Origin of the sequence: Acinetobacter sp. SK-43 (assembly GCF_015351505.1) — a bacterium.
In the GTDB taxonomy this organism is placed as follows: domain Bacteria; phylum Pseudomonadota; class Gammaproteobacteria; order Pseudomonadales; family Moraxellaceae; genus Acinetobacter; species Acinetobacter junii.
Window position 1 is genome coordinate 1 of the sequence record NZ_JADKPY010000012.1, and the last position, 57,535, is coordinate 57,535.

Consider the following 57,535-nt stretch of genomic DNA (forward strand, 5'->3'; position numbering starts at 1 on the left):
GCAAAAGCTTCCTTTTTATTGAGTTTAATTCATCAATTATAGGAAATAATGATTGAAAAATAAGCGTGGAACGTGAAAAATCATATAAAAGCCGTTTCAGTATGCTGAACCCTAGAACGACCTAATTTAAGATATTGATATTTATGTTAAAAGCTCAAGTATTTTGCATAAGGTGTATTATGTTAATTTTAGAGAAATTAAAAATAAAGGTTGATAATGAACATAGGGATTTTTTGGTATTGGAATAATAAAGTCATCGGTATAGCTCATGTGTTTAATTTAGGTGATGCTGATTCAATTGGCTTAATTGATAGTCCTTACACGCATATCGAGTATTGGAAAAATGTACAAAGTGAATATCCAGAGCTTAGAGCTTATGAATATGAGCAGATTCCACGAGGTCGGGTAATTTACGATATGAACAAAGATAAAGTAATTGTCTATATGGATAAGACATTATTTACTTCCCAAACCGCATCTAAGATTTATGATTTCTTTGATATAGACTCTGAGTCAGCTATTCCTAGAAAAGATCCTCACTATTGCACCTAATTGTAAAATTTGAGCTAAAATAGACATCTCTATTAATGGAGCTATAAATATGAGAAAACGCTTAAAAGACTATAGCCTTGATCAAGTTTCAAATCGCCAAAAGGTTTCAGGTCAAGTATTACCAATTCAATTTAGCAATGATGAAGCAACAAAACGTGTTGTGATGCACAGTGCTAAACGAGTTATTAATCAGCATAAAGCTGAACTTCAAGAGCTTGCTTATAAATGAGTTTGATTAGCTCAACATTCGTGATTGCTGTACATGATGAGATCCTATTACAAACTGGCGTAGGGCGAACAGGTTGTCATATTGAAAAGCTAGAAAGCGTATTAAGTCGTATAGATCAGCAGATGTATTACAGCGATGTAAGCGATATTTTTGAGATCGCAGCATGGTTCGGCATAGCTATATCGAAAGGTCATGCTTTTGTTGATGGCAATAAGCGAACTGGTTTAGCTGTAATGCTGACTTATCTCGAAATTCAAGGTGTTACCATTCAAGAACAAACTGGTTTAGATGATTTGATGGTTGATATTGTTGAATCACAAGAAGAACATGAATTATTAGCCAAAATTGTGGCTGAGTTCTTATATGAGCTATCAATGATTTAAACTAAGAAATTATGATTTGAATATTTGGATCCTCAATATTTAACAAAATATTTTTATAAATTATAAAGTTTTCTTCTTCACGACAAATAAAGAATACCTCTTCGACATACTCGTATTTATGTAATAAAGATAGGATTGTGCCTATGGCAATCTCAGAAGCTAATTGTCGAGGAAAACCATACACACCTGTACTAATATTGGGAAAAGAAACAGTAGATGCATGAAGTGCATTTGCCTTAAAAAGCGCATTACTATAAGCATCACAAAGTAACTGTGGCTCATTACGCTCACCATTAAACCATCTCGGACCAACTGCATGAATTAGATATTTTGCAGGTAAATTACCAGCGGTAGTTACCTCCGCTTGACCTGTTGGACACCCACCTTTTTCTTGATTCAGCTTGATACATTCAGCTTTCATCAATGGCCCTGCTTTCTTATGAATGACATAATCAAGCCCACTTCCACCAAGCAATGATTTGTTTGCTGAATTAACAATGGCGTGTACAGCAAAGGTTGTTATATCTGCTTGGGTGAGATGGACTTTTTTCATAATTAGTTTTATAGAATACCCTTTTGTTTCTTATATTCAGTAATGATTGTTCCTAATTCTGGTTCAAATAATTTGATATATTCATCAGATAGACCTCTACTACTAGATGGATGTGGTAAGCACACAACTTGGCATTGTTCAAAATTATCAAAGTAAACTTTAAATCGAGTACCATCAAAATCTGTTTTTTGTACCATTTTTAAGGGTTCTATTTCTGGACCAACAATAGCAGTAAACCTATCCCAAACATCTATATTTCTCAGAAAATTAATAAGCTTACTACCCATAAATAAAATTACTTTGGGTCTCAAAACTTCAATATGATGAATAAAATTATCAACTGCTTCTTTTTCTAAGAAACGATTATAGCTTTCTATATCTGCATTACTCGTATAGGCCCAATTAGTTTGAATAATACATTTATCAAAGTCTGAACCTAAATTTTCATCGTTTAATGGGTGTCCCCAAAACTTAAACCATTTTTTGATATTTTTATCATAAGGCCAAGTATTGGCAGAAGGACCATACCTTAGGGTTTTATTACTAAATGTACATTCAATGCTCATATCTACTGTGGGACGGCTATCGCTTTCATCCAGTTTTTGATCTTCTTTTGACCATCCCCATTCATAGCCACAAATCATTAATCCGTTTTTATCATTAAAGCCTGCAAAAATTGAATTTGCTAAATTTAGATTTCTTTCCATTATTCTTTTCTCAGATGAACTTAAACCTTAAGTTAACACATATATTTCATATTAATCAATTATTTAGTTAGAAATAGGTACTATTGTAATTACATTAACGGTTTTTAGGAGACTCTAGGTATCATCACATTTGTAACAAAAAATATAATTTATATAAATCATATACATAAATGTTTTATTTTAGGTATGAAAATTTAATATTTAACATAAAATCTCTTATGCGAATCCCACCATTTCATCACACTTTTTACATTCCAACATCACCCCTAACTTTTCCTTACGCCCTTGCTCCGTCAACACCCAAGGACGATTTTGCCACGGTGGATCATGGCGCACATGCTGCGTATGACCACAAGCTAGATCAGCAACCCAATGATTTTCTTCATCGATATGAAAACCAACAATGGCCTGTTGCATTTATTCACTCATGCTTTCGAGTTTAGAACTTTCCAAACCCTTTAAGAAGCGATGACATAGATTATGAATTGCCACCAAATCATTGGGATCGAGACCCAAAGAGCAGGCGAGTTTAAAAGGAATTAAGGTAATTTCATCTTTTGCAGACAGTGCTTTTTCCAGCAAGATCACCTTTTTCATACGCTCATCTTCTTTTACCGCAATGCGCTTTAAAAACTGTTTTTCTTCAAGTTTTTTAATAATTGGCGTCAGGGTGCCTGAATCAAAAAAGGTCTTTTGTCCAATTTCAGACAACGTCACATTGTCCTTTTCATACAAAGCCAACAGCACAATAAATTGCGGATAGGTTAGGTCGTATTCCTGAAGTAAGGGACGATATTGACGAATCATTGCATTGGTCGCGGAATACATTGCAAAACACACTTGATTATCCAAGTAAGAAAATTCAGTCATGCTTTACTCCTCAAGGTCACCTTTGCTAGCTCACAGTATAGATTGGTTAATAAGAAAAGTATATTGCGCATAATTAACTTGCATGCAAGATAATTGTATGCAATATTAATTCACATAGCTGAACAAATAGACAAAGCTATTAAGCAAATAAGATGGATTGAATCAGAGCGAGATGTTGTATGACCACAATTTATGATTTTCAGGCTGAACTTTTAGAAGGCGAGCAAAAGAACCTTGCAGACTATCAAGGCAAAGTTTTATTGGTAGTGAACACTGCAAGTCAATGTGGCTTAACCCCACAATTTGAAGGGCTTGAGAAGCTATATCAAGACTATCAACAACAAGGTTTGGTGATTTTAGGTTTTCCATGTAATCAGTTTGCAAACCAAGACCCATCAAGCAATGAAGAAATTGGCAACTTCTGTCAGCGCAACTATGGTGTGTCATTTCCTATGTTTGCCAAAGTCGATGTGAATGGTTCAAATGCACATCCGATTTATAAATACCTCACCTCAGAAGCCAAAGGTATTTTAGGTAGTGAAAGCATCAAATGGAATTTCACCAAGTTTTTGATTAATCAAAATGGCGAAGTGATTAAACGTTATTCTCCAACGACCAAACCTGAAAAAATTGGCAAAGATATTCAGAAACTTTTCGCTTAATTTGATGCTGAAAGCGAATGCTGCACGAATTACTGGCAATGAAATCATTTGCCAGTAATTTTATAATTTTTATCACTCAGAAAATCGTCTATTTAAATAAATCGAATCTAGTGATCTGAATAAATTAGAATTTTTTAGATTTAAGAATTACATAACTTGTTTAAACATCATCACTAAACTTCGCTATACTTTTTGCCAAGATTAAAAATACGAGCGTCAAATTATGCGTGTACTTGTAGTGATGGACCCAATCGAAACGGTAAATCTTAAGAAAGATTCCACGATGGCAATGTTATGGGTGGCAAGTCGTCGCGGGCATGAATTGGGTTATGCATTACAACACGATTTATATATTGATCAAGGTAAAGCATTTGGTCTGATTGCACCGCTTAAAGTCTTTGAAGATTATGATCATTATTATGAGTTAGGTGACAAGCGCAAAGAGTCATTGGCTGACTACGATGTGGTGTTGATGCGCAAAGACCCACCATTTGACATGAATTTTGTCTATACCACTTATATTTTGGAACAAGCAGAACGTGAAGGCGCTTGGATTATTAACAAACCACAATCCCTACGCGACTGCAATGAAAAATTGTTTGCAACTCAATTCCCAGAACTTCAAGTGCCCACTTTAGTGACTTCACAACAAAGCCTGATTCGTGAATTTATTAAAGAACATGGCGATGTGATCGTAAAACCACTCGATGGAATGGGTGGAATGGGGATTTTTCGTTTATATCAAGATGGCGTAAACATCGGTTCAACTCTAGAAATGCTCACCGAAATGGGCACACGTCCAATCATGGCGCAACGTTATATTCCTGAAATCGTCGAAGGAGATAAGCGTATTTTGATGGTGAACGGTGAACCTGTACCGTATTGTTTGGCACGTATTCCACAAAATGGCGAAGTGCGTGGTAACTTGGCTGCGGGTGGTCTAGGTCAGGCGCGTCCACTCACTGAAAATGATAAAATGATCGCAGCAAAAGTGGGTCCTTTCCTGCGTGAAAAAGGCTTAGTTTTTGTCGGTCTTGATGTGATTGGTAATTATGTGACAGAGATTAATGTCACGAGCCCAACCTGTATCCGCGAGATTGATGCACAATTTGGAACATCGATTGCAGACGATCTATTTAATGTCTTAGAAGCAGGTCGTTCAAATTAATCAAGCTGTTAGATTTTGACCCAAATGCCCATTTGTTTTTTGCGAAAATTAACATGCGAATGGGCATTTAGATGTCGACAGAACCATGTTTTTAGCAAACAATTGAAAAAAGCCACGCTTTCTGTTGTAAACAGGTGAAATTCGCTTTTCGTGAATGAAGCTTTAGGATTAAAATAACTCCCGAAAACAATAGACGATAACCTTCTTTTTTGAGTTGAAGAATTAGACCGTGACCAATTCGCCACAGAACAAACCCAAACATGTCATGATGATGGCCGCTGGTACAGGTGGACATGTCTTTCCAGCACTTGCAGTTGCGAAACAACTTCAACAAGAAGGTTGCCAAGTCTCATGGTTAGCCACACCATCGGGTATGGAAAATCGCTTACTCAAAGATCAAAATATTCCAATCTATCAAATTGATATTCAAGGTGTACGCGGTAATGGTTTAGTCCGTAAACTCAGCGCACCTTTTAAAATCTTAAAAGCGACCTTAAGCGCTATGCGCTACATGAAACAGTTGAAAGTTGATGCAGTTGCAGGCTTTGGTGGTTATGTCGCAGGGCCAGGTGGTTTAGCTGCACGTTTACTTGGTATTCCTGTATTAATTCATGAGCAAAATGCGATTGCAGGATTTACCAACACTCAATTGGCTCGTATTGCCAAAACCGTGTGTCAGGCATTTCCAAATACTTTCCCAAACAGTGATAAAGTCGTCACCACAGGCAATCCTGTACGTGCGGAAATTAGTTCGATTTTGAATCCTTCTTGGCGTTATCAAACCCGAGAGCAGGAGCATCAACCGATTAGCATATTGATTGTGGGAGGGTCATTGGGGGCACAAGCGTTGAATGAGCGCTTACCCGCAGCATTGAAAAAAATAAATGCGCCTCTCAATGTATTCCATCAATGTGGTCAGAACCAACAGGATGTCACGCTTGAGCGTTATCAAGATGCGCCAGCGACATTAAAAGTTGATGTTCAGCCATTCATTCATGATATGGCAAAGGCGTATAGTGAAGCAGATTTGATTATCTGTCGTGCGGGTGCGTTAACCGTCACCGAGGTTGCGACAGCAGGGGTTGCTGCAGTTTTTGTTCCACTACCGATCGCTGTAGATGATCACCAAACTGCAAATGCGAAGTTTTTAGCAAATGTTGGTGCGGCTAAGATTTGTCAACAAGCAGAAATGACACCTGATGTGTTAGATAAACTGCTAAGTAGCTTGATCAATCGTCAGTTACTTTCTGAAATGGCAGTTAAAGCACGTCAACAAGCACAACCAAATGCTACACAGCATGTGGTTGATCTGATTAAAAAATTGTAATTCGAGTCCATCTATGTCACCTACAAATCCAAACCAAGCCAAAAAGCTAATCAAAGTGCCTGAAATGCGCCGTATTAAAAACATCCACTTTGTTGGTATTGGTGGTGCGGGGATGTGCGGTATCGCTGAGGTATTAGCCAACCAAGGTTATAAAATTTCGGGTTCAGACATTAAAGCCTCAAAAACCACAGCGCAACTCGAAGCGAATGGCGTTAAAGTCTTTATTGGACATAGCGCTGACAATATTAAAAATGCCAACGTCCTTGTTGTTTCAACAGCGATTGATCCTGAAAATCCAGAGATTAAAGCCGCGATTGAACAACGCACACCGATTGTACGCCGTGCTGAAATGCTTGGTGAGTTGATGCGTTATCGTCATGGTATTGCAGTCGCAGGTACACATGGTAAAACTACAACGACTAGTTTATTAACAACGATGTTGGCGGAAGAAAATCTTGACCCGACATACGTAATTGGTGGATTGCTGAATAGTACAGGGGTAAATGCGGCACTGGGTGAAAGCCGTTTTATCGTAGCAGAAGCGGATGAGTCAGATGCTTCATTCTTATATTTGCAGCCAATGGCTGCGATTGTGACCAATATCGATGCCGATCATATGGACACTTATGAAGGTAGTTTCGATAAATTAAAAGATACCTTTATTCAATTCTTACATAACTTGCCGTTCTATGGTTTGGCTGTGGTATGTGGTGATGATGCCAATATTCGCGAAATTTTACCGCGTGTTGGTCGTCCAGTACTGACCTATGGTTTTAATGAAGATAATGATGTACGTGCCGTTGACGTTGAACAAGATGGTATGCGCTCACATTTCACTGTATTGCGTAAAGATCGTGAGCCATTACGTGTCACGATTAACCAACCAGGTTTACACAATGTCCTAAATGCGCTTGCGGCGATTGGTGTTGCGACAGATGAAGGTGTTTCTGATGGTGCGATTTGTCGTGCTTTAGAAGGCTTTAGCGGTGTTGGTCGTCGTTTCCAAGTTCAAGGTGAATTTGAGGTTGGTGAAGGCACTGTTAAACTCGTTGATGATTATGGTCATCATCCAAAAGAAGTTGAAGCAACGATTAAAGCAGCGCGTGCCAGTCATCCAGATCGCCGTTTAGTCATGATGTTCCAACCACATCGTTTTAGTCGTACTCGTGATTGCTTTGATGACTTCGTGGATGTTCTTTCGCAAGTTGATCAACTTTTATTGTTAGAAGTTTATCCAGCGGGTGAAAAGCCGATTGTGGGTGCAGACAGCCGTGCTCTTGCGCGAAGTATTCGTTTGCGCGGTCAGGTTGAGCCAATTTTAGTTGATCCTGTTGAAGGAAATTTACCAAACGTTTTGCAAAAAGTGTTACAAGCGAATGACCTGTTATTAACACAAGGTGCGGGTAACGTCGGTGCAATTTCGGTAGAATTGGCTCAGCATCGCTTGTATGCCCAATAGTTTTAGAAAATTCCTCCCAACCTTCTTTTAAAAAAGGGCGGAGTTTCCCTCTTTCATAAAGAGGGGGCGGGAAGATTTAGAGAATTTAGAAAAGTTTTAAGGATATAAACGTGTCAAATGCTGCAAAATTCGGCAAAGTTGCTGTGTTATTTGGTGGGAAGTCGGCTGAGCGTGCTGTGTCATTAGACAGTGGTCAAGCTGTATTAGAGGCTTTATTGCGTTCAGGTGTACAAGCAGAAGCATTTGATCCACAAGAAAAAAGCGTAACTGAGCTTGTTGCCTATGATCGTGCATTTATTGTATTGCACGGTCGTGGTGGTGAAGACGGACAAATTCAAGGTGTGCTTGAGTGGTTAAATATTCCATATACAGGAACGGGCGTTCAAGGCTCTGCGATTGGTATGGATAAAGTCAAAACCAAACAAATTTGGCAAGGAAGTGATTTGCCAACAGCTCCATACCGCATTATTACAAAAGATTCTGATTTGAACTCAGTTATAGCAGATCTAGGTTTGCCTGTGATCATCAAGCCTGTACATGAAGGTTCGAGTGTCGGGATGAGTAAAGTTGAAAAAGCAGAAGATTTTGCTGCGGCAATCGAGAAAGCGACTAAACATGATGCAGTGGTCATGGCTGAAAAATGGATTACGGGTCGTGAATTCACGATTTCTTTCCTGAATGGTCAACCGTTGCCAGTTATTCGTTTGCAACCCCCAGCTGATGTCGCATTTTATGACTATGAAGCGAAGTACCAACGCAATGATGTCCAATATGGTATTCCGTGTGGTTTGAGTGAAAATGAAGAAAAGTCTTTGCAAGCGCTATGCTTACGTGCATTTCAAGCAGTAGGTGCAGAAGGTTGGGGACGTATTGATGCGATGCAAGATGAGCAAGGTAATTTCTGGTTGTTAGAGGTAAATACTGTACCTGGTATGACCAGCCACTCGCTTGTACCTAAAGCTGCACAAGCGGTCGGTTATAGTTTTGATGAGCTTTGCCTAGCAATTTTAGAGCAAACTTTAGCAAAGTCGGCTTAATTATTCATGGCTCAACTTCCTGCATCAATGCGTCGTAAAACACGACCTGCCATCAGCTCTATTCATGAGAAACCGCCTTCGCCTAAACAAAAAATGGTGAACGCGGGTGGTTGGCTGCTTCTTGTTGTTGCATTTGCCGTGCTTGCAGTTGGTCTTTATGGCTTATATAAAGTCATGACAGATGCAACTGTTGCACAATTGCAGGTGGTGGGTACTCAATCAGAAGTTGAGAACCAACAGTTGGTTCAACATCTCAATCCTATAATTAAAGATAATTATTTCACTTCAGATTTAGAATTAATTCGTGATCAGGCGTTACAAGTCTCATGGGTTGATCGGGTGGTAGTTTCACGAGCTTGGCCAAATGCAATTCGTGTGCGGGTGATGCCGCGACATGCGATTGCACGTTGGGGAACAGGGCGCTTGCTCAGTGATAATGGCGATGTCTTTAGCGAAGCTGTGCCAAAGGTACATCCAAACTTGCCGCTTTTGCATGGTCCAGTCAGCCAATCCAAAATGATGATGCGTCGCTATAATGAAATTAATCAGTTGTTTTATCCTGCAAATTTGCGGTTAAAAGAGCTTTATTTAACAGAGCGTATGACATGGTTCATGCAGTTTGATTCAGGTTTACGTATTATTGTTGACCAAGATCAAACCATGAATAAGTTACAACGCTTGAGCCAATTGGCACAAACGGATTTAAAACCTGTATGGTCAAAAATCTCGGCGATTGATTTACGTTACCGAAATGGCTTGGCCATTCAGTGGAAAAATGCAATGCCGCCAAAGATTGTCAATGGTCAATTAGTTGTAACGATTGATGACACAAACCTTGCGGGTGCAATTCAGGCAAAGCCATAATACGTGGCTTGAAAATAACAGGCAGTTTTGCCCGTATAAACAACAAAAGATATGGTATTGAAGTAATGAGTGAAGCTGTTCCCTCAGTTGTTGCGATTGATATTGGGACTCATAAAGTCTCAGTTTTGATTGGTAAGATCCATGCACCGGATAAAATCCAAGTGATCGGCATGGCAACTGCTCGCAACCGAGGTATGGTTAAAGGCAAGATTGTCAGCTTAGACAAAGTGATTGCTGCCATTAAAAATGCAGTATCCGAAGCAGAAGATATGGCGGAATGTCGTATTCATAGCGCGTGGGTGTCGATACCAAGTACTGAATTACAAAGTTTTTATGCTTCAGGTCGCACTCCTGTCGCAAATCATGATCATATTATTACGACAAATGAAGTAGTTAGAGCGTTAGAGTTGGCTAAAGCGAGCCATGTGACCCCTGATTATTATTTAGCAAGTGCTGTGCCTTTAGGTTTTGAGTTAGGTGACTCTGCTGAATGGGTACAAAATCCTGTGAATATGTCAGCACATAGCATGACAGGACACTATCAGCTGATGATGATGCCGATCAGCACCATGCAAAACCTTGATCGCGCGATGAAAGGTGCGAACATTGGTGTTGAGAAAATGGTGGTATCTTGCCTTGCAACAGCTGAATCGAGCTTGCTGAAAGATGAAAAAGAATATGGTGTTTGTTTAGTTGATATTGGTGCAGGTATTACCAATATTGCGGTTTATTTGGATGGACGTTTGGCATTAGCACGTACTCTACCGCGTGGTGGTGAAAATGTGACACGTGATATTGCAGCAGTTTTACAGACTACAACTGAAGAAGCCGAACGCATCAAAATTTTACATGGTTGTGTCGATATCAGTGTGGTCAAACCAGACCATATGATTCAAGTTCAAGGTATTGATGGTACGCAAACCATCAGTCGTATTGAGCTTGCAGAAATTGTAATTGCACGTTATGAAGAAATCTTTACATCTATCCGTGAAGAGTTAGAGCATAGTGGTGCAATTCATGGTTTATATCATGGTGTTGTACTCACAGGTGATGCTTGTCAAATTGAAGGAATGGTGAATTTGGCGCGTCGTATGCTTGGTGTATCTGCACACTTGGGTAATCCGCCTTTGCAAGTTTATGCTGAAGATCAGCACTTACCTGCATTGCGCCGTTCAATGTATGCGACAGCGGCAGGGTTGTTGATGTTTAGCCAAAGTGACTTACAAGATGCTGTTGAAGAACCTGAAGAAGCGAATGATCGAAGTTTTATGGATCGTGTCGCAAACGGTTGGAATGCACTCAATAGCAAGCTTAAGGCGATTTTCTAACTTGTAGGTATTTTGGGGAAAAATTGTTAGGAAGTTGTAATAGTAAGTCACTGGACTTGACAAGCTGAGTAATATTGAACAGCATCCTAGGCATCAGTAGTTTTAAAAATCAAGGCAGTAACGGGCTGAAGTAACTGCCATTTATATATTAGGAAATTTAAAGGTCATGGCCTCATTTGAATTTATAGAAGATGAACTAGACGATGGCAACGGTCAAGCCCGTTTCACAGTATTTGGCGTGGGTGGTGGTGGCGGTAACGCTGTTCAACACATGGTGCAGTCAGACATCAAAGGCGTAAAGTTTGTTTGTGCAAACACGGATAAACAAGCCCTAGATAGCATGAATGCTCCATTCAAGATCCAGCTGGGTGAGCAAAGTACTCGTGGTTTAGGTGCAGGTGCAAATCCAGAGGTTGGTCAGATTGCTGCTGAAGAAAGCCGTGAAGTGATTCGTCAACATCTCGAAGGCACGGACATGGTTTTTGTCACCGCAGGTATGGGCGGTGGTACAGGTACAGGTGCAGCACCTGTGGTTGCCGAAGTAGCTAAAGAAATGGGTATTTTGACCGTTGGTGTTGTGACAACCCCTTTTAATTTTGAAGGTCGTCGTCGTCAAAAATCAGCTGAAAAAGGTATCGATGCACTTGAAGCACATGTAGATTCGTTGATTATTATCCCAAATCAACGCTTACTCAGCGTGTATGGTGACATCTCAATGAAAGATGCCTATAAAAAGGCAGACGATGTATTGTTAAATGCTGTTCGCAGTATTTTTGACTTAGTGGTAAATCGTGGTCACATTAACCTAGACTTTGCTGACTTAAAAACTGCGATGAGCACACGTGGTTATGCAATGATGGGTGCTGGTTTGGGACGTGGTGAAGACCGTGCTCGCCAAGCAGCTGAACAAGCAATCCGTAGCCCATTACTCGATAACGTGAATATTATCAATGCTAAAGGTGTATTGATCAATATTACTGGTGGTGATGATATTACGTTACGTGAAACAGAAATTATTACCGATGTGGTCAATCAAATTGTTGATTTGGACGAAGGTGAAATCTTCTACGGTACGGTATTTGATCCTGATGCACGTGATGAACTTCGTGTGACTGTAATTGCAACTGGTCTGACTCGTAATGCGAGCGAAGTTGAGGCGAAGAAGCGCGTTGCGACAACGCATCATGCCACAGCACATACAGCCCAACAATCAGTTGATGAAGATGATGTACCTGCAATTAGTAAGCGTACAAATGCTGAATCACCAGTAGCGAACGCACCAAGTTCAACCCCGCGTTCTTCGCCGATGAGCATTCAGGACTATCTGAAAAATCAACAGCGTAAATAACAAAATCATATGTTTAGCTAAAGGGGGACAGTAATTGTCCCCTTTTTTATTTTTTTAAAATGGCAAAATATGCTAAGTTATATCGGTTTTTGCAAATGAAGTTGGCGTGGCATGGTGAAACAACGTACTTTGAAACGTGTGGTGAAAGCGAGCGGTATTGGTCTGCACAGTGGTCAAAAGGTGCTGATTAATTTTGTTCCACACCATATTGATGGAGGTATTGTCTTTCGCCGTATTGATTTAAATCCGCCAGTTGATATTCCAGCAAATGCTTTACTTATCCAAGAAGCCTTTATGTGCTCCAATCTCGTTCGAGAAGATATTAAAGTCGGAACGATTGAGCATGTGATGAGTGCGATTGCAGGATTGGGGATTGATAACCTCATCGTTGAAGTGTCTGCATCCGAAGTGCCAATCATGGATGGTAGTGCTGGTCCATTTATCTATCTTCTTATGCAAGGTGAGCTTGCAGAGCAAAATGCACCGAAGAAATTTATCCGAATTTTAAAACCTGTAGAAGCGCTGCTTGAGGATAAGCGTGCTATTTTTACCCCTCATTCAGGTTTTCAACTTAATTTTACGATCGATTTTGATCATCCCGCCTTCGCAAAAGAATATCAATCTGTCAGTATCGACTTCTCTACAGAAACCTTTGTCTATGAAGTTAGCGAAGCCCGAACTTTTGGTTTCATGAAAGATTTGGATTATTTAAAAGCCAACAATCTTGCATTAGGTGCAAGTTTGGAAAATGCGATTGGTGTTGATGATACAGGCGTAGTCAATGAAGAAGGGCTGCGCTTCGCCGATGAGTTTGTTCGCCATAAGATTTTAGACGCAGTAGGTGATTTATATCTATTAGGGCATCAAATTATTGCGAAATTTGATGGCTATAAGTCAGGACACGCTCTGAATAATCAGCTTCTTCGCAATGTTCAAAACGATCCAAGCAGCTATGAAATTGTAACATTTATTAACGAGAATGAATGTCCGATTCCGTATGTAAGTGTGACATAAGTCATTGTCTTATATTGTGTATGTTATATTATAACAATTAAAATTGTGATGTGGTTCTCGTTATTTGATTGAGTGTTTCGATCGTCAATATCGGTACTTTACTTTTTATTGCTTGCCAAACGTAGTAAAGCTTGGCTAAGCTTAGGGTCGCTCACATGTTCAGCGGCACTGCGTAATAGCTCCTTTGTCTCTGAAGAAAGTGCTTGAGGCGGGGGAGAGACTTGTTGAGAAACCACGGTTTTATTTCTTAAACGGACTTGGATTTTTCTTAAATCTCTGAGACCTTCAAGCTGAGCTAACTGCGCAACATAGTGACTTTGTAAATAACTGAGCTGACTAATCATTGCTTGATTTTCACCTGTTATGGTCAAAACGCCATGTTGATAACAAACAACCTGCCATTGTTCTGGTTGGGGCAATAATGGTTGAATAATTTTCGTAAGTTGTTTCCATTGTGTGACTTGCGTAGTCAGAAACGTTAAGTTTCCTGTTTTTATGTGTTGTCCTTTCTGTTGAAAGACGTTTGTAGGTTCAGACATTTTAACTTCCCACGAGGTTAGATGTTCATCTTAAGCGTTCACTTTAGCTGATTTCAAGGAAGAGATGATAAAGGAACTTTAGTAAGGACGGTTTCAAGAGGTTTTTATGCATCATACGCGTCGTATTTTACTCGCATTTTCATTAGCTGCTTCTGCAGCATCGGTTGCCTTTGCAGATTATCAAAATATCACTCAAACTACGGGTGATGACCGTTTAGAAGAATTATCAAAAACACTTGCTCAAGGTTCTTATAATCATCCAGATGATATAGATCTACCAGCAGTTTCAAATGTATCTGTTCAGTTGCGTGAAAAGACGATTGAATTAAACAACGCAATGATTGAAAAGAAATATGGCCGTTCGGCAATTTCTACTCCGAAAGAAAAATCTACATCATCATTTTCATCAAATACGGGTTATTCTTGGTTAGTGAGCCATCCGTTGGAAGAAGGGCGTGTAAGTTCATCTTGGGGAACTCGTACTTTACTTGGTTCTACTCGTCACCATTCAGGTATTGATCTTTCAGCACCATCTGGAACTCCGATTTATGCAACCGGTCCTGGTGTTGTAACAAAATCTGGTTGGGGTTCAGGTTATGGTCAATACGTTGAAATTGATCATGGCAATGGATATATCACACGCTACGCTCATGCTTCGCGTTTAATCGTAAATGCTGGTGATCGAGTGAGTGCAGGTGAACACATTGCAAATGTAGGTTGTACTGGTCGTTGTACTGGTCCACATTTACATTTTGAAGTTGTAAAAGATGGTCAACGTAAAAATCCATCAACATACTTAGCGATGCTGCCTTAAGTCATTTGTATAACATTTGTATATTAATTCTGAGAAAATCGCCATTATTGGCGATTTTTTATGTCTTTTGTTTTATTTAGGTCAATGACTATTTAGTGAGAAAATATTAAGGCATTTTGTATTCATTTGGGGCGATACCTTTATGAAGCCAAAACATGATAAAAATAGAACGTCAAAATAACTTAAGGGAAAAGGTGAATTGTATGGCGTTTTATGGCGACTCTGACGCGCAAGAAACCCAGGAATGGCAAGAAGCATTTGATTCAGTATTACAACACATGGGCACAGAACGTGCTGCTTTCTTACTAGAAAAACTATATCAACGTGCGATTGCAAAACATGTGCCGATCCAACGCTTAAATACACCTTATCTCAACACGATCTCAGTTGAAGAACAACCAGCAATGCCAGGCGATCAAGATATGGAGCGACGTATTCGTGCCTTGATTCGTTGGAATGCACTTGCAATGGTTTTACGTGCAAACAAAACAGGTGATGACTTAGGTGGTCACCTTGCAAGTTTCGCATCTTCTGCGACGTTATATGATGTTGGTTTTAACCATTTCTTCCGCGCTGCCTCTGATAATTTTGGTGGCGACATGATTTACTACCAAGGTCACTGTGCACCTGGTATTTATGCACGTTCTTTCTTGGAAGGACGTTTGAATGAAGAGCAACTTAATAATTTCCGTCGTGAAGTGGGGGGTAATGGTCTCCCAAGTTACCCTCATCCATATTTGATGCCTGATTATTGGCAATTCCCTACCGTATCGATGGGTCTTGGTCCAATCATGTCAATTTATCAAGCTCATATTCAAAAGTACTTGATGAATCGTGGTTTGATTAAAGAAGAGAATCGTAAAGTCTGGGCATATCTTGGCGATGGTGAGATGGATGAGCCAGAAAGTACTGGTGCAATTTCACTTGCGGGACGTGAAAAGCTTGATAACCTGATTTGGGTCGTGAATTGTAATTTACAGCGCCTCGATGGTCCTGTACGTGGTAACGGGAAAATTATTCAAGAATTAGAATCTTTATTCCGTGGTGCAGGCTGGCGTGTCATTAAAGTAGTTTGGGGTCGTCATTGGGATCCACTACTCGCTCAAGATACTTCAGGCGCTTTAAAAGCGGTCATGGAAGAAACAGTTGATGGTGAGTACCAACGCTATCAAGTGAAAGGTGGTGCGTATACGCGTGAGAAATTCTTTGGCAAGTACCCAGAAGCTGCGGAATTGGTAAAAGATTTAAGCGATGAAGATATCGATAATCTGAACCGTGGTGGTCATGACCCGTACAAGGTTTTTGCTGCTTATGCAGAAGCAATGAAAGCCAAAGGTCAACCGACCGTTATTCTTGCGAAAACAGTTAAAGGTTACGGATTGTCTGAAGAAATTGAAGCGGTGAACAAAACGCACCAAATCAAAAAAATGCAGATCGACTCTTTGAAATATGTGCGTGACCGTTTTAACTTGCCATTTACAGATGATAAGTTAGAAGAGCTTCCATTCTACCGTCCAAGTGAAAACTCTCCAGAAATGAAGTACATGAAAGCACGTCGTGAAGCGTTAGGTGGTTACCTACCTGCACGTCGTAAGGAAAGTACTTCTTTGCCAATACCTGAACTGTCAGTTTTTGATGCCGTATTAAAAGGCAGTGGCGGAAAAGAGCAATCAACGACGATGTTGATGGTACGTTTGATCTCAGCTTTGTTAAAAGAAAAAGCTATCAAAGATCATGTTGTCCCAATCGTTCCAGATGAAGCTCGTACATTCGGCTTGGAAGGTATGTTCCGCCAACTCGGGATTTATGCCGCACACGGACAAAAATATACCCCTGAAGACAATGAACAGCTCATGAATTATCGTGAAGCGAAAGATGGTCATATGTTGCAAGAAGGGATTAACGAAGCTGGTGCGATGAGTGCTTGGGCTGCGTTAGGGACTAGTTATTCAACCAATAATTTACCAATGATTCCGATGTACATGTATTACTCAATGTTTGGTTTCCAACGTATTGGGGATATTGCATGGGCGGCAGGTGATGCACAAGCGCAAGGCTTCTTGTTAGGTGCAACTGCTGGACGTACCACCTTAAATGGTGAAGGTCTACAACACCAAGATGGTCATTCTCATATCTTGGCAGGTACGATTCCAAACTGTGTTTCTTATGATCCTTGTTTTGGTTATGAACTTGCGGTGATTGTGCACGACGGCTTGAAACGCATGTATCAAGATCAAGAGCGTGTGTTCTATTATTTAACAGTGATGAACGAAAACTACGAACATCCTGAAATGCCTGAAGGTGCAGAAGAAGGCATTAAGCGTGGTATGTATTTGTTGCAGAAAGATGAGCAAGCAACGGTTCAACTATTAGGCTCAGGTGTCATTTTACGTGAAGTGATCAAAGCAGCAAAAATACTTCGTGATGAATATCAGATTCATTCAAATGTCTGGAGTGTGACGAGTTTCAACGAGCTAGCGCGTGATGGTATGGCATGTGACGAATATAATCGTTTACATCCATTGACTGAGACAGCAAAAGAATCTTGGGTATCTCAGCAATTACGTGATACTGACGGTATTGTAGTTTCAGCTACGGATCACATGCGCGTTTATAGTGAGCAAATCCGAGCATATTTACCAGACAATCGTCCATATGTCACTTTGGGGACAGATGGTTATGGTCGCTCAGATACTCGTGCTAATTTGCGTAGCTATTTCGGAGTTGATGCGGCACATATCGTGGTTGCGACTTTGAAAAAATTAGCCGACGAAGGTGAAGTGGAAAACCGTTTAGTAAAAGACGCAATCTCATCATTTGAGTTAGATACAGATCGTCCAGTTGCATGGGCACCACAGGCGCACCCACAAGTGCAAGCTGTGGCTGAATATCACGAAAACCAAACAGGTGAGGGGAACTAATCATGCAAATCCAAGCACCTGATATTGGCGTTGATAAAGCTTTGGTCGCCGAAATTTTGGTAAAAGTAGGTGATCGAGTCGCTGTAGAAGATAGCCTTCTAGTTCTAGAGTCTGATAAAGCGACGGTAGAAGTTCCAAGTACTGCCGCAGGTATCGTGAAAAGTATTTTGGTTAAGCAAGGTGATGAAGTTACTGAAGGTGTTGCTTTAGTTGAACTGGAAGCAGAATCTCAAGCAACGGAAAGTCGTGTTGTCGAAACAGCTCAAGTTGAAACTCCGAAGGTAGAAACTCAATCTGAACAGATTGAAACTCCATCTGCACCTGTCGTTAACCAATCTGCGACTTCGACGCAAGTTGTGGATGTAAAAGTTCCAGATATTGGTGTTGAGAAAGCTTTGGTTGCCGAAGTTCTTGTAAAAGTTGGCGATGAAATTGAAGCTGAACAAAGTATTGTCGTTGTTGAGTCAGATAAGGCAACGGTCGAAGTTCCGAGTTCAGTTGCAGGCGTAGTTGAAGCGATTCAAATCAAAGAAGGCGACAGCATTAAGGAAGGAGTGGTATTGATTCAGGTCAAGACCGCGAGTGCTGTAGTACCATCTGAACCGCAAGTAGCTCCAGCTCAAACAGTAGCAACTACAGAAGCCTCAGCTGCAACTAATAGCTCAACAGGTAATGTTGAAATTGAAGTACCTGATCTAGGTGTAGAAAAAGCACTTGTTTCAGAAATTTTGGTCAATGTTGGTGATCGCGTTGAAGCTCAACAAAGCTTATGCGTGGTTGAGTCAGATAAGGCATCTGTTGAAGTTCCAAGCTCGGTTGCGGGGATTGTGAGAGCAATCCATGTGTCAGCCAATCAAGAAGTTTGTCAAGGCATGGCTTTGGCAACGATAGAGGTGAGTGGTCAGGCCGCTGCTCAAGTAGCACCAAAAACTCAATCAGCTGCAAAGCAACAAACTGCTACTGAAGCTGCACCAACAAAACCACAGGCGGTAGCGACAGCAGCACCGAGTGCGCCAGCGCAAGCTGAGAAGCTGACCAAAGAGCAAGAAGCTGACAATGCCAAAGTTTATGCGGGTCCAGCGGTACGTAAATTGGCGCGTGAACTCGGAGTAGTCCTTGGTCAAGTGAAAGCCTCTGGTGAACACGGTCGTGTGATGAAAGACGATGTTTTTGCTTATGTAAAAACGCGTTTAACTGCACCGCAAGCTGCTCCTAGTACACAGGCTGCACCTGTCGCTTCAGGCTTGCCATCATTACCTGATTTCACTGCCTTCGGTGGTGGCGAAGTAAAAGCAATGACGCGTTTGCAACAGGTCTCTGTTCCGCAATTGTCATTGAATAACTTCATCCCACAAGTAACGCAGTTTGACTTGGCTGATATTACAGAGCTTGAAGCATGGCGTGGCGAACTGAAAGATGGGTTCAAAAAACAAGGAATTAGCTTAACTATTTTAGCGTTCATCGCGAAAGCGGTTGCTCACTTGTTAAAAGAAGAACCTTATTTCGCGGGTCATTTGGCAGATGATCAAAAGTCAGTGTTGTTGCGTAACGAAATTCATATGGGTATCGCAGTCGCTACACCTGATGGCTTAACAGTTCCTGTACTGCGTAATCCTGACCAAAAATCCATTAAGCAAATCGCGATGGAATTGGCTGAGCTAAGTCAAAAAGCGCGTGATCGTAAGTTATCACCGAAAGATTTGCAAGGTGCCAACTTTACCATTACGAGCTTAGGTAGTATTGGAGGAACTGCATTTACGCCTTTAGTGAACTGGCCTCAAGTCGCAATTTTGGGTATCTCTCCAGCAACCATGCAACCTGTATGGAATGGTAAAGATTTTGATCCACGCTTAATGTTGCCATTATCGTTGTCATATGATCATCGAGTTATTAATGGGGCTGATGCGGCACGCTTTACCAATAAATTGACCAAGCTATTAAAAGATATTCGTAGCTTATTGCTCTAACGAATAATTGATTTAAGAATACCTCGCTCAGGCGGGGTTTTCTTTTTGTTGAATATAGAAAAACGTTACTTTATTTGCTATCAATTTGAAAATGAGCAATGAGGGAATCAAGCACTGAATTTGAGGTGGAGAAATGTTTGCGATTTATAGAGTCATGTTGCCATTATTGCTGGTAGTTTCTGTGCTTATGGGATTATGGGTGAGCTTTCTGCATTTTCCATCAGAGTGGGTGCTTTATATTGTGATGGGGATTGAATTATTAGTCGCAACCATTGTGATGGCGATGGAACATCAGGCACAAAATTTAAATACGAGCAGTGGCTGGGGTAGTTTTGGTTTTCTTGGTATAAGTGTTTATTTAGCTCTACTATTAGGTCTGGTTCGATTGTTAATGTGGGGTTACCAGAAATTTTGGACTTAAAGATTCAAAACAATAAAGTTCTTTGATAGAATAAAAACACTTCATTGGGGAGTAGCCGCTCTTTACGCAAAGTAAAGAGGTGATGATCAACATAATTGTTCAACAGAACATGGTCATCATAGCAAAGAACCAAGAACAGCTATTTAGCTGTGCTTTTGTTGGCAAGACCTTTGATTTATCACTCTGCATCAATCTAATTGATTTTGGCTAGCAGGAGGGGTAGATCATCGGTATATATTGCTAGCCAGAGCATTCAATTATGTATGAATTTCTCATCTCTACTTCGATCGTTGCCCTTGCTGAAATGGGTGATAAGACACAATTACTCGCTTTATTGTTAGCAGCACGTTTCCGAAAACCTGTTCCAATCCTCATCGCAATTTTATTAGCAACCACGATTAACCACGGTATTTCTGCTGTTTTTGGTCAATGGATTACGACTGTTCTCAGTCCTGAAATTTTGATTTGGATACTTGCACTTGGTTTTATCGGGATGGCGATCTGGATGTTGATCCCTGATGAACTTGGTGATGAAACAGAAAGCATCAATAAATGGCAGAGATTTGGAGTATTTGGTGCGACCTTTATTCTATTTTTCTTGGCCGAAATCGGTGATAAAACCCAAATTGCAACTGTTGCCTTAGCTGCACGATTTGACAGTGTATTTTGGGTCATGTGTGGTACTACTGTTGGAATGATGCTTGCAAATGCCCCAGCAGTATTTATTGGTAATAAGTTGGCTGATAAATTACCAATCTCTTTGATCCATAAAATTGGTGCAGCGATTTTCTTGGTGGTAGGTATTTCAACCTTAGTTCAGCATTATTATTTTGCTTAATCTTATTCAAACATGCACCTGTTGTTGAGCAGGTGCATGTTTTATGTCGAGAGAAAATTAATAATTAAACTTCACTGTAAAATTAATTTGGCGTGGATTGCCTAAAGTAACTAAGTTCTCGTTGAGCGCACCAGCATAATAACCTTTATCAAACATATTGCGGATTGCCAGTTGAGCACCCCAGTGTTCGGCATCATAACCTGCCTCAGTATCAAACAAGGTATAGCTTGGAAGATCGACTGTTAAACCATTAACACTTTTTTTGCTTTCACCGCGAACGCCTGCGCCTACATACCAACCTAAATTTGAATTGGGTTTAAAACGATAGCGTGTAGACAAGCTATAACTGTGCTTTGGAACATTATCTATCGTCAATCCGATATTCTCAGCTTGAGTATCTTTACTTATTTCTGCATCCGGCGTGTAGGTATAGGCAGCTGTAATTTTGAGTTGATCAAATAAATGCGCTGCAAGCTCTGTTTCGATTCCACGTGTCAGCTGTTCGCCACGTTGTACTTTAAAACCTGTGTTGATTTGATCAGTCACGGAAACATTTTGGCGACGTAAATCAAACCAAGCGATACTGCCTTGAATGCGTTGATCTGGACTTTGTAGTTTTAGACCTACTTCAATTTGCTTGCCTTTCTCGGGTTTAAAGGCGTTGTCATGGAAATCTGTACCAATTACAGGTAAGAATGAGGTTGCATAACTCACATAAGGTGCAGCGATTTCATTGATGCTGTAAAGCAAAGAGGCATTACCTGTAAATGCATTCTCAGATTGGGTTGTTTCGGTATTTTTAACTAAATTTTGAGTGGTTGTTTCAGTCCAGTCATGTCGCCCCGCGAGATTCAAAACCAGCTGATCATTCAATTCGATTCGATCACGAAGATATAAACCTGTATATCTGAGACGATTGATATCATGGTTGGTCGGTATATCTGGGCAAGTCACCTTGGTATTGTATTCAGGTTTATAGAGATTCAAATTACCCACTGTACAACGATTATTGATGTAATCACTTTTTTCTTGCATGGCATCAACTCCCACTGTGATTTCATGTGAGGTGTTACCGAAATTTAATGTTTTTTGCAGTTGATTATCGATAGAAAAATTTAAGTTATCGACATCTTGATAACGCCCTTGTCGTTGGATCGTGGTGTAATCAATTTTACCTTCTTCATTTTTTGCCCAAAAGTTTTTACCTGTTGCAGCAAATACTGCGGGTCCAAGCATTTCTGTTTTTTGTACTGCAAAGTTTTGTTTAAATTGCCAATCATTTTCAAAACGATGTGCGAAATTATAACCTATACGATAGACATCGGCCTCATAAGCGCCATGTGATGGTTCACTAATTAATAGTTTGGGATTCAATGCGCCATTTGGATTATTTAATAATGTACCTAAGACTGGTAAACCTTGTTGTCGTAGATATTCACGATGTTGATAGCTGGCAATTACTGATAAATCGGTTTTATCGCCTAAATCAAAATTATAAGAAGGTGAGATATAGTAGTTTTTAAAATAAACGAAGTCAGTCGGATCATTTTGATCAGAGATGCGACCATTTAAGCGAAAAGCACCTTTCTCACTTTTATTTGGACTGTAGTTGATATCGAATGTTGCTTGCTTGAGTTGATGAGAGCCGTAGGTGAAAGCGCTGCGGTAAAAGCTCTCGGCTTGTGGGCGTTTGGTGACCATGTTCACCATGCCACCAGGTTGAACTAAACCAAAGTTAACCGATGCAGGTCCTTTTAAAATTTGAACTTGATCCATACCTGAAACTTCAGTAGCAACAAAGGTACTTTGACCTTGACGTAACCCATCAATAAAGACCTGATCAGATGAGGTTTGCCCACGAATAATAAAATCATCCCAACCCCGCCTTCCGAGTTGCCCTGAGACGACCCCTGCAACACCATTTAGGGCTTCAGCCAAAGTTTGAGCTTGTTTTTGTTGTAATTGTTCTTGGGTAATCACCGTAACAGACTGTGCTGTTTTAAATAATGGCGCATTTGATTTCAAAGTGGATGTTGCTTGTGTCGCCACATAATCATTGTTTTTATCTTGTTGAGCTTTGATGGAAATTGTTGGAAGGATATTGCTTTGATCTTCAGTTGCATAAGCAGCGCTTGTTATATGGCTCAAAATAAAGGTTACAAGTAAAGTGGGGCGCGTAAAGAGCATAGAAATTTCCAAGAAAGGGCAGATCAATAAAGATGCTAATGAGAATTATTATATTTTAAAGCTTGGGCGTGCTAAATCCAATAAATATATCGAAAAATAATTTTTTAAAAATTACGATAAATATCCAACATTCGATTGAAACATTAACTTAATCCCATTATTTTATTATGGAATTAAAATAATTCATATTTAAAGAATTTTTATGGGGTTGCTATGAGCTTTGAAAGGACAACATCACAGATATTATTCGATAATGGTCAGCATAAATGTATTAGTTTTACCAGTTTGGTAAAAGGTGAGGGAATTCAAGCCAACCAGTTTTTAATTATTGATCATGATCGTGCAGCCGTCTTAGATCCAGGTGGTGATTTGACTTATGTTCCGCTCACAATGGAACTTAATCGCTATACCAAATTGAAGAATCTAGATTATGTGATGGCTTCGCATCAAGATCCTGACATTATCACTTCGATGCCACGTTGGTTGGTCTATACCGATGCTAAAGTCGTTGCATCTAAGCTATGGGCACGTTTCTTACCCCATCTCAATTCTGCTTTTATGAGTGATCGAATGAAAGGCAATTGGGAAGAGCGTTTGATTGAACTCCCTGATACAGGTCAAGTTATTCCTTTGGGAGAGTCGGCGATTATTGCAGTTCCTGCGCATTTCTTACATTCCGTCGGGAATTTTCAGTTTTATGACCCAACTGCAAAGATTCTTTTCTCAGGTGATATGGGCGCATCAATTGTTGAAGATGCTAGTCTGCCGATTGTCGACTTTGAAGCGCATATTAAAAAAATGAAAGGCTTTCACCAACGCTATATGTGTTCCAACAAAGTGATACGTTTATGGGTCAATATGGTTCGTCAAATGGATATTGATATGATCGTTCCACAGCATGGCACGGCATTTGTCGGTAAAGAAATGATCAATCAATTTCTTGATTGGATTGAAACACTTGAATGCGGTGTTGATCTGATGAGCGAATACGTATTTAGCTGCCCAACAACCTAATTTGGATGTAGGTGATTTAGCAAAATCGACGCATGATTGCATAAAAAATTTATAGGCAATATTGTTTTTCAGAATGACTTTTTTTAGGATTCTCGTTGCAAAGGAATTGGTTTTGATAACGAGAATTTTAAAAAATGTTGTCTCAAATTGCAACGCCAGATGTATGTATGACTTGTGGTGCATGCTGCGCGAATTATCGAGTTTCATTTTATTGGGCTGAAGCTGAATATATCCCTGAAACAATGGTTGAGCCAATCACGGCTATTTATTCTTGTATGAAGGGAACCAACCAATCACAGCCCAAATGCATTGCTCTTGAAGGTGAGGTTGGAACGCGTGTGAGTTGTTCGATATATCATGCTCGAAGCACAACTTGTAAAGAAGTGAAAATTGCGGATGAACAATGCAATAAAGCAAGGCTCAAATACAATCTGATCCCGTTGATAGATATTGAACAACAAGACTCAGAAAATAATGAAGATTATGATCAAGTCTGTTGATTGCGATAGCTTAAATTGAGTTTTTGAAGCAGTTGATATATCGATCAACAGCTTTTCTCAAATAATTTTCATCATAGAAAATGAAAATCACCCTGAAATTTGTTTATAATAGCTCACGGAATTTACCAGTGAGATTGTTATGCTGACCATCGTTCAAGAAGCGTTAACCTTCGATGATGTCTTATTACTTCCTGCCTACTCAACTGTTCTCCCAAAAGATGTCTCCTTAAAGACACGTTTAACTCGCGGAATTCAACTTAATATCCCTCTTGTTTCTGCTGCAATGGATACCGTGACTGAATCACGTATGGCGATTGCGATGGCGCAAAATGGCGGTATCGGTATTTTGCATAAAAACATGGATATTGCCGCACAAGCTGCGGAAGTACGCCGTGTAAAAAAATTCGAAGCTGGAATGGTGAAAGACCCAATAACAGTAACTCCTGAAACGACAGTTCGTGAACTTATTGCAATTACTCAAGCCAATAATATTAGCGGTGTACCTGTTGTAAAAGATGGCAAAGTTGTGGGTATCGTCACAGGTCGTGATACTCGTTTTGAAACCAATCTTGAACAACCAGTGAGCAACATCATGACGGGTCAAGACCGTCTAGTGACTGTTCGTGAAGGTGAGTCGAAAGAAAATATTCAAGCTTTGTTGCAAAAGCACCGTATTGAAAAAGTCTTAGTTGTTGGCGAAAACAATGAACTCAAAGGCTTAATTACGGTGACTGACTTCCGTAAAGCGGAAAGCTATCCAAACAGTTGTAAAGATGACCTTGGTCGTTTACGCGTAGGTGCAGCAGTTGGTACAGGTGCTGAAACACCTAGCCGTGTTGAAGCTTTAGTTGATGCGGGTGTTGATGCGATCGTCGTTGATACTGCACATGGTCACTCAGCTGGTGTGATTGAGCGTGTACGTTGGGTTAAAGCAAACTATCCACAAGTTCAAGTGATTGGTGGAAATATTGCAACAGGTGATGCTGCATTGGCGTTACTTGATGCGGGTGCTGATGCTGTTAAAGTTGGTATTGGTCCTGGTTCGATCTGTACAACACGTATCGTTGCTGGTATTGGTATGCCGCAGATTTCGGCAATTGATAGTGTTGCCAATGCACTAAAAGATCAAATTCCATTGATCGCAGATGGCGGTATTCGTTTCTCTGGCGATATGGCGAAAGCGATTGGCGCAGGTGCGAGCACGATCATGGTCGGTTCACTCCTTGCTGGTACTGAAGAAGCGCCAGGTGAAGTTGAATTCTTCCAAGGTCGTTACTATAAAGCGTATCGTGGTATGGGTTCATTGGGTGCAATGGCGGGAGTAACAGGTTCTGCTGACCGTTATTTCCAAGACTCTAAAGCGGGTGCTGAAAAGTTGGTCCCAGAAGGCATCGAAGGTCGTGTTCCATATAAAGGTCCAATGGGCAATATCATCCATCAAATGATGGGTGGTTTACGTTCTTCTATGGGCTATACAGGTTCATCTGTGATTGAAGATCTTCGTCAAAATGCAAAATTTGTGAAAATTACTTCGGCAGGCATGTCTGAATCACATGTTCATGATGTGACGATTACTAAAGAAGCACCAAACTATCGTGTAGGTTGATCTTTAGTAATTTTGGCAATAAAAAAACCGTCAGTCCACTGACGGTTTTTTTGTTTTGGTGTAAAGTAAAACAGATGAAAAATGATATGACGATACGTCATATAAAGATAAGAAAGCGAGTAAAGAATGAGCTATTTTGGAACTGATGGAATTCGTGGCAAATTTGGACAAATGCCGATTACCCCTGAATTTGCATTAAAATTAGGATTTGCAGCAGGAAAAGTATTAAAAAGAAATAGTCCTAAAAACAAACCAATTGTGGTTATGGGTAAAGATACGCGTTTATCAGGTTATATTCTAGAAGCAGCTCTCCAAGCAGGTTTAAACGCAGCAGGTGTGTATGTGCATTTGTTGGGGCCATTACCAACGCCTGCTATAGCGCATTTAACACGTGCTTTGCATGCACATGCAGGTATTGTGATTTCAGCATCACATAACCCTTACTTTGATAATGGGATTAAATTTTTCTCAGGTGAAGGTAAAAAACTCCCAGATGCCTTACAAAATGAGATCAATCAAGAATTAGAAAAAGATTTAGTGATTGATGATACGGCTAACCTAGGTAAAAGTGTTCGTGTAAAAGATGCAAATGGTCGTTATATCGAGTTCTGTAAGTCAACTTTCCCATATCATTTCGACTTACGAAATTTAAAAATTGTTGTCGATTGTGCAAATGGTGCAGCCTACAGCGTTGGACCTTCTGTATTCCGTGAGTTGGGTGCGAAGGTGATTCCATTATTTAATGAGCCAGATGGTTTAAACATCAATGAAAACTGTGGCTCAACGCATCCTGAACTATTGCAGAAAGCCGTTGTAGAGCAACAAGCAGATCTAGGTATTGCTTTTGATGGTGATGCAGATCGTGTCGTGATGGTTGATAAACACGGTCAATTGGTTGATGGTGACCATATCCTGTATATTCTGGCGACTCAAGCAAGTCATAAACCTGTAGGTATTGTGGGTACAGTGATGAGTAATATGGCACTTGAGTTGGCTTTAGCAAAAGCAAATGTCAATTTTGTACGAGCTAAAGTCGGTGACCGTTATGTATTACAGGCACTTGAAGAAAATAATTGGGTGATTGGTGGTGAACCATCTGGTCATATCTTGACCCTTGATAAGAGTACGACAGGCGATGCCATTATTGCTGCATTGCAAGTGCTCACTGTCATGGTAGAGCAAAGTAAAGCTTTGCATGAATTGGTTGAAGATTTTGTTTTATTCCCTCAAGTGTTGGTAAATGTTCGTTTGCAGCAAATGCTCGACCCATATTCTATCCCAGCCTTAGTCGCTGAATTTGATAAAGCCGAAAAACAACTTGAGGGTCGTGGACGTATTTTGATTCGTAAATCAGGTACAGAGCCTGTGATCCGTGTCATGGTGGAGGGCGATCAATTGGAAGAAGTTGAAGCCTTGGCAAATCACTTAGCAGAAGCGGTCCGAGCTCAAGCACAAGCTGCTTAAAAGGTGACAAGAATGAACGATGTTATTAAAGATTTGAGTGAACTACGTTTAAGCTATGAGCAAGGTGAGTTGCATGAGTCTCAAATCAGTCATGATCCTCATCTTCAATTTTTAAACTGGTTTAATCACGCCTTAGCTGCAAATTTGCATGAACCATACGCAATGTCGTTAGCAACAGCTAATCGACTAGGTCGACCACATGTTCGTACGGTTTTACTCCGTGGAGCGACTGAAAACGGATACGATTTCTACACCAATTACGATAGTCAAAAAGGTTTGGATCTCGCGGAAAATCCATACGCTCAGTTATTGTTTTATTGGCCGAGTTTGGAACGACAAGTGCGGATTAGTGGAAAGGTGACTAAGATTTCTGAACAGGAATCAACCGACTATTACCATAAACGCCCACGTGACAGTCAGATTGCAGCACATATCAGTACACCTCAAAGTGGTGTGATTGCTGATCGTGAAGCATTACAGTCTCGTTTTGAGGACTTGCAGCAGCAAGTGGGTGATCAAGAGGAGCTTGCTAAACCTGTATTTTGGGGCGGTTATCGTTTAGAAGCAGATTATTATGAGTTTTGGCAAGGTCGACCAAATCGTTTACATGATCGTTTGAGTTATGAAAGAACAGATCAGGTTTGGGTTGTTCAACGATTGATGCCATAAATGACAAAAATTCAAATTTTAGAAAGACCATTACTCACACGCCCTGAACAGTTTCAGGGCGTGCCAACGTTTATTGCCGAGATTTTGGCACGACGTGGTGTTGCCTCAGAGCAAGAACTAGAACTGAAGCTTAAACATCTGCTTGCACCCAATCTAAAAGATTTGGATCGAGCTGTAGAAATCATTGATCAAGCAATTGATCGTCAATTACAAATCGTAATTGTGGGAGATTATGATGCTGATGGTGCAACCAGTACGGCTTTGATGGTTCTCGTACTTCGAGAGATGGGAGCAAGAGTTGAGTATCTTGTTCCTGATCGATTTAAATATGGTTATGGTTTAACACCTAAGATTGCAGAGTTAGCAGCCCAGACTTATCGCCCAGATTTATTGATTACCGTTGATAATGGCATTTCGAGCCATGCAGGTGTTGAGGTCGCTCAAGCACTTGGAATGCAGGTGATCATTACAGATCATCACCTGACCACTAAGCCAACACCTAGTGCGGAAGCTGTGGTTAATCCTAATCAGTTGGATTGTGACTTTTCGAGTAAGTCACTGGCGGGGGTTGGCGTTGCTTTCTATGTCTTAGCAAAATTGGCAAGTCACCGTAGTCAGCAAAATAAAAGTACTAGCAAAGTGTCTCAATACTTGGATTTGGTTGCTTTAGGTACTTATGCGGATGTTGCAAGTTTGGATTACAACAATCGTATTTTGATTGATGCAGGTCTAAAACGTATTCAGCAAAACCAATGTCGGGCAGGTATTCTCGCGCTACTTGACGTCGCAGGTCGAGAGGCTTCAACTTTGCGAGCACAAGATTTGGGTTTCGTCTTAGGACCGAGAATCAATGCTGCTGGTCGTATGGAAAGTATGAGAATTGGGATCGAATGCTTACTCGCGGAGGATATGGCAACAGCTTATCCACTGGCACAGCAACTCAATCAGTTAAATGTTGAGCGACGCCAAGTTGAAACTGAAATGAAGCAACAAGCATTAATTGCTTTGCAAAACGTTCAACTTGAAACAGATCAAATTCCGCCCGCTATCGTGATGTATGACGAACAGTGGCATCAAGGTGTAATTGGGATTGTCGCTGGACGTTTAAAGGAGCAGTTTCATCGTCCGAGTTTAGTTTTTGCCCCCGATGAAGATGGTATTCATATTAAGGGATCTGCACGTTCTATTGATGGGATTCATATCCGCGATATGATTGAACATGTCGCAGAGCAATATCCGCATCTTGTGACTCATTTTGGTGGGCATGCAGCGGCAGCGGGTTTGACGCTCAAAAAAGCACATTTTAATGAGTTCAAACAGCTATTTATTCAGACAATTGCTGAAATGGATGCTGAATTGTTTCATGCAACGATTTGGACAGATGGTGAGTTGCCTGAGAACGCTTTAGATCTATCTACAGTGGATTGGATTGAACAAATGGGGCCATGGGGACAAAAATTTCCATTTCCACAATTTCAAGGAACATTCAAAGTCATTGATTATCGCTGGTTGAAAGATCAGCATCTCAAGTTAAAACTTTCACTTGGTACACAGTCGATTGATGCAATTGCATTTAATGCGGTTGACCGTTTTGAGTTTAATCCAATGCAGGGTTTTGTTGATTTGGTCTATACCTTGGAGCGTAATGTTTTTAATGGAAATGTCAGTCTACAATTACAGGTTGTGCATTTAAAACAATAAAAAACCGCTCAAATTTGAGCGGTTTTTAGAAAGATTAGTAGCGGAATGTGCCGTTAATTCCATACGAGTTCGCGCCGTCGATCCCTGTATAACCAATACCCACAGCAAATGTTGGGGTAAAGAATTTTTGCGTACGAATGCTGAAAATGGTATCTGCATCTTCAGCGGTTGAATCTGCGAATGCAATTCCGACACTGAGTGTTGGGTCTAGATAGAGATCAGCAGCTAAACGATATGTTGTCTCATCACCTATATAGCTCTGAGCTTCAAAATTGGTGTAATAACCTGCAATAGGTGAAACATATTTAGCACGAAGCGTAATCGCAGTGTCTTCATCGTCTTCGCCTGTGATAGCGACTGCATTTGAATAAGTTGTGATAAAGCCATATTGAGCAGCTTGAATAGGATCAAAACTTTTCGATAAATCTGCGACACCTACGGCAAGTAGCATCCCATGTGTTGGAAGAAAGCCTACTTCAGCCGAATAACCATTGCCATCATCACTCGCAAATTTGTAAGACTCATTATAGCTCTTTGCAATCGCTTCTATGTCGGTTCTATGCAGACTTCCTGAGATATAGAATTGCGTGTTGGGAATATAAAATTCACCATTAAGACCGATAGAGTTGAACTCTTGTTTGAAATCTACGTTTATTTGCGGTATTCCGCCAAAATTCACAAAAGAATAAATACCTGATTCTTCTGCATAGGTATAACCTAAGCCAATGTTTGATGTTTTATCTAAGAATGCCGCTTCCGCTAGTGGAGCATTACGTGTTTGAACTGGGTTAAAATAATATTTACCGTTTACACTTGCGGTGTTAACGCGATGGCTATCCATTTCGCTGTCTTTAATATATGTATATTCATAAGCACCCATTAGCTGAGTTTGGTATGCATTTGCATTTAAACCGATGCAAGATGTTAATAATGCAGTAATAAGACTTAATTTTTTCATAAAAAACCTGACCCCTTGTTAAAATAATACGTGCTATTAATAAGTTATTGCGCGATGTAGTGTAGTGATATTTGAAAACACGTCAATAATGCTTAAATGAACAGTAAAATTTTATTGATATTTTTTTCGACCCATTGGTTTGAGACTTAATTCTTTTTCTATGTACTTTTATCTAAGAAATAAAAAAAAGCCCTGATCTTAAAGAGCAGGGCTTTTGTCTTTTCGTATGAAGTGATGTTTAGTCACTTTCTTATTTAGAAGCGATATGCACCACGGATACCATAGGTATTGTAGTCATCACCAAAACCAACACGACCTTCTAAACTTACTTGTTGATTTAGGAATTTCTTCGCAGAAATACCCCATTCATCACGTTCTGTGAGGTCATTGTTGTAGTAATCTGCACCGACACTTAAGGTTTTGTCGAGATAGAAGTCACCTTTAACACCGTACTCATCTAAATCACCAAATGCGCCATAAGCTTCTAGGTTGACATCATTCGCTCCAACCTGGGTGACGTATTTAGCACGTACAGTTGGGTCAGCGCCATCTTTACCATCTTTCTCATCGTATCCTTTAACACCAAGCGCAAGTAATAAACCTGGTGCTGGTAAATAACCTACCTCAGCACTATAAGTTGTTACTTTTTGATCGATTGGCAGGTTGTCTACTTCAAGTTCGTCACGACCTAAATTACCGCTTAAGTAAAAGTCACTGTTCGGAACGAAGTATTCAACACCAACACCGTATTGCGAGTTCTTCACACCGTCATTGTCGGCATAATTCACTTTTGCATTTACATTACTAGAGCGGTTCAAGAACGCTGCTTCAGCAAGAGGTGCATTACGTGTTTGGACTGGATTAAAGTAATAAGTCCCATCTACACCAAAACTATGTGTACTATCGAACTGATCCCAATCTGTATAAGTATATGAACCACCGACTTCAGCTTGATACGCATGTGTAGTACCTGTTACTGCCAAAGCAGATAAAAGTGCTGATGCAATTGCTAATTTTTTCATGGCTACTCCCCTTTGAGATAATGAACCAATTGAATGTTAATTACATGTTTTGTTACAACTCTCAGTCTAGTTAAAAACTTTAGCTGGTCAATCAAAGGAAAGTAATCAAACTGTACGAATGTAATTTTTGTGTAAAATTTACAATATAAAATATTGATTTATAACTAGTATTTAATAATGTTTTGATTTATTAAAACTTAGGAGAGATTGTGTGTTTAGGTAATTTTCGTGTATTTAAGCAACAATCTTGTCGCTAGATGTTTCAAAGTACGATTACTTTGTTTCAATATTTCTGATAAGTAAATAGTAAATCTATAAGAAAAACACTTTAAAAGGTTATGGCTGTGTCGCATAAAGCACTTATGTTAAAATATTAGGTTAGGTGAAAATTTGTGAGAACAGACGCGTGGAAATCAATCCGTATTTAATCCAATTGAAAGATTTATCTGATCGTAGCCAAACACTACGGGGGTATCTTTGACTACGATCTAAAAGCAGAGCGTTTAGAAGAAGTTTTAAGAGAATTAGAAGACCCTGCGATTTGGAATGACCAAAGTCGTGCGCAAGCAATTGCAAAAGAAAAGGGCAGTTTAGAAAATACTTTGGGTGTATTTGATCGTCTTGCAGAACAGCTAGATGATGCAAAAGCGATGCTTGATCTGGCTGTTGAAGCCGATGATGAAAGCTTGCTTGAAGATGTGCAAGCAGAATTAGATAGCGCTGAACAAGCTCTTGGGAACCTCGAATTCCGTCGTATGTTTAGTAATCCGATGGATCCAAACCCATGCTTCCTTGAAATCCAATCTGGTTCGGGTGGTACAGAGGCACAAGACTGGGCTTCGATGTTATTACGTATGTATATGCGTTGGATCGAGCGTCATGGTTTCAAAGCAGAACTGATGGAAGTTTCTGATGGTGACGTGGCGGGTATTAAATCAGCGACGATTCGAGTTGATGGTGAATTTGCTTATGGTTGGTTACGTACAGAAAGTGGTGTACACCGTTTAGTTCGTAAATCTCCATTCGATAGTAATAATAACCGTCACACTTCATTCTCTGCCGTATTCGTTTCACCAGAGATTGATGACAATATCGAAATTGATATCAATCCATCAGATGTCCGTACGGATACCTATCGTGCATCAGGCGCGGGTGGTCAGCATATTAACAAAACTGACTCAGCTGTTCGTCTGACTCACGCGCCAACAGGTATTGTGGTTGCATGTCAGAACCAACGTTCACAACATGCCAACCGTGACCATGCGTGGAAACAACTACGTGCCAAACTCTATGAGTTAGAAATGAGCAAGCGCAACGAAGCAGCTCAGGCGCTCGAAGATTCTAAATCGGATATTGGCTGGGGAAGTCAGATTCGCTCTTATGTACTTGATGACTCACGTATTAAAGACTTGCGTACAGGTGTCGAAAACTCCAATACAAAAGCTGTGCTTGATGGGGATTTAGACAAGTTTATTGAAGCGAGTTTAAAACAAGGTCTGTAAGTTTTATCCAATAAAAACGGCAATTTCGTTCAGCTCTCGACCCTTAATCGAAAAAACATGATATTAATATCGAAAAAAATAGATATTAATATTTATAAAATTCGATATACTGGGTTGAGATGCTGAACAAAGCTTTGCCTGTTGAGAAACGTGGTGAGTCTATGGATATTGATGTTATAAGCAAAGCCTTAGCCAATCCGTTGCGTCGACAGATTTTGCTATGGCTGAAAGAGCCTGAGCAATTTTTACCTGTACAAGAATGTGGTGGCAGTTTCGAACGCGGCGTATGTGCAGGACACATCGAACGTTTAGGAAAGGTTGCTCAATCGACCATGTCAAATCATCTGTCTGTATTACAGCAAGCAGGTTTGATTAAGGTTGAGAAATATGGGCAATGGTCATATTTTACGCGTAATGAAGCTTTGATTCAGCAATACATCGAACATTTAAAACAAACACTTTAAAGTAACAAGTGTAAGTTGAGGCGATTATGGCTGAGTTAAATTCTGCATTGCAAGTCGGTGACTTTACAATCAAGAACCGTTTGGTTTTAGCACCGTTAACAAGAGCACGTAGCGGTGAACAACGTATCCCAAATGATCTGATGGTTGAATATTACCAACAACGTGCTAATGCAGGTCTGATTATTACTGAAGCGACTGTGATTAGCCCGAAAGCGGTAGGTTATGCCAATACCCCAGGTTTATGGTCACAAGAACAAGCGCAAGCTTGGAATAAAATCGTAAAAGCCGTGCATGCGCAAGGTTCAAAAATTGTCGTTCAGTTATGGCATGTAGGACGTATTTCACATCCAGACTTATTGGATGGTGATACACCTGTCGCACCAAGTGCAATCCAGCCAGCAGGGGAAGTGAGTTTACTTCGTCCGAAACGCCCGTTTGTGACACCTAGAGCTTTATCGCACGAAGAAATTCAAGAAATTGTAGTTGAGTATAAACACGCTGCTGAACTTGCGAAGGCTGCAGGTTTTGATGGTGTTGAGCTGCATGCTGCCAATGGATATCTAATTGATCAATTCTTGCAAAGTAAAACCAATACTCGCGAAGATGAATACGGTGGTTCAATTGAAAACCGTGCACGTTTGTTGTTGCAAGTCGTTGATGCATTTATTGAAGTATGGGGTGCAGGTCGTGTCGGTGTACATTTAGCGCCACGTGCTGATTCTCATGATATGGGTGATGATAATCCATTAGCAACTTTTGGTTATGTCGTTGAGCAATTAGATCAGCGTAATGTTGCGTTTATCTTTACTCGCGAGTATGAAGCTGAAGATAGTTTACAACCAAAGTTGCGTCCTAAATTCAAAGGTGCTTGGATTGCCAACGAAAAATTAACGCCAGATTCAGCCAAGCGTATTTTAGCAACTGAACAAGCGGATGCAGTTGCATTTGGTTTAGCATATATCGCAAATCCTGATTTATTCGAGCGTTTGGAAAATGATCTACCGCTTAATCAGGTTCAATTCGATACCTTGTATGGTCCGAGTGCCGAAGGTTATACGGATTATCCTGTTTTTGAACAACTCGAAGCTTAAGTTGTTTTTAGAATTACTCATGTCATTTACCAAAATGGCATGAGTTTTTTTTTGAAATTCCGCATAATGTGCTGAAATCAAATCGAAATATATGGTCTAGGATGGCGCAGGAAATCGCAGCACAACAAACACCATTTTGGTATAACATTTTATTGGCTTGTCTCAAGCCTTTATACCGCTGGAAAATAAAACAACGTGCTGAAAGCGAAGAGCTCTTTCAACAAGAATGCCTTGAGCGTTTTGGACCATTTCAAACGCCAAAAAACCTGCATACGATCTGGTTCCATGTGGTTTCTGTAGGTGAAACCAATGCTGCACAACCTCTTATCGAGCATTATTTAAAATTAGGTCATCCTGTCTTAGTGACCAATACCACAAAAACGGGGCAAGCCCGTGCCAAATCACTTTTTCTTAAAGCACCCTACTTAGCGTTATTTCAAGCTGTATATTTGCCTGTTGATCAAAAACCATTACTCAAGCAATTTTTTGATTTGTATCAGCCGAAGCTACTCGCTTTAGTTGAAACTGAGATTTGGCCAAATTTAATTGCCCAAGCGAAACAGCAACAGATTCCATGTATTTTGCTTAATGCACGTCTTTCTGAAAAATCCGCCAAAGGCTATGCCAAGGTAAGTCGACTTACCCAAGTTATGTTGCAACAATTAACGTGGATGTTGGCGCAAGATCAAGCGACACAGCAACGCTATGTAGATTTAGGCTTAGAGAAAGCCAAAAGTCAGGTTGTTGGAAATATTAAATTTGATATTAGTGCTCCAACCTCCTTTATTGAGCAAGCTGAACAGTTAAAACAGGAATGGCAGTTAGAGAAACGCCAAATAATTACTTTAGCCAGCACACATGCACCTGAAGAAGAACAGTTACTTAAGCAATTACAGCCACATTTAAATTCAAACCCTCATTTGTTATGTATCGTTGTACCACGTCATCCAGAGCGTTTTGATGAGGTACATAAGATCTGCCAAAACCTGAATTTAAATACGCAGCGGCGTAGTCTCAAACAAGAGATTACAGTGGATACGCAGGTATATCTTGCAGATAGTATGGGTGAGATGTGGTTATGGTATGCATTAAGTCAGGCATGTTTTGTCGGTGGTTCACTCAATGAACCAGGCGGTGGGCACAATATCTTAGAACCGATGGTTTTAGATGTACCCACTGTGATTGGTCCTCGCTATTTTAATTTTCAAACAATTGTCGATGAGTTTGTGACGGAACAAGGGATCCTTGTTGCTGAAAATGCTGAGCTAGTTATACAAAATCTGATGAGTTGCCTAAATCATCCAGAGCAAAGCCAGCGATTAATTCATCAAGCTAAATTGGTGTTACAACGCAATAAAGGCTCATTGCAAAAACATATTCAATTAATTGACTATTATTTAGCGCAACGAACTGCTTCATGAATATCGTTTTACTGGACGCGAACCAAGATGGCTCAAGGGATATTTGGTCAATCGAGGATCAACGTCAAATTAAGCACTTGAATCAACATCTTCAATTAAAGGCTGGAGATACTTTAAAGGTAGGCGTTCGTGATGGTCAGCGTTATCTCACTGAGGTGCAGAGTATTACAGCACAGCAGATTATGCTAAGACCCATTCAAGCAGAAAATGTGCCGAACAAAGTTCCTGTGCATTTGATCTTGGCCTTACCTCGCCCCAAAGTGTTGCGACGTATGATTATGGATGCGGTGACGCTAGGTGTGGAACGCATAAGTTTGATTCATAGCTATCGGGTTGATAAAAGTTATTGGCAAAGTCCTTTTCTGCAACAACTCGATGATTATGTGACACTCGGCTTAGAGCAAGCTGGCGATACGATTGTCCCTGAAATTCAACTCTACAAGCGGTTTAAACCTTTTGTTGAAGATGTCTTACCAACTTTGATCTCAGAGCAAAGACCTGCTTATGTCGCACATCCTTATGCAGAACAATCGATGCCCCATGCGATAGCTCATGGCTGTAATTTAATAGTGGGGCCAGAAGGTGGGTTTATACCTTACGAAATTGAGTTACTCAAAAAAAATGGTTGCCAAGCAATGAGTCTAGGCAACCGAATTTTGCGAACTGAAACAGCGGTGTCGAATATCTTAGGTCGTTTGTTTGTCTAAATTTTCAGTGTTATCTGATTGATCACCGCGATAGACTTTGACTTCTTGCACAGGGTAAGGAATCGAAATCCCTTTCTCATCAAAAGCCGTAACAACCAATTCTTGAATTTCACTGATCGATGCAGAGGTCGATGTCTCGGTGGTGTTGACCCACCAACGCACGGTTAAATTAATTGAGAAATCCGCCAAAGCAGTGACATTTACAGAAAAAGCAGGCTGACTGAGTACAGTCATATTATTATTCAGGATATCCAGAATAATTTTCTTAGCCTTTTGCATGTCATCTTCATACCCAATTCCTACAACAAACTCGCAGCGGCGACGTTGATACGCACTGTTCACAATAACAGCGCTGGTATATACCGTCGCGTTTGGAATCACGATGCGACGACCATCGGGAGAGCGTAAAAATGTTGCACGAATTTGGATATCTTCAACATTTCCTTCCAAACCATTGACTACGATATCGTCACCGATACGGAAAGGTTCACTGAGCAAGATTAAGATTCCTGACAGTAAGTTTTGGAAAATATCTTTAAAGGCAAAACCAATTGCTACCGAACCAATTCCAAGAGCACCAATCAATTGACTCGGTGTAAAACCTGGAATTGCGATCACAAGTGCGATTAGGAAACCAAAGAAAATAATAAAGGTACTTCCGACACGGTTTAATACCAACACCAAATTTTGACGCGTGTAAGTTCGATTTTCCAAGGTTTTACGAATAAACAATTTAAATAGTTTGGTCAGTAACCAGAAAATGATAAAAACGACCAGAGCAATACAAATATAAGGAACGCGTTCCCAGAAACTGTCCATGATCTTATCGATGGTCGTATATGCATCTTGATACTTTTCAGTGTGTGCCAATACAGTTTGCGTTGTTTTGGCACCTGCTTGGTGAATCAATTCGCCAGTATCTTTTGCGACATCAGTCAATGTCGGTTGTTCATTTGCCACAAGAAAATCTCTATTTCGCAAAGTTGGGTGTGATGAGGAACGCAATCATAATAAATTTATCGTCAGCACGCATGAAAAATTCGTTAACAGTAGCGATTGATGTCGATTTAGAAATATTCGGTTGTGTTTTGAATCATCTGTGTCGGTGCATCCCAAAAATCAGGACTTGCGAAATAATAAGCAAAAACAAACATGCCGAAAATCATAAATAGACTGAGGAGAATCATAATCAAAGCGAGTAATTTTTCCCAAGTTCTTGATGGGCGAACATCCCCATAATCGTTTCGGTGAGGTGTTCCTGCTGCAAGTAATACATAGAGAGTGAAAACTAATTGGATAAATGGCACCAGTAATAGCAAGCTTAGCCAACCTGTTTTATTCAAATCATGTAAACGTCGAATAAGAAAAACGATTTGAAAATAAAAAGCGAGAAACCATGAGATCACTAGTGCGAGTACCGCAATGCCTGAAAATGCAGGCATGATAGGATCATTTACATTGACACTGTTGATGCTCAATTGACCTGCAAAGACAATAATACAAATGAAGGTAGCGAGATAAACGATGGTCAGTAACCCATACCAACCCAAATAACTCAGACGATTAAAACGTCCTTTAGGTGACAGTGGATTATCTTTTACTAAAGCATTACGACCAGTGGATGAAGAGTCAAACATTACAGATACCTATTTTTTTGATTATTTAATCTTTAAATCTATGCATAATGATCAAAATATTCACTTATTTTAAAAAGAAAAAGCATAGACAAGCTGTTAAATTTTAAATTATTTTGAGTAAATTTTTGAAATAAAATTGGTTGTAAAACAATAACAGTCCTACGACCAAAGCCGAATTGTTTGCTCTTGTTAATGGTGACCATACTGCAAGAGAAAACAAAACATACCAATGCTAGATGAGTATATCTAAGGTATGAAATAAAAAACCAAGGAAGTGAGCTATGAAAGAAATCTACCTAGTGCCAGAGAAATTTAAAGAAACGGCAAGAATCTCGGAAACAGACTATTTCAAACGTTATCAGTACTCTATCGAGCAGCCAGATGCATTCTGGGCTGAAGAAGCGAAAAAGGTCGATTGGATCAAGCCTTTTACCCAAGTGAAAAATACTAGTTTTCAACAGGACAATTTCAAGATCGAATGGTTTGCAGATGGGGAGTTGAACGTCTCCGCAAACTGTTTGGATCGTCATCTAAAAACTAACCCTTTAAAGCCTGCCATTATTTGGGAAGGTGATCATCCATCACGTCATAAAATTATTTCTTTTGCTGAATTACATGACGAAGTATGCCGCTTCGCAAATGTATTGAAAAAGCAGGGCATTGTGAAGGGTGATCGTGTTGTTTTATATATGCCAATGGTGCCTGAAGCAGCAATTGCGATGTTGGCTTGTGCACGTATTGGGGCAGTCCATTGTGTAGTGTTTGGTGGTTTCTCACCCGACTCATTGGCGAGTCGTATTGAAGATAGCCAAGCAAAATTAGTGATTACTGCAGATGCTGGCATGCGCGGTGGCAAGCTGATTCCATTGAAAGAGAATGTAGATGCTGCTTTGCAAATCAAAGGGACAGAAAGTGTTGAACATGTAATCGTGGTTCATCGTACTGGAAACCCAATTCAATTCAATGATGATCGTGACGTTTGGTACCACCTTGCCATCATGGAAGTGGATGAGCATTGCCCACCTGAACCGATGAAAGCGGAAGATCCTCTATTCATTCTCTATACCTCGGGTTCTACAGGCAAACCAAAAGGGGTATTACATACCACGGGTGGTTATTTAGTTTATGTGAACACCACATTTAGAGAAGTCTTTGATCTAAAAGAAGATGATGTGTACTGGTGTACTGCTGATGTGGGTTGGATTACAGGACATAGCTATTTGTTGTATGGTCCATTAAGCAATGCAACCACCACAGTGATGTTTGAAGGGATTCCTCAATACCCAACGTGGGCACGTATCGGGCATGTAATTGATAAGCATAACGTTACCATTTTGTATACTGCACCAACTGCGATTCGCGCGATGATGCGTGAAGGTGATGCCTATGTCCGTGAAAGTGATCGCAGCAGTTTACGTTTGCTTGGTTCGGTGGGTGAACCAATTAACCCTGAAGCATGGAACTGGTATCACGAAGTGGTGGGTGAAGGCCGTTGCCCAATTGTTGATACATGGTGGCAAACTGAAACAGGCGGTATTCTAATTTCACCATTACCAGGTGCAACTGCACTCAAACCAGGTTCTGCAACACGTCCATTCTTTGGTGTGCAACCTGCTTTAGTTGATGGTGAAGGCAACGAGTTAGAGGGTGCAGTAGAAGGGAATCTTGTGATTAAAGATTCTTGGCCAGGTCAAATGCGTACGATTTGGGGTGACCCGCAGCGTTTTATAGAAGCTTATTTTTCAACTTTTAAAAACTGCTATTTCACAGGAGATGGTGCACGCCGTGATGCTGATGGCTATTACTGGATTACTGGACGTGTAGATGATGTGCTGAATGTTTCAGGACACCGTTTGGGAACAGCAGAAATTGAAAGTGCGCTAGTTGCGCATGAGGCAGTCGCTGAAGCGGCGGTCGTTGGTATGCCACATGATATTAAAGGACAAGGAATTTGTACTTTTGTCACTTTGCAGGCTGATGTTGCAGAATCTGAAGAACTTCGTAAAGAGCTCGTGGATTGGGTACGTAAAGTACTTGGTCCTGTGGCGACACCAGATGCTTTGCATTGGGCGCCTGCTTTACCCAAAACACGCTCAGGTAAGATCATGCGTCGTATCTTGCGTAAGATCGCGGCAAATGAGTTAGATAGCTTAGGAGATACTTCAACATTGGCTGAGCCAGCAGTGGTGGAAAACCTGATTGCAACGGTTTATCCAAATCGTTGAATTTAAAATATCTGGAAAGAGCGTTCATCTGAACGCTCTTTTTTATTTTCGCGCTTACTGATTGTTCAGGAAATCAGAGGTATTTTGTACTTTCGCAAAAACATTTAGAGCTGATAAAAACGCTGACTGTACATCCGATGCTTTGACGATGGAGTCTTTATATTCTAGATCACGAGTTGCTGTTGCATCGGCAATTAATATTGGTTGATAGCCAAGCTCGCATGCGGCACGTGTACCTGAATCTATACACATATGCGTCATCATGCCTGTAATCACGAGTTGTTCGATCTGAAGCTTTTGAAGCACTGATTGAAGATTTGTTTCCAAGAAACTATTCGGAAAATGCTTTTGCACAACGAGTGATGAGTCGCTAAGTAAGAGTTTAGGATGTAATTCAACACCCAGCGTATTTTCAAGGAAAAAGCCCGCAGATGCAGGGTTGATATGTTGAACATAAATAATCGGTAAATTGTTTTGATTAAAGTAATGTTCTAATTGATTAATTTTTTCTAAAGCATGTTCTGGATTCACTAATTCCATTTTGCCATCTTTAAAATAATCATTTTGAACGTCGATAATGAGGAGTGCTTGTTTCATTTTAAATGTCCCAATAGGAGATAAGACAAGCTTAGGGAGATGATGAAAAATCAGCTATAGTCTGATGAAAGCTTTGAATCCTATTTTCTTTCGTAATGAAAAATGAATATTGAACTTGATCCAATTGATTTAAAAATTATTGCGTTACTCAAACACGATTCACGTCTGACTCATAAGCAGATCGGACAACACGTGCATCGTACAGGGCAAGCCGTAGGTGCTCGCATCGCACAACTCATGGATGCGGGTATTATTAAGAATTACACCATCACGATAGGTTATGAATATAAACAATTCATTCAACTGTTCTTAAATGAGCAACAGGCTTTTACAGAGATTGAGCAACTGGTCAAGCAATATCCGCAGATAGATGAATGTTTTAAAACCTTAGGAAATGGCTGCTATATGATTGTGAGTCATTTTAATCCATCCCAATTAAATCAGTTTATAGAGAAATTATCGCAGTGGAGTCGCTATTCAGTTGAAACGGTGATGCGAGAAATAGAGCTTCACTAAAATAAAAATCCCCAAGCCGAGTCTTGAGGAAAAGGTTTTTTACTCTTTCTTTTTCTTCTTATATCACAGTGTATTAAGCTGATTTGGCAGGTACTTGCAAGTGTTGTAATTGTTGCTGTTCGATTTGTCGAACCAAAGGTAGAACGTTTTCACCGAAATACTCAACCTCTTCAATGAAATGCAGAAAGCCTGACAGGATGAGATCAACGCCTACGTTTTTTAAATCCACGATTCGTTCAGCTATCTGCTGTGGTGTACCGATCAAATTAGTTTTAAAACCATCGTTGTATTGCACGAGATCATCAAAGGTTGATTTAGCCCAATTTCCTTCTTGTTCTGGTGCTGCTGCACCTGCTTCACGCGTTGCATCACCAAATGCATTGACTGCTTCGACATTTGCCTTAGCGATGATTTCATTCAGCACGGCTTGAGCTTCTTGCTCCGTATCACGTGCGATAATAAAAGCATTCATTCCAATTTTCACATGGCGATTTTCGAGTTTTGCTTTGGCACGGACATCATCAATCTGTTTCTTAATCTCTGCAACGCTATTCCCATTGGTAAAATACCAATCAGAAACACGAGCTGCCATGTCTCGTGCGGCGCGTGAACTACCACCTTGAAAGACTTCGATATAGGGTTTCTGTGCTGGCTTTGGTTTTAGCGTATAGTTTTGGAATTGGTAATATTTACCTTCAAAACTATAATTATCTGTAGTCCAAATGCCTTTAAGGGTTCGAATAAACTCTTCAGAACGGATATATCGTTCATCATGCTCAGGCCAAGGCTCACCGATTGCATCAAATTCTCCACGGAACCATCCACTGACCACATTAATGGCAATACGACCTTGAGTTAAATAATCAATCGTTGCCAATTGCTTTGCTGCAAGTGCTGGTTTCCACGGCCCTGGCAAAATCGCCGCAATCACTTTGAGTTTCTCTGTTTTTGCCAACAAAGCGTGACTAAAGCTCACCGATTCATGCTGATTTTCTGCACCATAGCCCGCAGTAAAACGGATTTGAGTGAGTGCATATTCGAAACCATTTTTTTCTGCTGTTTGCGCCAAACGTATGTTGTAGTCATAACTCCAGTCAGTACGTTGTTCAATTGTACTGACCACTAAACCACCACTTACATTTGGAACCCAATATGCAAACTTAATTTCTGATGATTGCAAGGACATAGATTTCCCTCCCTCAGGTTGCTTATGCAACCTGAGTTAAATTTTTATTAGATTTCTGATGTAAACGTGATTCCGCAGCATCCAAATCAGGTACAGCGGCTGATGGGAGAACTTCGGCTTGTTCAATTTGTTTATTAATGCCGAGATTCTGATTGGCCTGTTCAGTTTTTGCTTTGATAACTTCGGCACGTTTGCCTTTGGCGGGTGCCCATTCCAAAATAGGCAGGGCTCGTGCTACAGCTAAGGTGACTCGATCCGCCAATTGTTCACTTTTAACAGTATATTCTGGGGTAAAGTCACGATCAGTTGCATAAACCCCGATAGGTAAGGTTTGTGCTTGGAAAAAGCTAAATAACGGGCGTAATTGATGTTCTAGTACCAAAGCATGGCGGTCGCTTCCTCCTGATGCAGCCAACAAAACAGGTACATCAACTAAAGCGGTTTGCTCTACGAAATCAAAAAAGTGTTTAAACAACCCTGTAAATGAAGCACGGTAAACAGGTGTTCCCACGATCAATGCATCGGCAGCTTCAACTGCAGCTAAATCATCTTGGACACGTTGCGGTAACTGATTTCGATAGATGGCACCTCCTAATAAGGGACCAATCTCACTGAGTTTAATAAAATGCACATGGATCTGAGTTGCCTCCGCAAGTTCATCCAAAATTGCTTGTACCAAGCTTTCTGTTTTTGATGGGCTATTTAAGCCACCTGAGACTGCAACAATATTTAAGGGAGTAGAAAGGTTATTTTGATGTGACATGGATAAACGCCTAAATCAGCAATAAGGAATTGCTATTTATTTATCTATAGCTCGTGTCGACTGTAAAATAAGGAAATGCTGCAAGCTTATCTGTTTTAAATATAAGTTGAAAAATCACGTTTTGAAGCAAATTAAATGAATTTAATGCTCTGTTTCTATTCGCTATTTCGGTATAGTAGTTTGGGAATGATCTAGGTTGTGTGAGTTATATCATTATCTGATTTATTTTTCATATTTGCGAAATAAATAAGTTTTGATGCTCTTACAACAGTTTATTTCAAAAATAGGCTAAGATAGATTAGATTTGAATAAACACCGTACAGTGACGTACTTGCAGATTGCGTAAAGCGCTTATGAATATTTTAATTGTAGACGACCATCCGTTATTTAGACACGCTTTGATTCAAGCGGTTCGTTATAGCATTCCGCAGGCACAAATTCAGGAAACTGCGGATGTTGATGAGTTTTATGAACGCTTAGAACATGGTGCAGAGCCAGATTTAGTTTTGTTGGATTTAAATCTACCAGGTGCCTCTGGTTTTTCTGCGTTGGTATATGTGAGAGCGCAATATCCTGCAATTCCTATCATTGTTGTTTCTGCACATGAAGAAACCTCCATCATTCAGCGTGCGATTGCACATGGTGCGATGGGTTATATTCCAAAATCATCTCATCCAAGTCATATTGGTGAAGCTATTAAACACGTTTTGGAAGGTGAGATTTGGTTACCTCCAAATCTACCGACACATTCAGGTTTTGATCCTCGAGCTGCCGATGAAACGGCTTTGGCAGAACGTTTACAATCACTCACACCACAACAGTTCCGTGTGTTGATGATGGTTGCTGAAGGCTTGTTAAATAAACAAATTGCTTATGAGCTAGATGTATCAGAAGCGACAATTAAAGCGCATGTGACAGCAATTTTCCGCAAATTAGGTGTACAAAACCGTACGCAGGCAGTACTTGCGATTAGTGCATTAAATATCGAAGATAAAAAGATGTAATTAACAAGTTGAATAACTCATTCGGTTATTCAAATGTTTAAAGACAATAAAAAACCCAGTTCATATGAACTGGGTTTTTTATGCATAGATGCTTAATTAGAACATCTATGACTGCATTAGAAGCGTACTTTAGCGTTTAAGCCTACAGTTTGCATATCAGCTGCATTAACACCATTAGCATTTAAGTAGCTTGCACCAACAGCGATCGCTGGAGTGATGAAGTAATTTACGTTCACGCCCCAAGCTGAGTCTGGTGAACCAGCAAAGCTAGATTCAGCGTAAGAAACACCAGCGCTAAGTTGAGAGTTTAAGTACAAATCAGTTTTTAACTCGTATGCAGTGTCTTCACCATAAACGAGACCAGTTTCAAAACCGATTGACATTGGAGTACCATCGATCGCACCAACGTATTTAGTACGAGCAGTGATTGCATCTTGGTCATCAGCGATAGTCGCTGTTTCACCAACTGCTTTAGCAAAACCACTATTTAAGATTTTGAAAGTATCCAAAGATGTTTGTTCAACAACGTTTGTATAACCTACAGCAACAAGGAAGTTTGGAGCGATTACCGAACCAAATTCAACCGCCCAACGCTGACCACGGTCATCAGTCTCACCATATTTACCGTCATTGTCAGTCGCGCTATAGCTTAAGCTTGCATACGCTGGTGTATATGGAGTTGGTACATAAGCTTCAGCTTTAACACCTACGTTTTGAGATTTAACTTCGTCAAGATTAGCAAAGTTATAACCAAGAGATACGTTAGAAGCTTGATTAACAAAAGCTGCTTCAGCTAAAGGACCTTTAGAAGCATCTACATTTTTTAAGTAATAAGTTGCTTGTCCACCAACAGTGTAATTATTAAAATCTCTGTTATCTCCGTTAGAATCTAGAGCTTCAGACTGACCTTGTATTTCGAATTGGTAAGCGTGAGCACCGGTCATGGCTAAAACTAAAGCAGTGGCTAAACCGAGTTTTTTCATAATAATTTCCAGCTTTAACAGTAGTGAATAAAGTTGAGTCATTGTATTGTAACAAAATATGATGTCAATGTAATAAATCTGAGAACCCGATGAACGATCATAGTGCACTCAGGTTTTGATCAAAATACATACAGTTGTGTGTGGTGCTGTCAACCGATATTGAAGTTTATATCTTACAAATAGATAGATTCAAAATAGTGAATCGAAACACATATTATTTGGAGTTCATAATTTACCATTTTAATTGATAAATACGATTGTATTAATCTAATTTATCAATTGCTGGTTTCTTAAAACTGTCATAATTGGCTGGAAAAAGTGTGTTCAAAATCTATTTTTTTACAAATTGGAATGATAAATCATATTTTTTAACAGTAGTTCGGGGCAAGGTTTGCTATTTAATTGAACAGTGTTGTTTTTTAATTCCAAAAAACGATCAAAAAAAGAATCCTGATCTATTTAATCGACTTTACATTTGGAGACTCGGTTCACATAATTGCGCCCAAGAGATATTTGTTTAGCATTCTATCTCATAACATTTTCTTGAGTATTCGATGTTTAAAAGCATCTGATTTTACTAGCTCGGCTTTCCCCAAGGCTGAGCTTTTTTTATCAATTTTTTAGTGTAGGAAATTTGATTTATAAGTTGTTCAAATAAAAAATTACTTATAAATCTATGAAATAGCTGTTCGCTCGACTGTTTGATCAGCTTCAGACATCAAGTTGTAAGACAAAGTATGACAATATTAAAAAAAACCACATGCAGTTAGTTTTTAAAAATAATATTAAAATAGCAATATCTCAATGACCGATATTCAAGATGTTGAAAGTACTTCGATTGCATTTGGCATAACTTTATATTGATAATTAATAACATATATCACATGGTTAATAACCAGGTCATCTGGGATATATATTATTTTTCCGTGGTGTTTATATTCTGCTTTAGTTTTTGGTTTTGATGGTATTTTAATAAATTAATAATAAAAAAGACCCAACCCTATGAGGTGGGTTGGGTATGAGAAGAAGGATGTTTGATCATTGGGAGAAACATCCTTGAGGAATTTGTATCAAATTGCTTAATTTCTTATCTAAATTTATTGTGTCTCTTTTTACTTAATTAGGGAAATTGATAATATTTATCTTCAGAATTTGTTTTTTCGATTATTTGTTTTTTTAATTAAATCAATAGCTTAAAATTTTCTGCTGTGTCGAATGATAAAGAGACTATTCATTTTTTTTAAATACTTGTAAATACACTAGAGTATTGTTAAAACTAAACTAGTTTAATTATTTTAAAGTGTTTTTTTAATAAAATGAAATTTAAAAAATTTGCATATTATTCTTTGATTATAAAAGTCTCAAAATTAATTGGAATCATATCAGCGCAAATTAAAAATTAAGGTAAGATTAATATTCTCAAGAAATCAAATAGGATGAGTTTTTGAAAAGAGCAGGATGTCTTCATGGAACGTAGTTTGAAACGTGTTAAATTACGTTCAGAGCAGATTAGCCTTCGTCTATTTTCTTGCATGGTCGTGATTATTTTTTCGATCTTATACATTTCTATTCCATTAATAATTCATAGTTATCAAGATTATATAAAAACTCAACAAGTATTATCAGAAATCACAAGTTTGCGTGCCTTAGTAAAAACAGCCAATAAGATTTCAAGAGAGCGAGCGCCTGCCAATAAGCTCATGTCGAGTACGCCTGATGAGCTTCAGCAACATCAAAAGGAGTTGAAAGAATTTAGACTGGTTGTTGATCAGCAAATTGATGAGGCGATTACAACACTTCATCAAGCAGGTTTTAACTCTATCGCGACGGCTTTAAATTCTGATTTAAAAACTCAATTAGCACAGTCACGAAAAGTCGTTGATGACTATGCTCTGATCCCTCCAAAACAACGTAATGCAGCAGAATTAGATCATGCGATAGCTTCCATGTTCGCTGCATGGGATAAGACACGTGAATATCTGAGTGCTTTGATGCTAGAAGCAAAAAGTAAAGACAGTAAGATGTCAAATTACTTTATTTCTATTGTTGTTTTAACGGATATGCGTGATCAAGCGGGCCGCGTAGCATCTAATATCATGGCACCTGTGACGTTTAAGCAAACGATATCAGATATTAATCGTGCTCGATCATTACAAACTCAACATCAAGCCAAATATCTATGGTCATTGGTCGATACGATTCAGCCTGAACAAACCAAAACTACAGAATATTATCGTTTACATCGGCGTGTAAAAACGGAGTTTCTTGATCAGGGATTACCACTGATCTCAAGATTATTAGATGAGAGTGCAAAGAAACAAACTTATTCACTTACAGGGATGCAACTCACGGAGCAAATTGTAGATAAATTTATTACGGTGATGGATCTACAAAATTATATTTTGGATAGCAGTATCCAAGTAGCGTATGAACAGAATAGAAAAGCAAAACAACAACTGATTTTTACATTGTGTATGACCAGTGTTTCATTGCTGACTGCTCTATTTATTATGATTTATACCAAGCGAAAGGTATTTATGCCTTTAATTAGGGCTCGCCAAATGATCTTACGCTTATCTAACACGTCCTATGAAGACCTGCATACGAAAGCATCAAAACAGGAATTTGCTTCATTATTCGAAGCGATCGATCGTTTAAAAGCGATGTTAAAACAACGAGACATGATGGAGTCTCAGTTGAAGAAAATCGCGAACTCAGATGTGCTGACTGGTGTAGCGAATCGCTTAGCTTTGGATGAATACATTCGGGTTTTGGAAAGTCGCCCAAATGCGTTTTCTAAAACAGGTGTGATCGTGATTGATATTGATAACTTTAAGTTGGTCAATGATCAGTATGGTCATATTGTGGGTGATCAGGTGATTACAATGATCGCGGATCAATTGAAGCATAACGTAAGGGCATCTGATCTGATTGTGCGTTATGGTGGTGATGAATTTTTAGTGGTCATTGAAAATATTCAGTTAGATGCAGCTAAGCATATTGCGGAAAGTATTCGTACTGAAATCGCCAGTCAGTCTATAGAGGTTTCGAGTTTAGGTGAATCCATCCAAGTATCGGTAAGTATTGGAGTTGCTGTCGGAGCAGAAAGCTGGCTTGAACTGCTAGAAAATGCGGATCAATCGATGTTAAGAGCGAAGGCTAAAGGGAAGAATGTGGTGGAGGGATAAAAAAAGTTGCCGTGAAATTTTTAAGTTTATCTTTTTTGGTCATCATATTTAAATTTAGAATTGCTAGTTTATATGAGTTCCAAAATTAAGATTCTATTTGTGTTAGTAAAAGACCAAGAAAAATTATGCGAAGCTATTTATTCAACTCAACATTATAATGACTGGCAGAGAATTGCCCAATCTTCTAAACAATATGAAGCAGATGATATTGCTCAAAATGCTTTTCTATACGTAATAGATAGATGGATAGGTGTATTTGATCCTGTTAATCTTGAACATTGGATTGAACTAAAAAGCCAAATGCGAAATCTTTATGGTTATGGTGTTGATCGAGTGCTCAGAAAAGCACTGAGTATGGATCAAAGTTCTAGTAATGATGTAGATGAAGCGACTAATCCGATTCTTTTGAGCATATCATCTTCAACATCAACTGAGCCATTACAGGGAATGATTGAGGATGAAGAACAACTTTTCCTCCAAAAGAAACAATTAAAACATATTCAAGAAAATAGCTTCTCGATGGCTTTGGCGTATGTTCAATTATTTGAAAGTCTAAAACCTAAATTACTCAAATATACATATCTGAATATCGCTGATTATATGAAAATGTCTTACTCATGGTTGAGGGAATGCATAAATCGTGCTGAGAAATTACAGAGAACACAGCATTCTTTGTTTGATAATATTGAATATGCTTCAGTTTCGCATTTAAGGAGTTGGCGTAAATTCAAGCTAGAGAGAAAAGTACAGCCTAAATTTACGCCAGTTTTGGAGAATCAATTAAATTTATTTCAACATCGGTTTTAAGAACTTACCTGTATGTGAAATCTCAACTTCAGCAATTTGCTCAGGCGTGCCTTCAGCGATAATTTGACCACCACCAGAACCACCTTCAGGGCCAAGATCAATCACCCAATCGGCAGTTTTGATCACATCCAAATTATGCTCAATCACCACAATGGTATTACCCTTATTACGTAGCTCATGCAAGATGTCGAGTAACTTGGCAATATCATGGAAATGTAAACCTGTGGTTGGCTCATCTAGGATATATAAGGTTTTACCCGTATCACGTTTTGCTAACTCACGCGCTAATTTCACGCGTTGGGCCTCACCACCTGAAAGGGTTGTTGCTGCCTGTCCCAAACGAATATAACCCAGTCCTACTTGAGTCAGTGTTTCTAGACGACGATGAATCACAGGAATTGCACTAAAGAATTCGGCTGCATCTTCTACCGTCATTTCTAACACATCAGAAATATTCTTACCTTTATAGCCTACTTCCAGTGTTTCACGATTATAACGCTTGCCATGACAGGCATCACAAGGCACATACATATCAGGCAGGAAATGCATCGCGACCTTGATCATGCCATCGCCTTCACATGCCTCACAGCGCCCGCCTTTTACGTTAAACGAGAAACGACCTGCGCTATAACCACGTGCTTTTGCTTCAGGGGTTTGTGCAAATAACTCACGAATTGGGGTAAATAACCCTGTATAAGTTGCAGGATTCGAACGTGGCGTACGACCAATTGGACTTTGGTCAATATCGACCACTTTATCCAAGTGTTGTAAACCATCAATTGAATCAAACTTTTCTGCGGTAAGAGTGGTTGCACCATTGAGTTGAGTGGCTGCTAAAGGCAATAAAGTTCGGTTAATTAAGGTTGACTTTCCTGAACCTGAAACGCCAGTGACACAGGTCATAATGCCTAAGGGAATGGTTAAATCAACATTCTTCAGATTATGTCCGCTTGCGCCTGAAAGCTTAATCACTTCATCAGGACGTGGTGATTGGGTACGTTGTTTTGGCACTGCAATTTTTAATTTGCCTGAAAGATACTGACCTGTAAGCGAATCGGCATGGTTCGCCAATTCGTCATAAGTTCCTTCAGCAATGATCGCACCACCGTGAATCCCTGCACCTGGTCCGATATCAATGATATGGTCCGCAGCACGAATCGCATCTTCATCATGCTCAACGACGAGCACGGTGTTGCCCAAATCACGTAAACGAATGAGCGTTTGTAATAAGCGATCATTATCACGTTGGTGTAGACCAATCGATGGTTCATCAAGCACATACATCACACCCATCAAGCCTGCACCGATTTGCGAAGCGAGACGAATACGTTGTGCCTCACCCCCTGAAAGGGTTTCAGCCGAACGTGCTAAGCTTAAATAATTGAGTCCAACACTCACCAAAAAGTGTAAACGTTCACGAATTTCTTTAAAAATTTTATCGGCGATTTCGCCTTTAGCACCCTCGAGATTGAGGTCTTGATAATAACTTTCTGCATCACCAATCGACATCTTGGTGATTTCAGCAATGGTTTTGTCTTTAACACGAACATGACGCGAGATTTCATTGAGACGAGAACCACCACACGCATCACAAGCGGCATTAGATAAGTATTGGGCTAAGTCATCACGGACATAATTCGATTCCGTTTCACGATAGCGACGTTCCAAATGTGGCAAGATTCCTTCAAAAGGTTGCACACGATTATGTTTACGACCACGTTCATCAATATAACTGAGGTCGATTTTTTCTTTGCCTGTACCTTGTAAGAATTTCTTTTGTGTCTCTTTATCCAGTTGATTCCATGGGGTATCGAGTGGAATATCAAAATGATCTGCGACTTTTTGAAGCATCGTATAGTAATACGGTCGCTGTCTGTCCCAACCACGAATTGCACCTTGGCTGATCGATACTTCTGGATTTGGAATAAGTTTGTCGGCACTAAAATGACTACGCGTCCCTAAACCATCACAGACAGGGCAAGCACCAAAAGGATTGTTAAATGAGAACAAACGAGGCTCGAGTTCAGCAACCGCACGGTCACATTCAGGGCAAGAGTGTTTCGCTGAAAAGACACGTTCAGGGTGTTCACCATTCATCCACGATAAAATCGCAATATCACCACCTAAACGTAAGGCAGTTTCAAAGGATTCAGCAATTCGATTGCCAAGATCATCGCGTACTTTGAAACGGTCGACGACGACTTCGATGGTATGTTTTTTCTTTTTGTCTAATTCAGGTGGGGTATCAATATCAATAATTTCGCCATCGACACGCGCACGCACAAAGCCTTGGCTTTGTAATTGTTCAAATAAGTTACTGTATTCGCCTTTGCGCTCACGAACCACAGGTGCGAGCAACATCAGTGCCGTACCTTCTTCAAGCGATTTTACTGCATCGACCATTTCCGAAACGGTTTGTGCGACCATCGGTAAGTCATGTTCTGGACAGTAGGGTGTACCCACACGCGCATAGAGCAGTCGTAAATAGTCATAAATTTCGGTAATTGTTCCGACAGTTGAACGCGGGTTATGGCTCGTTGATTTTTGCTCGATCGCGATCGCAGGGGATAAACCTTCGATTGAATCAACTTCAGGTTTTTCCATTTGCGAAAGGAATTGTCGTGCATAAGCCGAAAGTGATTCAACATAACGGCGCTGACCCTCAGCATATAAGGTATCAAATGCCAACGATGATTTCCCTGAACCTGAAAGCCCTGTGATCACCACAAATTTGTCACGTGGAATATCGAGTGACACATTCTTTAAATTATGGGTACGTGCGCCTCGAATACGGATATGACTTTGGCTCATGAAAACATCTCAATAATATGCAATAGAAGATCAAAAGACGTTGAACATTGATGGGGTGCATCATCAATTATTTAATTTGAATGTCTTGAGAGAAAGTTCAGTACCAATCAATTTAAAATAATTGCAGAGCAGCATCGTGCTGTTTAACAGGTCTTATATGATAGCGCCTTAAAATTGTTCAAGTGGTATAAAAATATTTAAAACGACAAATTGTGACGGTCAGACCACTTTTTCAAACATGATCAGTCTCAAACCGAGTTGTATTTTTATCATTCCTTTTCTCATTTTACTACTGTAAAGCTGTTGCTAAATAAAAATACATAACTTTACTAGACGACTGGTCTAATATTTATTTATAGTGTGAACATGAAACGATCAATGAAAAGTGAAGCAACCCGAAAACATATCTTGGATACCAGTTTTGAATTGGTATTGTATAAAGGTTTTGTTGGGGTTGGCTTACAAGAAATTTTGAAAGCCTGTGACGTACCCAAAGGTTCGTTCTATCACTATTTTGCGTCTAAAGAGGCCTTTGGTTGTGCTTTATTAGAACAGTACATGGCTGACTATAAAGTACGTGTCGAGCAGCTATGGCAGCACACTGAACAAAGTGCTTATGCACGTTTGATGGCGTTGTGGCAGGCATGGATTGACGATCCAATTTACGGCAGTTGGGCAGAAAACTGCTTAATAGTGAAACTCGCGGCTGAAGTCTCTGATTTATCAGAAGACATGCGACAAATTTTGAATTTAGGTGTGCATCGACTCACGCAACGCATAGCGCTGCTATTACAAGAAGGGCAGCAGCAAGGTTCGATTCCAACACATCTCGACCCATTTAAAACAGCTCAAGTGATGTATCAGCTTTGGTTAGGTGCAGCATTGATGACCAAATTGGCACAAGACAAAGCACCATTGCATCTTGCTTTGGAAACCACGAAACAGCTGTTACAACCGATACAGGAATAAATCATGCAAAGTGTTATCCACTACCAATTTGGCGAACCCGTAGATGTTTTAGAAGTAGCGGATATGCCTCAACCAGAGCCTAAAGCAGGTGAAGTGCGTATCAAGACCATTATGTCTCCAATCCATAATCATGATGTATGGACGGTGAGGGGAAGTTATGGCTATAAGCCAACTTTACCTGTAATTGGTGGTAGTGAAGCGGTAGGTATCGTCGACGCTGTGGGTGAAGGTGTCGATGAAAGTAAATTGGGGCAACGGGTTGCAGTTGCTGGCGTACATGGCAGTTGGGCAGAATATTTTATTGCCCCTGCGCAAAGCATCATTCCTTTAAATGATGCGATTGATGATGAAACAGCAGCTCAATTGATTGGTATGCCGATTAGTGCATTGATGTTATTGGACTTTGTAAATGTTCAAGCAGGTCAGTGGCTGATTCAGAACACAGCGAATGGTACTGTGGGTAAAACCGTTGCCATGATTGCTCAAGCGCGTGGTTTGCAAGTGATTAATCTCGTGCGTCGTACCGATGCGATTGCTGAAATGCAGGCTTTAGGTATTCAACATGTCGTTGCGACTGATCAGGCGGATTGGAAGCAACAAGTGAAAGCCATTCATGCTGATCAGCCATTAATTGCAGGCGTAGATTCAATTGGTGGAGCGGCGAGTGGTGAAATGCTGAATCTACTGAGTGAAAATAGCTTATTAGTTTCATTTGGCAGCATGACGGGTGAAACCATGCAGATTTCATCGGGTGATTTGATTTTCAAACAGGCTACAGTGAAAGGCTTTTGGGCAAGTGTAGTCAATAAAGAAATGCCAGCAGAGCGTAAAAAGGCATTATTTGTTGAGTTATTAACCCTTGCGACACAAAAGAAGCTGGTTCTACCTGTAGAAGGCATTTTCAGTTTTGATGAAATTAAAACTGCTGCACTGAAAGCGACTCAGGGAGCACGTCAGGGTAAAGTGTTGTTAAAAGCTTAATTTTGAAAATTGCATGACCAGTCGTGAGGCTGGTCTACTGATATTGAGTCATACAATAAAAAGGAAAATGAGATGATCGGACAACTGCTCGTAGGATTAATTGCTGTCTTGCATGTTTATATCTTAGTATTGGAAATGTTTTTATGGGATAAACCAGCAGGTTTAAAAGCATTTACGAATACTCCTGAAAAAGCCCAGCTCACCAAAGTTTTAGCGCAAAACCAAGGTCTTTATAATGGTTTTCTTGCAGCAGGCTTATTCTGGTCGTTAATTGCACCTGAAACCTATGCTGTGGCTTTGGCGAATTTCTTTTTAGGTTGTGTATTGATTGCAGGTATTTATGGTGGTTTGACGGCAAGCAAAAAAATTATTTATATCCAATCTATACCCGCAGTGATTGCCTTAATTGCCGTTAACTTTTTTTAAGTAATAAAGGTATTCACTCGATCTGATTTGTGTTTTAATGCAGCCAGTTTGAGATGAGCCTCATACAGTATATCGGACGATACGATATACGACTAAGCCCCTTTATGGGGCTTTTTTATGTCTAAAAAAATGTCATGTTTAATTATTTATGGGATTAAGCGTGATCTAACCCTAACCATTGGCGTTGCTGATAAGCGCTATCCCAAAATAACCACTCCAGTTTTGCACCCATCGTATATGCTGCGTGCATTTTCGCTAAAGTATCTTCATCACAACGCGCTGCTACTTTATCAATCGTTGCAATCACATTACTTACCGCTGTATTAAATTCTTCACCTGCATAGGTATCAATCCATGCTTGGTAACGGTTATTGTCAGCGGATTGGTGAATAATTGATTTCCCGACTTCTGCATAAATCCAAAAACATGGAAGCAATGCCGCTAAAATCACAGGATAACTTTCTGACCAAGCTGTAGCCGTTAGAAAAGATGTGTAGTGATGACAGGCAAGGGTGAGCGGGGTATTTTCAAACTCAGTTTTGCTGATGGAAAACTCTTGCATGAAATCACTGTGCAGACTACGTTCAACTATGATTGCAATTTTTGCAGCTTCAGAAAATTGAATTACATCATCCGCTTCATAAGCTTTAGCAGCAGCAACTGCAAGCGCACGACCATAAGCCAATAGATAGTGCGCATCTTGAATCACATAATGACAAAAGACTTGAGGGTCCAATGTTCCTGCTGCAAGTTCTTGGTTGAATGGAAGTGCGAGGATTTTTTGATAAAGGTCGATGTTGCGCTGCCAGACATCCTGAGAAAAAGTCATAAATTGAACCTGTAAAAACAATAAGTCTAAGATTTTATTCAAACTATATCAGAACTTAGCTTTGATCGTATTTGATCTCAAAATAAGTCCAACAATCTTTTCTGTCTTTCGGTCAAAACTCGCCTACAATAGTCACATTTTTCTAGCCAAACGATTTCGAATAAAAGGTTGCTCATGAAGCATTTTCGTTTCTCAATTTTCTTTACAGTAGTGTGTTTAGCACTATCTGCTTACTGGGGCTATACGCATGGCCCAGAAGCAGGTATTGCAACAATGCTGAAAGCATTAACTATTACTGCAATTTTGGCAGTGATGGAAGTCTCTCTCTCTTTTGATAACGCCGTGGTCAACGCATCAGTACTCCGTAATTGGGATCATTTCTGGAAAATGATCTTCTTAACAGTGGGTATTTTAATTGCCGTATTTGGTATGCGCTTGGTTTTCCCTGTCGTGATTGTTGCTGTCACAGCAGATATGGGCATGATGGAAGTCGTAAAATTGGCACTTAACGATCCGAAGTCTTATTCAGCTCGTTTGATGGAACATCATGCAGAAATTGCAGCCTTTGGTGGTACTTTCTTATTGATGGTGTTCTTGAATTTCTTCTTCGATGATGAAAAGGAAACTCATTGGTTCCGTTGGATCGAATCTAAACTCTCACATCTTGCAAGTGTTCCTGCGATGTCTGTTTTCATTGCTTTGGTTGCGATGTTAATCATGGCGGCGAATGTTGAGGAAAGCAAACGTCTGGTAGTGACGATGGCTGGAATCTGGGGGATCGTGGTTTATATCGGTGTCCAAGTTCTCAGTCATTTATTGGGTGGTGAACCTGAAATTGATGAACACGGTAATGCCGTAATGCATGATGGCAATGGGGCTGCATCAGGTGTTGTCAAAGCAGGTTTTGGTGGTTTCTTATATCTTGAAGTCCTAGATGCATCGTTCAGTTTTGATGGTGTTATTGGCGCATTTGCGATTACCAGTGATGTTGTGATCATTATGTTGGGTCTTGCGATTGGTGCGATCTTCGTCCGTTCGATGACGATCTATCTGGTTGAGAAAGGCACTTTAGATGCTTACATCTTCCTTGAACATGGTGCGCACTATGCGATTGGTGCATTGGCATTCATTATGATTGCTAGTGGTACAGGTTTACATGTACCTGAAGTGGTGACTGGTTTGATCGGTGTCGCATTTATTGTTTGGGCGGTAATTGCCTCGATCCAATACAGTAAACGACAGAAGCTAAGCTCTTAAGATTAATTTCAGTTTGATCACTTAAGATCTTTTAAAGGGACGGTAACGT

At 40.0% G+C, this 57,535-nt stretch carries 53 protein-coding genes and 1 riboswitch; of the genes, 37 read left to right on the forward strand and 16 right to left on the reverse strand.

Annotated elements, in window-relative coordinates:
- Nucleotides 1–216: 216 nt before the first annotated feature.
- From IRT38_RS03770 to IRT38_RS03780, 3 genes are read left to right on the forward strand one after another with little or no spacing between them, the layout of a single operon-like run.
- A complete protein-coding gene (locus IRT38_RS03770) occupies nucleotides 217–552 on the forward strand; it encodes a hypothetical protein (protein WP_194596982.1) in 336 nt (111 codons plus the stop codon).
- Between the two features lie 49 nt (nucleotides 553–601).
- Complete coding sequence (locus tag IRT38_RS03775) at nucleotides 602–781, forward strand: hypothetical protein (protein ID WP_004679044.1); 180 nt, start codon at nucleotides 602–604, stop codon at nucleotides 779–781.
- Entirely contained in the window at nucleotides 778–1,164 is a 387-nt protein-coding gene (locus tag IRT38_RS03780) for a type II toxin-antitoxin system death-on-curing family toxin (RefSeq protein ID WP_005324872.1), read from the forward strand. The genes IRT38_RS03775 and IRT38_RS03780 overlap by 4 nt, the downstream gene beginning before the upstream one ends.
- Nucleotide 1,165: 1 nt before the next feature.
- On the opposite strand, the gene IRT38_RS03785 is transcribed toward IRT38_RS03780, so the two are convergent.
- The 4 genes from IRT38_RS03785 to IRT38_RS03800 form a co-directional block, all read right to left on the reverse strand.
- Entirely contained in the window at nucleotides 1,166–1,717 is a 552-nt protein-coding gene (locus tag IRT38_RS03785; RefSeq protein ID WP_114238013.1) for a macro domain-containing protein, read from the reverse strand.
- 8 nt (nucleotides 1,718–1,725) lie between these two features.
- Nucleotides 1,726–2,424 (reverse strand): hypothetical protein, encoded by a 699-nt coding sequence (locus IRT38_RS03790; RefSeq protein ID WP_194596983.1) that lies wholly within the window; start codon nucleotides 2,422–2,424, stop codon nucleotides 1,726–1,728.
- 216 nt (nucleotides 2,425–2,640) lie between these two features.
- Nucleotides 2,641–2,841 (reverse strand): DUF3565 domain-containing protein, encoded by a 201-nt coding sequence (locus IRT38_RS03795; protein WP_194596984.1) that lies wholly within the window; start codon nucleotides 2,839–2,841, stop codon nucleotides 2,641–2,643.
- Nucleotides 2,842–3,294, reverse strand: a complete 453-nt coding sequence (locus IRT38_RS03800) for a MarR family winged helix-turn-helix transcriptional regulator (protein ID WP_194596985.1) — start codon at nucleotides 3,292–3,294, stop codon at nucleotides 2,842–2,844.
- 179 nt (nucleotides 3,295–3,473) lie between these two features.
- Between IRT38_RS03800 and IRT38_RS03805 the strand changes: the two genes are divergently transcribed.
- The 9 genes from IRT38_RS03805 to lpxC all read left to right on the forward strand — a co-directional run bounded on the left by IRT38_RS03805 (nucleotide 3,474) and on the right by lpxC (nucleotide 13,501).
- On the forward strand, nucleotides 3,474–3,956 hold the full coding sequence (locus tag IRT38_RS03805; protein ID WP_194596986.1) for a glutathione peroxidase: 483 nt from the start codon (nucleotides 3,474–3,476) through the stop codon (nucleotides 3,954–3,956).
- A gap of 223 nt (nucleotides 3,957–4,179) precedes the next feature.
- Nucleotides 4,180–5,124: a glutathione synthase gene (gene gshB, locus IRT38_RS03810; protein WP_194596987.1), complete on the forward strand. Its 945-nt coding sequence runs from the start codon at nucleotides 4,180–4,182 to the stop codon at nucleotides 5,122–5,124.
- 229 nt (nucleotides 5,125–5,353) lie between these two features.
- Nucleotides 5,354–6,451 (forward strand): undecaprenyldiphospho-muramoylpentapeptide beta-N-acetylglucosaminyltransferase, encoded by a 1,098-nt coding sequence (murG, locus tag IRT38_RS03815; RefSeq protein WP_005403409.1) that lies wholly within the window; start codon nucleotides 5,354–5,356, stop codon nucleotides 6,449–6,451.
- Between the two features lie 13 nt (nucleotides 6,452–6,464).
- Nucleotides 6,465–7,910 carry a UDP-N-acetylmuramate--L-alanine ligase gene (gene murC / locus IRT38_RS03820; protein WP_004951289.1) on the forward strand — a complete coding sequence of 482 codons (1,446 nt, stop codon included), beginning with the start codon at nucleotides 6,465–6,467 and terminating at the stop codon, nucleotides 7,908–7,910.
- A gap of 110 nt (nucleotides 7,911–8,020) precedes the next feature.
- The gene (locus IRT38_RS03825) at nucleotides 8,021–8,947 is read left to right on the forward strand and encodes a D-alanine--D-alanine ligase (RefSeq protein ID WP_194596988.1); all 927 of its coding nucleotides are present in this window, start codon (nucleotides 8,021–8,023) and stop codon (nucleotides 8,945–8,947) included.
- 6 nt (nucleotides 8,948–8,953) lie between these two features.
- A complete protein-coding gene (locus IRT38_RS03830) occupies nucleotides 8,954–9,811 on the forward strand; it encodes a cell division protein FtsQ/DivIB (RefSeq protein WP_004951291.1) in 858 nt (285 codons plus the stop codon).
- 65 nt (nucleotides 9,812–9,876) lie between these two features.
- Entirely contained in the window at nucleotides 9,877–11,139 is a 1,263-nt protein-coding gene (ftsA, locus tag IRT38_RS03835) for a cell division protein FtsA (RefSeq protein WP_004909921.1), read from the forward strand.
- Between the two features lie 166 nt (nucleotides 11,140–11,305).
- Nucleotides 11,306–12,487: a cell division protein FtsZ gene (gene ftsZ, locus IRT38_RS03840; RefSeq protein ID WP_194596989.1), complete on the forward strand. Its 1,182-nt coding sequence runs from the start codon at nucleotides 11,306–11,308 to the stop codon at nucleotides 12,485–12,487.
- A gap of 111 nt (nucleotides 12,488–12,598) precedes the next feature.
- Nucleotides 12,599–13,501 carry a UDP-3-O-acyl-N-acetylglucosamine deacetylase gene (gene lpxC, locus IRT38_RS03845; protein WP_004909915.1) on the forward strand — a complete coding sequence of 301 codons (903 nt, stop codon included), beginning with the start codon at nucleotides 12,599–12,601 and terminating at the stop codon, nucleotides 13,499–13,501.
- Between the two features lie 98 nt (nucleotides 13,502–13,599).
- Here lpxC and IRT38_RS03850 read toward each other — a convergent pair whose 3' ends face one another.
- Complete coding sequence (locus IRT38_RS03850; RefSeq protein ID WP_194596990.1) at nucleotides 13,600–14,040, reverse strand: DUF721 domain-containing protein; 441 nt, start codon at nucleotides 14,038–14,040, stop codon at nucleotides 13,600–13,602.
- A 106-nt stretch (nucleotides 14,041–14,146) separates the two neighbouring features.
- Here IRT38_RS03850 and IRT38_RS03855 point away from each other — a divergent pair, with 106 nt between their 5' ends.
- The 5 genes from IRT38_RS03855 (at nucleotide 14,147) to IRT38_RS03875 (ending at nucleotide 21,001) form a co-directional block, all read left to right on the forward strand.
- Nucleotides 14,147–14,854: a M23 family metallopeptidase gene (locus IRT38_RS03855; protein ID WP_004909910.1), complete on the forward strand. Its 708-nt coding sequence runs from the start codon at nucleotides 14,147–14,149 to the stop codon at nucleotides 14,852–14,854.
- Nucleotides 14,855–15,057: 203 nt separating this feature from the next.
- Nucleotides 15,058–17,775: a pyruvate dehydrogenase (acetyl-transferring), homodimeric type gene (aceE, locus tag IRT38_RS03860; protein WP_004964934.1), complete on the forward strand. Its 2,718-nt coding sequence runs from the start codon at nucleotides 15,058–15,060 to the stop codon at nucleotides 17,773–17,775.
- A gap of 2 nt (nucleotides 17,776–17,777) precedes the next feature.
- Nucleotides 17,778–19,742, forward strand: coding sequence for a 2-oxo acid dehydrogenase subunit E2 (locus IRT38_RS03865; RefSeq protein WP_194596991.1), 1,965 nt, complete (start codon nucleotides 17,778–17,780; stop codon nucleotides 19,740–19,742).
- Nucleotides 19,743–19,875: 133 nt separating this feature from the next.
- Nucleotides 19,876–20,163, forward strand: coding sequence for a hypothetical protein (locus IRT38_RS03870; RefSeq protein ID WP_194596992.1), 288 nt, complete (start codon nucleotides 19,876–19,878; stop codon nucleotides 20,161–20,163).
- Between the two features lie 34 nt (nucleotides 20,164–20,197).
- A riboswitch (yybP-ykoY riboswitch) is annotated at nucleotides 20,198–20,338 on the forward strand.
- An 84-nt stretch (nucleotides 20,339–20,422) separates the two neighbouring features.
- Nucleotides 20,423–21,001 carry a TMEM165/GDT1 family protein gene (locus tag IRT38_RS03875; RefSeq protein ID WP_004951316.1) on the forward strand — a complete coding sequence of 193 codons (579 nt, stop codon included), beginning with the start codon at nucleotides 20,423–20,425 and terminating at the stop codon, nucleotides 20,999–21,001.
- A gap of 57 nt (nucleotides 21,002–21,058) precedes the next feature.
- Here the strand turns inward: IRT38_RS03875 and IRT38_RS03880 are convergent, their stop codons facing one another.
- Entirely contained in the window at nucleotides 21,059–23,188 is a 2,130-nt protein-coding gene (locus IRT38_RS03880) for a TonB-dependent siderophore receptor (RefSeq protein WP_194596993.1), read from the reverse strand.
- 213 nt (nucleotides 23,189–23,401) lie between these two features.
- On the opposite strand from IRT38_RS03880, the gene IRT38_RS03885 reads away from it, so the two are divergent.
- From IRT38_RS03885 to recJ, 6 genes are all read left to right on the forward strand, one after another.
- A complete protein-coding gene (locus IRT38_RS03885) occupies nucleotides 23,402–24,202 on the forward strand; it encodes an MBL fold metallo-hydrolase (RefSeq protein WP_087539943.1) in 801 nt (266 codons plus the stop codon).
- Between the two features lie 134 nt (nucleotides 24,203–24,336).
- Nucleotides 24,337–24,702, forward strand: a complete 366-nt coding sequence (locus tag IRT38_RS03890) for a YkgJ family cysteine cluster protein (RefSeq protein WP_194596994.1) — start codon at nucleotides 24,337–24,339, stop codon at nucleotides 24,700–24,702.
- 139 nt (nucleotides 24,703–24,841) lie between these two features.
- Nucleotides 24,842–26,308, forward strand: coding sequence for an IMP dehydrogenase (gene guaB / locus IRT38_RS03895; RefSeq protein WP_194596995.1), 1,467 nt, complete (start codon nucleotides 24,842–24,844; stop codon nucleotides 26,306–26,308).
- 126 nt (nucleotides 26,309–26,434) lie between these two features.
- Nucleotides 26,435–27,772, forward strand: coding sequence for a phosphoglucosamine mutase (gene glmM, locus IRT38_RS03900; RefSeq protein WP_194596996.1), 1,338 nt, complete (start codon nucleotides 26,435–26,437; stop codon nucleotides 27,770–27,772).
- Between the two features lie 12 nt (nucleotides 27,773–27,784).
- A complete protein-coding gene (gene pdxH, locus IRT38_RS03905; RefSeq protein ID WP_194596997.1) occupies nucleotides 27,785–28,441 on the forward strand; it encodes a pyridoxamine 5'-phosphate oxidase in 657 nt (218 codons plus the stop codon).
- Nucleotides 28,442–30,142, forward strand: coding sequence for a single-stranded-DNA-specific exonuclease RecJ (gene recJ, locus IRT38_RS03910; protein ID WP_112986097.1), 1,701 nt, complete (start codon nucleotides 28,442–28,444; stop codon nucleotides 30,140–30,142).
- A gap of 34 nt (nucleotides 30,143–30,176) precedes the next feature.
- On the opposite strand, the gene IRT38_RS03915 is transcribed toward recJ, so the two are convergent.
- Both IRT38_RS03915 and IRT38_RS03920 read right to left on the reverse strand, forming a co-directional pair.
- Nucleotides 30,177–31,100 (reverse strand): putative porin, encoded by a 924-nt coding sequence (locus IRT38_RS03915; protein WP_194596998.1) that lies wholly within the window; start codon nucleotides 31,098–31,100, stop codon nucleotides 30,177–30,179.
- Between the two features lie 254 nt (nucleotides 31,101–31,354).
- A complete protein-coding gene (locus tag IRT38_RS03920) occupies nucleotides 31,355–32,122 on the reverse strand; it encodes a putative porin (protein ID WP_194596999.1) in 768 nt (255 codons plus the stop codon).
- Nucleotides 32,123–32,528: 406 nt separating this feature from the next.
- Here IRT38_RS03920 and prfB point away from each other — a divergent pair.
- From prfB to IRT38_RS03945, 5 genes are all read left to right on the forward strand, one after another.
- Nucleotides 32,529–33,624 (forward strand): peptide chain release factor 2 gene (gene prfB, locus IRT38_RS03925; RefSeq protein WP_099947891.1). Its coding sequence is split into 2 segments (ribosomal slippage): nucleotides 32,529–32,600 and nucleotides 32,602–33,624, totalling 1,095 coding nucleotides; the frame shifts between segments, so codons are not numbered across the junction.
- A 161-nt stretch (nucleotides 33,625–33,785) separates the two neighbouring features.
- Nucleotides 33,786–34,088 (forward strand): ArsR/SmtB family transcription factor, encoded by a 303-nt coding sequence (locus IRT38_RS03930; protein WP_035336224.1) that lies wholly within the window; start codon nucleotides 33,786–33,788, stop codon nucleotides 34,086–34,088.
- A 26-nt stretch (nucleotides 34,089–34,114) separates the two neighbouring features.
- The gene (locus IRT38_RS03935; protein ID WP_004909880.1) at nucleotides 34,115–35,179 is read left to right on the forward strand and encodes an alkene reductase; all 1,065 of its coding nucleotides are present in this window, start codon (nucleotides 34,115–34,117) and stop codon (nucleotides 35,177–35,179) included.
- Between the two features lie 101 nt (nucleotides 35,180–35,280).
- Nucleotides 35,281–36,600, forward strand: coding sequence for a 3-deoxy-D-manno-octulosonic acid transferase (locus IRT38_RS03940; RefSeq protein ID WP_194597000.1), 1,320 nt, complete (start codon nucleotides 35,281–35,283; stop codon nucleotides 36,598–36,600).
- The gene (locus tag IRT38_RS03945) at nucleotides 36,597–37,307 is read left to right on the forward strand and encodes a 16S rRNA (uracil(1498)-N(3))-methyltransferase (protein ID WP_194597001.1); all 711 of its coding nucleotides are present in this window, start codon (nucleotides 36,597–36,599) and stop codon (nucleotides 37,305–37,307) included. The genes IRT38_RS03940 and IRT38_RS03945 overlap by 4 nt, the downstream gene beginning before the upstream one ends.
- On the opposite strand, the gene IRT38_RS03950 is transcribed toward IRT38_RS03945, so the two are convergent.
- A complete protein-coding gene (locus IRT38_RS03950) occupies nucleotides 37,287–38,267 on the reverse strand; it encodes a mechanosensitive ion channel family protein (RefSeq protein WP_004909876.1) in 981 nt (326 codons plus the stop codon). The genes IRT38_RS03945 and IRT38_RS03950 overlap by 21 nt on opposite strands.
- A 107-nt stretch (nucleotides 38,268–38,374) precedes the next feature.
- On the reverse strand, nucleotides 38,375–38,944 hold the full coding sequence (locus tag IRT38_RS03955) for a DUF805 domain-containing protein (RefSeq protein ID WP_112986102.1): 570 nt from the start codon (nucleotides 38,942–38,944) through the stop codon (nucleotides 38,375–38,377).
- Between the two features lie 281 nt (nucleotides 38,945–39,225).
- Between IRT38_RS03955 and acs the strand changes: the two genes are divergently transcribed.
- The gene (gene acs, locus IRT38_RS03960; protein WP_194597002.1) at nucleotides 39,226–41,169 is read left to right on the forward strand and encodes an acetate--CoA ligase; all 1,944 of its coding nucleotides are present in this window, start codon (nucleotides 39,226–39,228) and stop codon (nucleotides 41,167–41,169) included.
- Nucleotides 41,170–41,223: 54 nt separating this feature from the next.
- Here the strand turns inward: acs and IRT38_RS03965 are convergent, their stop codons facing one another.
- The gene (locus IRT38_RS03965; RefSeq protein ID WP_151834484.1) at nucleotides 41,224–41,766 is read right to left on the reverse strand and encodes a cysteine hydrolase family protein; all 543 of its coding nucleotides are present in this window, start codon (nucleotides 41,764–41,766) and stop codon (nucleotides 41,224–41,226) included.
- Between the two features lie 102 nt (nucleotides 41,767–41,868).
- On the opposite strand from IRT38_RS03965, the gene IRT38_RS03970 reads away from it, so the two are divergent.
- On the forward strand, nucleotides 41,869–42,282 hold the full coding sequence (locus IRT38_RS03970; protein WP_004909867.1) for an Lrp/AsnC family transcriptional regulator: 414 nt from the start codon (nucleotides 41,869–41,871) through the stop codon (nucleotides 42,280–42,282).
- 73 nt (nucleotides 42,283–42,355) lie between these two features.
- Here the strand turns inward: IRT38_RS03970 and sfnG are convergent, their stop codons facing one another.
- Nucleotides 42,356–43,468: a dimethylsulfone monooxygenase SfnG gene (gene sfnG / locus IRT38_RS03975; RefSeq protein WP_194597003.1), complete on the reverse strand. Its 1,113-nt coding sequence runs from the start codon at nucleotides 43,466–43,468 to the stop codon at nucleotides 42,356–42,358.
- A gap of 22 nt (nucleotides 43,469–43,490) precedes the next feature.
- Nucleotides 43,491–44,231 (reverse strand): FMN reductase, encoded by a 741-nt coding sequence (gene msuE / locus IRT38_RS03980; protein WP_039047803.1) that lies wholly within the window; start codon nucleotides 44,229–44,231, stop codon nucleotides 43,491–43,493.
- A gap of 353 nt (nucleotides 44,232–44,584) precedes the next feature.
- Here msuE and IRT38_RS03985 point away from each other — a divergent pair, with 353 nt between their 5' ends.
- Complete coding sequence (locus tag IRT38_RS03985; protein ID WP_004909861.1) at nucleotides 44,585–45,235, forward strand: response regulator; 651 nt, start codon at nucleotides 44,585–44,587, stop codon at nucleotides 45,233–45,235.
- 116 nt (nucleotides 45,236–45,351) lie between these two features.
- Here the strand turns inward: IRT38_RS03985 and omp33-36 are convergent, their stop codons facing one another.
- The gene (omp33-36, locus tag IRT38_RS03990; protein WP_194597004.1) at nucleotides 45,352–46,218 is read right to left on the reverse strand and encodes a porin Omp33-36; all 867 of its coding nucleotides are present in this window, start codon (nucleotides 46,216–46,218) and stop codon (nucleotides 45,352–45,354) included.
- Between the two features lie 1,466 nt (nucleotides 46,219–47,684).
- On the opposite strand from omp33-36, the gene IRT38_RS03995 reads away from it, so the two are divergent.
- The gene (locus IRT38_RS03995; protein WP_194597005.1) at nucleotides 47,685–49,406 is read left to right on the forward strand and encodes a GGDEF domain-containing protein; all 1,722 of its coding nucleotides are present in this window, start codon (nucleotides 47,685–47,687) and stop codon (nucleotides 49,404–49,406) included.
- A 72-nt stretch (nucleotides 49,407–49,478) separates the two neighbouring features.
- A complete protein-coding gene (locus IRT38_RS04000; RefSeq protein ID WP_005403384.1) occupies nucleotides 49,479–50,213 on the forward strand; it encodes a hypothetical protein in 735 nt (244 codons plus the stop codon).
- Here the strand turns inward: IRT38_RS04000 and uvrA are convergent.
- Nucleotides 50,193–53,024, reverse strand: a complete 2,832-nt coding sequence (gene uvrA, locus IRT38_RS04005) for an excinuclease ABC subunit UvrA (protein WP_194597006.1) — start codon at nucleotides 53,022–53,024, stop codon at nucleotides 50,193–50,195. The genes IRT38_RS04000 and uvrA overlap by 21 nt on opposite strands.
- Nucleotides 53,025–53,390: 366 nt before the next feature.
- Here uvrA and IRT38_RS04010 point away from each other — a divergent pair, with 366 nt between their 5' ends.
- The 3 genes from IRT38_RS04010 (at nucleotide 53,391) to IRT38_RS04020 (ending at nucleotide 55,400) form a co-directional block, all read left to right on the forward strand.
- Nucleotides 53,391–53,993: a TetR/AcrR family transcriptional regulator gene (locus IRT38_RS04010; protein ID WP_194597007.1), complete on the forward strand. Its 603-nt coding sequence runs from the start codon at nucleotides 53,391–53,393 to the stop codon at nucleotides 53,991–53,993.
- Between the two features lie 3 nt (nucleotides 53,994–53,996).
- Complete coding sequence (locus tag IRT38_RS04015; protein WP_194597008.1) at nucleotides 53,997–54,974, forward strand: zinc-binding dehydrogenase; 978 nt, start codon at nucleotides 53,997–53,999, stop codon at nucleotides 54,972–54,974.
- Between the two features lie 72 nt (nucleotides 54,975–55,046).
- Entirely contained in the window at nucleotides 55,047–55,400 is a 354-nt protein-coding gene (locus tag IRT38_RS04020) for a DUF1304 domain-containing protein (protein ID WP_194597009.1), read from the forward strand.
- 154 nt (nucleotides 55,401–55,554) lie between these two features.
- Here IRT38_RS04020 and tenA read toward each other — a convergent pair whose 3' ends face one another.
- Nucleotides 55,555–56,229, reverse strand: a complete 675-nt coding sequence (gene tenA, locus IRT38_RS04025; protein WP_004951380.1) for a thiaminase II — start codon at nucleotides 56,227–56,229, stop codon at nucleotides 55,555–55,557.
- 174 nt (nucleotides 56,230–56,403) lie between these two features.
- On the opposite strand from tenA, the gene IRT38_RS04030 reads away from it, so the two are divergent.
- Nucleotides 56,404–57,486, forward strand: a complete 1,083-nt coding sequence (locus IRT38_RS04030; protein ID WP_004909842.1) for a DUF475 domain-containing protein — start codon at nucleotides 56,404–56,406, stop codon at nucleotides 57,484–57,486.
- The last annotated feature ends 49 nt before the right edge of the window (nucleotides 57,487–57,535 follow it).

What these genes read in the sequence shown, in the direction of transcription:
- IRT38_RS03770 (WP_194596982.1), top strand. Translation starts at nt 217, where the DNA reads ATGAACATAGGGATTTTTTGGTATTGGAATAATAAAGTCATCGGTATA.
- IRT38_RS03775 (WP_004679044.1), top strand. Translation starts at nt 602, where the DNA reads ATGAGAAAACGCTTAAAAGACTATAGCCTTGATCAAGTTTCAAATCGC.
- IRT38_RS03780 (WP_005324872.1), top strand. Translation starts at nt 778, where the DNA reads ATGAGTTTGATTAGCTCAACATTCGTGATTGCTGTACATGATGAGATC.
- IRT38_RS03785 (WP_114238013.1), bottom strand. Translation starts at nt 1,717, where the DNA reads ATGAAAAAAGTCCATCTCACCCAAGCAGATATAACAACCTTTGCTGTA.
- IRT38_RS03790 (WP_194596983.1), bottom strand. Translation starts at nt 2,424, where the DNA reads ATGGAAAGAAATCTAAATTTAGCAAATTCAATTTTTGCAGGCTTTAAT.
- IRT38_RS03795 (WP_194596984.1), bottom strand. Translation starts at nt 2,841, where the DNA reads ATGCAACAGGCCATTGTTGGTTTTCATATCGATGAAGAAAATCATTGG.
- IRT38_RS03800 (WP_194596985.1), bottom strand. Translation starts at nt 3,294, where the DNA reads ATGACTGAATTTTCTTACTTGGATAATCAAGTGTGTTTTGCAATGTAT.
- IRT38_RS03805 (WP_194596986.1), top strand. Translation starts at nt 3,474, where the DNA reads ATGACCACAATTTATGATTTTCAGGCTGAACTTTTAGAAGGCGAGCAA.
- gshB (WP_194596987.1), top strand. Translation starts at nt 4,180, where the DNA reads ATGCGTGTACTTGTAGTGATGGACCCAATCGAAACGGTAAATCTTAAG.
- murC (WP_004951289.1), top strand. Translation starts at nt 6,465, where the DNA reads ATGTCACCTACAAATCCAAACCAAGCCAAAAAGCTAATCAAAGTGCCT.
- IRT38_RS03830 (WP_004951291.1), top strand. Translation starts at nt 8,954, where the DNA reads ATGGCTCAACTTCCTGCATCAATGCGTCGTAAAACACGACCTGCCATC.
- ftsA (WP_004909921.1), top strand. Translation starts at nt 9,877, where the DNA reads ATGAGTGAAGCTGTTCCCTCAGTTGTTGCGATTGATATTGGGACTCAT.
- ftsZ (WP_194596989.1), top strand. Translation starts at nt 11,306, where the DNA reads ATGGCCTCATTTGAATTTATAGAAGATGAACTAGACGATGGCAACGGT.
- lpxC (WP_004909915.1), top strand. Translation starts at nt 12,599, where the DNA reads ATGGTGAAACAACGTACTTTGAAACGTGTGGTGAAAGCGAGCGGTATT.
- IRT38_RS03850 (WP_194596990.1), bottom strand. Translation starts at nt 14,040, where the DNA reads ATGTCTGAACCTACAAACGTCTTTCAACAGAAAGGACAACACATAAAA.
- IRT38_RS03855 (WP_004909910.1), top strand. Translation starts at nt 14,147, where the DNA reads ATGCATCATACGCGTCGTATTTTACTCGCATTTTCATTAGCTGCTTCT.
- aceE (WP_004964934.1), top strand. Translation starts at nt 15,058, where the DNA reads ATGGCGTTTTATGGCGACTCTGACGCGCAAGAAACCCAGGAATGGCAA.
- IRT38_RS03865 (WP_194596991.1), top strand. Translation starts at nt 17,778, where the DNA reads ATGCAAATCCAAGCACCTGATATTGGCGTTGATAAAGCTTTGGTCGCC.
- IRT38_RS03870 (WP_194596992.1), top strand. Translation starts at nt 19,876, where the DNA reads ATGTTTGCGATTTATAGAGTCATGTTGCCATTATTGCTGGTAGTTTCT.
- IRT38_RS03875 (WP_004951316.1), top strand. Translation starts at nt 20,423, where the DNA reads ATGTATGAATTTCTCATCTCTACTTCGATCGTTGCCCTTGCTGAAATG.
- IRT38_RS03880 (WP_194596993.1), bottom strand. Translation starts at nt 23,188, where the DNA reads ATGCTCTTTACGCGCCCCACTTTACTTGTAACCTTTATTTTGAGCCAT.
- IRT38_RS03885 (WP_087539943.1), top strand. Translation starts at nt 23,402, where the DNA reads ATGAGCTTTGAAAGGACAACATCACAGATATTATTCGATAATGGTCAG.
- IRT38_RS03890 (WP_194596994.1), top strand. Translation starts at nt 24,337, where the DNA reads ATGTTGTCTCAAATTGCAACGCCAGATGTATGTATGACTTGTGGTGCA.
- guaB (WP_194596995.1), top strand. Translation starts at nt 24,842, where the DNA reads ATGCTGACCATCGTTCAAGAAGCGTTAACCTTCGATGATGTCTTATTA.
- glmM (WP_194596996.1), top strand. Translation starts at nt 26,435, where the DNA reads ATGAGCTATTTTGGAACTGATGGAATTCGTGGCAAATTTGGACAAATG.
- pdxH (WP_194596997.1), top strand. Translation starts at nt 27,785, where the DNA reads ATGAACGATGTTATTAAAGATTTGAGTGAACTACGTTTAAGCTATGAG.
- recJ (WP_112986097.1), top strand. Translation starts at nt 28,442, where the DNA reads ATGACAAAAATTCAAATTTTAGAAAGACCATTACTCACACGCCCTGAA.
- IRT38_RS03915 (WP_194596998.1), bottom strand. Translation starts at nt 31,100, where the DNA reads ATGAAAAAATTAAGTCTTATTACTGCATTATTAACATCTTGCATCGGT.
- IRT38_RS03920 (WP_194596999.1), bottom strand. Translation starts at nt 32,122, where the DNA reads ATGAAAAAATTAGCAATTGCATCAGCACTTTTATCTGCTTTGGCAGTA.
- IRT38_RS03930 (WP_035336224.1), top strand. Translation starts at nt 33,786, where the DNA reads ATGGATATTGATGTTATAAGCAAAGCCTTAGCCAATCCGTTGCGTCGA.
- IRT38_RS03935 (WP_004909880.1), top strand. Translation starts at nt 34,115, where the DNA reads ATGGCTGAGTTAAATTCTGCATTGCAAGTCGGTGACTTTACAATCAAG.
- IRT38_RS03940 (WP_194597000.1), top strand. Translation starts at nt 35,281, where the DNA reads ATGGCGCAGGAAATCGCAGCACAACAAACACCATTTTGGTATAACATT.
- IRT38_RS03945 (WP_194597001.1), top strand. Translation starts at nt 36,597, where the DNA reads ATGAATATCGTTTTACTGGACGCGAACCAAGATGGCTCAAGGGATATT.
- IRT38_RS03955 (WP_112986102.1), bottom strand. Translation starts at nt 38,944, where the DNA reads ATGTTTGACTCTTCATCCACTGGTCGTAATGCTTTAGTAAAAGATAAT.
- acs (WP_194597002.1), top strand. Translation starts at nt 39,226, where the DNA reads ATGAAAGAAATCTACCTAGTGCCAGAGAAATTTAAAGAAACGGCAAGA.
- IRT38_RS03965 (WP_151834484.1), bottom strand. Translation starts at nt 41,766, where the DNA reads ATGAAACAAGCACTCCTCATTATCGACGTTCAAAATGATTATTTTAAA.
- IRT38_RS03970 (WP_004909867.1), top strand. Translation starts at nt 41,869, where the DNA reads ATGAATATTGAACTTGATCCAATTGATTTAAAAATTATTGCGTTACTC.
- sfnG (WP_194597003.1), bottom strand. Translation starts at nt 43,468, where the DNA reads ATGTCCTTGCAATCATCAGAAATTAAGTTTGCATATTGGGTTCCAAAT.
- msuE (WP_039047803.1), bottom strand. Translation starts at nt 44,231, where the DNA reads ATGTCACATCAAAATAACCTTTCTACTCCCTTAAATATTGTTGCAGTC.
- IRT38_RS03985 (WP_004909861.1), top strand. Translation starts at nt 44,585, where the DNA reads ATGAATATTTTAATTGTAGACGACCATCCGTTATTTAGACACGCTTTG.
- omp33-36 (WP_194597004.1), bottom strand. Translation starts at nt 46,218, where the DNA reads ATGAAAAAACTCGGTTTAGCCACTGCTTTAGTTTTAGCCATGACCGGT.
- IRT38_RS03995 (WP_194597005.1), top strand. Translation starts at nt 47,685, where the DNA reads ATGGAACGTAGTTTGAAACGTGTTAAATTACGTTCAGAGCAGATTAGC.
- IRT38_RS04000 (WP_005403384.1), top strand. Translation starts at nt 49,479, where the DNA reads ATGAGTTCCAAAATTAAGATTCTATTTGTGTTAGTAAAAGACCAAGAA.
- uvrA (WP_194597006.1), bottom strand. Translation starts at nt 53,024, where the DNA reads ATGAGCCAAAGTCATATCCGTATTCGAGGCGCACGTACCCATAATTTA.
- IRT38_RS04010 (WP_194597007.1), top strand. Translation starts at nt 53,391, where the DNA reads ATGAAACGATCAATGAAAAGTGAAGCAACCCGAAAACATATCTTGGAT.
- IRT38_RS04015 (WP_194597008.1), top strand. Translation starts at nt 53,997, where the DNA reads ATGCAAAGTGTTATCCACTACCAATTTGGCGAACCCGTAGATGTTTTA.
- IRT38_RS04020 (WP_194597009.1), top strand. Translation starts at nt 55,047, where the DNA reads ATGATCGGACAACTGCTCGTAGGATTAATTGCTGTCTTGCATGTTTAT.
- tenA (WP_004951380.1), bottom strand. Translation starts at nt 56,229, where the DNA reads ATGACTTTTTCTCAGGATGTCTGGCAGCGCAACATCGACCTTTATCAA.
- IRT38_RS04030 (WP_004909842.1), top strand. Translation starts at nt 56,404, where the DNA reads ATGAAGCATTTTCGTTTCTCAATTTTCTTTACAGTAGTGTGTTTAGCA.